Source organism: Pseudomonas sp. GW460-12-10-14-TSB1 (assembly GCF_017349775.1).
GTDB lineage: Bacteria > Pseudomonadota > Gammaproteobacteria > Pseudomonadales > Pseudomonadaceae > Aquipseudomonas > Aquipseudomonas piscium.
The window spans coordinates 1-56,048 of sequence record NZ_JACNAC010000028.1; the positions used below are offsets into that span (position 1 = coordinate 1).

A 56,048-nucleotide genomic window follows, 5' to 3' on the forward strand; every position below is an offset into this window, starting at 1 on the left:
GAAGAGCCGCTAAGTTGTCTTTTATATGCTCGTTACTGCAAGTTGCGAGCGAGCCCCTTTTACCCGCTTTTTCCTCCGCGCATACCGCTCTGGATCAATGTTTTGCCCGATTGGCAGGTGTCCGGGCTGACGTTGTCGCGAGCAGGCTCGTTCCTGCCGGAGCTTGGGGGCTGGGTGACGTGCTGGCAAAAACCGCAGGCAAAAAAAACGCCCCGAACCAGTCGGGGCGTCAGATGTGCGGCACTGCAGTTAGCTTTTACCGGGTCTGCAATGGCCGTTTTTCAGCGCGAAGTCGAATCAGTGGAACTGTTCTTCTTCGGTGGAGCCGGTCAGCGCGGTAACCGAGGACGAGCCGCCCTGGATCACGGTGGTCATGTCGTCGAAGTAGCCGGTGCCCACTTCCTGCTGGTGAGCCACGAAGGTGTAACCCTTGGCAGCGTCAGCGAATTCCTGCTCCTGCAGCTTCACGTAGGCGGTCATGTCGTTGCGGGCGTAGTCGTGCGCCAGGTTGAACATGCTGTGCCACATGTTGTGAATGCCGGCCAGGGTGATGAACTGGTGCTTGTAGCCCATGGCGGACAGTTCGCGCTGGAACTTGGCGATGGTCGCGTCGTCCAGGTTCTTCTTCCAGTTGAAGGAAGGCGAGCAGTTGTACGACAGGATCTGGTCCGGGTATTCCTTCTTGATCGCTTCGGCGAAGCGACGGGCTTCGTCCAGGTCCGGCTTGGCGGTTTCGCACCAGATCAGGTCGGCGTACGGTGCGTAGGCCAGGCCGCGAGCGATGGCCTGGTCGAGGCCGGCGCGCACTTTATAGAAGCCTTCCTGGGTACGGGTGCCAGTCACGAACGGCTGGTCGTACGGGTCGCAGTCGGAAGTCAGCAGGTCGGCGGCGTTGGCGTCGGTACGGGCCAGGATGATGGTCGGTACGCCGGCAACGTCGGCCGCCAGACGGGCAGCGGTCAGCTTCTGTACGGCTTCCTGGGTCGGAACCAGTACCTTGCCGCCCATGTGGCCGCACTTCTTCACCGAAGCCAGTTGGTCTTCGAAGTGAACGCCTGCGGCGCCTGCTTCGATCATGCTCTTCATCAGCTCGTAGGCGTTCAGCACGCCGCCGAAACCGGCTTCGGCATCAGCCACGATCGGCGCGAAGTAGTCGATGTAGCCTTCGTCGCCCGGGTTCTTGCCGGCTTTCCACTGGATCTGGTCGGCACGACGGAACGAGTTGTTGATGCGCTTGACCACGGTTGGAACGGAGTCCACCGGGTACAGTGACTGGTCCGGGTACATCGATTCGGCGGAGTTGTTGTCCGCAGCAACCTGCCAGCCCGACAGGTAGATCGCCTGGATGCCGGCTTTGACTTGCTGTACAGCCTGGCCGCCGGTCAGGGCGCCCATGCAGTTGACGAAATCTTTCTCAGGACGGAAGGACGGTTTGGCACCCTGGGTCACCAGGTTCCAGAGCTTCTCGGCGCCCATGCGTGCCAGGGTGTGCTCAGGTTGAACCGAGCCACGCAGACGGACAACGTCGGCAGCGGAATAAGTGCGAGTCACGCCTTTCCAGCGCGGGTTTTCAGCCCAGTCTTTTTCAAGGGCTGCAATTTGCTGTTCGCGTGTCAGTGCCATGGAGATAAACCTCGTCGCGTCTTGTGTGAAAAGTCGTTCTTGGGCGGAAAATTCCGACTCGCCAGATACGCAGGTCAAAGGGTGCGTAGTTGGCTGCTCGCTGACCAGAAGCTTAGGCGGTCAAGTCGGGTATGACGCGATGGCGACGGTTGAACGATGGGCTCAAGGGGAAAGTGAGCAGGTGAGGGCCAGCTGTCGGGCGCATTCGGGCGTCGTGGGCCTTCATACGAACCATCAGTGTGTTGCCGATCTACCTAATTAGCTTCCGTCCCTCGGGACAACCTCGTTCCAGTCGCAATCTCGTCAAACACACCTTGTGGGCGGTACAGACACGAATCGGCTCAGGTGGGTAGGTTAGAGCAGCGATCCGAAGGCCCTTGCCAGGGCCCCTGATTAGCGGGAGCGAGGCCATCATGCCTTCGGTTTTTTGCCTCGTCAAACGTTTTGTAGTGCTTTTTTTATAACACTACATCTTTGGTCTAATACGACTAATCAGTCAGTTTTCGGTGCTTTAGTCCAAGGCGTCGACTTTCACTCGCAAGGTCATGTCATCCCGGCCCTGAGTCGAGTAGCTGCGGGTTTCAGCCTGTTTGTCGGCCTGGTTCTGGCGATTGACGCCGGCCAGGGTGATCCACTCGCCAAGACGGCCGCTGACAGTTGTGTCGGTACTTTGCACATTCACTACATCGGGACGTTCCTGGCTCATGCGGTCACGGTTGGTACTGATGCTCAGGTGAACGGTTTCGCCGGTGACGCTGGCCGTGACGTAGAAGCCCTGGGTGACGTTGCGATACTGGGTCTGGTTCTGCAGGCGACCGTAAGGATCGGTCTGGGTGGTGGTCAGCGGCACGCTCTGGCCAACCTGGATCAGGGCCGGTATGCCTTCGCTGGCCTGGATCTGCTGTATGCCGCCATCGCGGCTGACGGTGCTGCGGGTGATGATGCGGGTTTGCGGCGCGCCGTTGACCGAATAACCCTGATTGTTCTGGGTGTTGTTTTCGTTGGTGTCGACCGTGATCAGCAGGCGTTTGGCGGCAGTATCCAGTTGCGCGATGAAGGCGCGCAGTTCTTCGATCTTCTCCGGTTCCGCATTGACGATCAGCTGGTTGCCGTAGGCGCTGACCCGGCCTTCCTTGCCGAGGAAGTTCTGCGCGACGGGCAGCAGGTCGGCGCTGGTGCGGTTGTTCAGGGGCACGATCTCGGTCGCGGCCGTGACTGAAAAGCTTGCAGTCAGCAGCAGCGTCGTGAGCAGGGTGCGTAGGGACATGTCCGTTATCTCCGCTAGGGGTGGAAGCCTTGAGTTTGACAGTTTGTCGGCTCGCGGTGGGGCAAGTTGAATCGCCGATAGCAAAACGCCCCGGCCTCCAAGGAGCCAGCTTAGCTTGCTGGATCCGGGGAGGGCGGGGCGTTTTGTGACGTCTGGCAGGATATCGCCAGCAGGCTCGCTGCTGCGCAGGGCTTGCTCAGGCGTTGCCGCGGACCATGTCGACGTGAGGGATGCCTGCTTCCAGGAATTCCTCGCTGACGATGCTGAAGCCCAGGCGCTCATAGAAGGCGGTAGCCTGAACCTGGGCGCTGAGCATCAGCTGCCTGAGGCCACGTTTCTCGGCTTCGCCGATCACTGCCTGCATCAGCGCGTCGCCGACCTTCAGGCCGCGCCAGTCCTTGAGGACCGATACCCGGCCAACCTGCCCGTCGGGCAGCAGGCGGGCGGTACCGATCGGAAAGTCGCCTTCGAGCGCGAGGAAATGCACCGCGCTGTCGTCGTCGGCGTCCCACTCCAGTTCGGGCGGGACGGATTGCTCGATGATGAACACCGCTTCACGAATGCGCCGGATCTCGGCGTTATCCTTTTGCCAGTCTGCGACACGTACGCGAATCTTATTCATCGGCAAATCCCAGGCTTCCTTGCTTGACCAGTTCGCACAGCAGGCCGCGTCCATCGTCGTCCGCCAGCCATGGGCCGAGGTTGTCGAGGTGCAGCGCGTCGGCGGCGCAAATCATCTTCAGCAGTTCACGCAGCTTGCCCGGCAGATAACGGCTCTGGCCGCTGGCGAACAGCAGCAGGTCGTCGTCGACTTCGGACCAGGCCAGGCGCGCGCTCGGGTTGCGGATCAGTATGGCGCCCTGTTCGAGGCTGCCGAGCAGGTCTTCTTCTTCCAGCTCGGGGCCGACCACCAGTTCCGGGTAGCGCGGCTCGGTCATGAACTGGCCGAACCAGGTCAGCAGCATGCGCTCGTCGCTCATGTGCTCGGCCAGCAGGCCCTTGAGGCGGTCGAGGGCGTCGTGCTGGATCTGGTGCGGATCGCTGACAGGTTGCACGTCGGCGTCGGTATAGCGGTCTTCGTCCGGCAGGTACTGGCTGAGGAAGTCGGTGAAGTGGGTCAGTACTTCGGCGGCGCTCGGGGCGCGGAAGCCCACCGAGTAGGTCATGCAGTCGTTCACTGCAACGCCGTAGTGGGCCAGGCGCGGTGGCAGGTAGAGCATGTCGCCGGGTTCCAGGACCCAGCTTTCGGTTTCTTCGAATTCGGCGAGGATGCGCAGGTCAGCGTGCTGCAGCAGTGGGCTCTCGGCGTCGCACATCTGGCCGATCTTCCAGTTGCGCTTGCCGTGGCCTTGCAGCAGGAACACATCGTAGTTGTCGAAGTGCGGACCGACGTTACCGCCGGGAGCGGCGAAGCTGATCATCACGTCGTCGATGCGCCAGCTCGGCAGGAAGCGGAAATGCTCCAGCAGTTCGGCGACTTCCGGCACGAACTGGTCGACGGCCTGGACCAGCAGGGTCCAGTCACGCTCCGGCAGCTTGCTGAACTCGTCTTCGGCGAACGGGCCGCGGCGCAGTTCCCAGGGGCGTTCGCCGTGCTCGATGACCAGGCGCGACTCGACCTCTTCTTCCAGCGCCAGGCCGGCCAGTTCGTCGGCGTCGATCGGGCTTTCGAAGTCGGGCAGGGCCTGACGGATCAGCAGGGGTTTTTTCTGCCAGTAGTCACGCAGGAATTCCCGTGCGCTGATGCCGCCCAAAAGTTGAAGAGGAATGTCAGGATTCATGTGTAACCTATTGAAAAAATGCACTTTTCATACGGGAATAAAAACGCCCGGCGCTGCCGGGCGTCAAAGGTCTTGCCATCGATCAGATGCGTTTGGCTTGGGCCACGGCATTGCCGATGTAGCTGGCCGGGGTGAGCTTTTTCAGCTCGGCCTTGGCGGCTTCAGGCATTTCCAACGCGTCGATGAAGGTCTGCAGCGCTTCAGGGCTGATGCCCTTGCCGCGAGTCAGTTCCTTGAGTTTTTCGTACGGGTTTTCGATGTTGTAGCGACGCATCACGGTCTGGATCGGCTCGGCCAGGACTTCCCAGCAGGCGTCCAGGTCTTCGGCGATCTTCTGGGCGTTGAGCTCCAGCTTGCTGATGCCTTTGAGGCTGGCTTCGTAAGCGATCACGCTGTGGGCGAAACCGACGCCCAGGTTACGCAGGACGGTGGAGTCGGTCAGGTCGCGCTGCCAGCGGGAGATCGGCAGTTTGCTCGCTAGGTGCTGGAACAGCGCGTTGGCGATGCCCAGGTTGCCTTCGGAGTTTTCGAAGTCGATCGGGTTGACCTTGTGCGGCATGGTCGAGGAACCGATTTCGCCGGCGATGGTGCGCTGCTTGAAGTAGCCCAGGGAGATGTAGCCCCAGATATCGCGATCGAAGTCGATCAGGATGGTGTTGAAGCGCGCGATGGCGTCGAACAGCTCGGCGATGTAGTCGTGCGGCTCGATCTGCGTGGTGTACGGGTTGAGGCTCAGGCCCAGCTCGTCTTCGATGAAGGCGCGGGCGTTGGCTTCCCAGTCGATTTCCGGGTAGGCCGACAGGTGCGCGTTGTAGTTGCCCACGGCGCCGTTGATCTTGCCCAGCAGCGGCACGGCGGCGACCTGAGCGATCTGGCGCTCCAGGCGGTACACCACGTTCGCCAGCTCTTTGCCCAGGGTGGTCGGCGAGGCCGGCTGACCGTGGGTGCGCGACAGCATTGGCACGTCGGCGAAGCGCAGAGCCAGTTCGCGGATAGCCCCGGCGGTCTGGCGCATCAGCGGCAGCATCACCTCGTCGCGGCCTTCGCGCAGCATCAGGGCGTGGGACAGGTTGTTGATGTCCTCGCTGGTGCAGGCGAAGTGGATGAACTCGCTGACGTTGGCCAGTTCAGGCAGCTTGGCGGCCTGTTCCTTGAGCAGGTACTCGATGGCCTTGACGTCGTGGTTGGTGGTGCGTTCGATCTCTTTGACACGCTCGGCGTGCTCCAGAGAGAAGTTTTCCGCCAGGGCGTTCAGCACGGCGTTGGCCTCGGCGGAAAACGCTGGCACTTCGCTGATGGCGGAATGGGCGGCCAGGCGCTGGAGCCAGCGCACTTCGACCAGGACGCGAGCACGGATCAGGCCGTATTCGCTGAAAATGGGGCGCAGGGCCTGGGTTTTGCCGGCGTAGCGGCCGTCAACAGGGGAAACCGCAGTGAGCGAAGAGAGCTGCATGGGGTGTTCTCGGACAGTCGGGCAACGAAATGGGGCGCGTATCATACATGAAAATATCCGCCGGTCCGTTGCCAACTGACCAGCGTCTTACGCGTTACTGACTACAAAAGGTCTTGCGGGCGCAGTTCAGCTGCTGCGCATCAGCGGATAAAGCTCTTTGAGCAATTTGCGGCGGCTGATCACCAGCTGCCAGCGATGGCCACCCAGCTGGCGCCACAGGCGCGCCGAACGGATGCCGGCCAACAGCAGGGCGCGGATCTTCGAGGCGTTGCTCGGCTGCTGCAGGTTGCGCATGTCGCCATGCACCTGGATCCGCTGGCGCAGGGTGCTCAGGGTGTCCTGATACAGCGAGCCGCAGGCGGCAATCACGTTTTCGTGGGCCGGGCCGAAGTGTTCGACCTGGGACTGAATCTGCGGCAGGCGCTTGCCGATGATTTCCAGCAGGTCGTCGCGCTTGGCCAGCTGGCGCTCGAGACCGAGCATCGACAGGGCGTAGCGCAGCGGCTCGCGCTGCAGGGTGCTGGGGTCGCGTTCCAGGGCGCCGATCAGGGCGCGATAACCCTCACGCAGGTTGATGTCGTCGCCACCGTAGACTTCCAGGGTGTCTTTCGGGTCGCGGATCAGCAGGCTGCCGAGCATGCAGCTCAAGGCCGCTTCGGTGACCTGGCCGGTCTTGGCGATCTTGTCCACCAGGACGGCGGCGAGAAACACGCCGCCCAGTGCCGTCAGTTGTTCCTGGGTCGGGCTCATGCCTTGCTGCTCCAGGGCTCTGCGACTTCGATCACGCCACCGCCCAGGCAGATTTCGCCGTCATAGAAGACTACGGATTGGCCGGGGGTGACCGCGCGTTGCGGGTCATCGAAGGTGGCGCGGTAGCCGTTGGCGGTCTTTTCCAGGGTGCAAGGCTGGTCGCTCTGGCGGTAGCGCACTTTCGCGGTGAGGCGGCGCGGTTGGCTCAGGTCGATCGGGTTGACCCAATAGATGTCGGAGGCGAGCAGGGCGCGGGAGAACAGCCACGGGTGATCGTTGCCCTGGCCAACGATCAGCTCGTTGTGCTCCAGGTCCTTGATCAGCACGTACCACGGCTCATCGCCGGCGTCCTTGAGGCCGCCGATGCCCAGGCCCTGGCGCTGGCCGATGGTGTGGTACATCAGGCCGTGGTGGCGGCCGATCACTTCACCTTCGGTGGTCTTGATCTCGCCGGGCTGGGCCGGCAGGTATTGCTTGAGGAAGTCGCTGAAGCGTCGCTCACCGATAAAGCAGATACCGGTGGAGTCCTTTTTCTTGGCGGTGGCCAGGCCGTGTTTCTCGGCGATCGCGCGGACTTCGGGCTTTTCCAGCTCGCCGACCGGGAACAGGGTCTTGGCGATCTGTTCGCCGCCGACGGCGTGCAGGAAATAACTCTGGTCCTTGTTCGGATCCAGGCCCTTGAGCAGTTCGGTGCGCCCGTCGATGTCGCGGCGGCGCACATAGTGGCCGGTGGCGATCAGGTCGGCGCCAAGCATCATGGCGTAGTCGAGGAACGCCTTGAACTTGATTTCACGGTTGCACAGGATGTCCGGGTTCGGCGTGCGGCCGGCCTTGTATTCGGCCAGGAAGTGCTCGAACACATTGTCCCAGTACTCGGCGGCGAAGTTGGCGGTGTGCAGCTTGATGCCGATCTTGTCGCACACGGCCTGGGCGTCCGCGAGGTCGTCCATGGCGGTGCAGTACTCGGTTCCGTCGTCTTCCTCCCAGTTCTTCATGAACAGGCCTTCCACCTGGTAACCCTGCTCCATCAGCAGGAGGGCGGAAACGGAAGAGTCCACGCCGCCGGACATGCCGACGATGACGCGCTTCTTTTGGGTGTCAGAAGGGGCTGGATCACGCATAGGAATTCAACGGGTGTCTTGAAAAAGGACGCGATTCTAACAGGCTGAGGCCTGCAAGGCTAAAACTGCGGTTAAAGCGACGGACGGATCAGCTCGAGGCTGTGCAGTCGCCCGCCCAGATAGTCGTCGACGCAACGGATGATCAGCTCGCTGCGCCATTGCGGGCGCAAGGCCAGCAGTTCGTCGCGGCTCAGCCAGCGCGGACCGATGATGCCGTCGTCCAGTGGGTAATCGGGGTGGTGCCTGAGCGGTTTGCCGGCAAAGCAGACGCGCTGGTAGGTCACGCCATTGCTGGGGGCGGTATACAGGTAGATGCCGACCACGCCGGTCAACTCGATGTCCCAGCCGGTTTCTTCCAGGGTTTCGCGAATGGCGGCCTGGAGTAGGCTTTCGTCTGGGTCCAGGTGCCCGGCGGGCTGGTTGAACACCGCCTGGTCGCCTTGGAACTCTTCGACGAACAGAAAACGTCCCTGATCCTCAACGATGGTGGCGACGGTGATGTGGGGTTGCCATTCCATATATAAAGCTCTGTCTTGAGTGGGGGCTCATCATAAAACGAACGCCAGTTCTGTAGGGGTGAAGCTTGCTCGCGACAGGGTCGCTGCGGTGAGTCAGGCGAAACGCGCTGCTTTCATCGCGAGCAAGCTTCGCTCCTACAGGGAAGGTGTTGTCCAAAAAGCACAAACCCCGGCACCTGGCCGGGGTTTGCATTACAGCGGTGTAGCTTAAACCAGCGCAGCGATAGCCGCGTTGAGGGTGGCGCTTGGGCGCATGGCCTTGCTCACCAGCTCAGGGTTGGCGCTGTAGTAGCCGCCGATGTCCACTGGCTTGCCTTGAACGCCGTTGAGCTCGGCGACGATAGTCGCTTCGTTCTCGGTCAGGGTCTTGGCCAGGGTGCTGAACTGCGCTTGCAGGGCGGTATCTTCGGTCTGGGCGGCCAGGGCCTGGGCCCAGTACAGCGCCAGGTAGAAGTGACTGCCGCGGTTGTCGATGTTGCCGACTTTGCGCGATGGCGACTTGTTGTTGTCCAGGAACTGACCGGTTGCCTGGTCGAGAGTCTTGGCCAATACCAGCGCTTTCGGGTTGTTGTAGGTGTTGCCCAGGTGCTCCAGGGAGGCGGCCAGGGCCAGGAACTCACCCAGGGAATCCCAGCGCAGGAAGTTCTCTTCCAGCAACTGCTGCACGTGCTTCGGAGCCGAACCGCCGGCGCCGGTTTCGAACAGACCGCCACCGTTCATCAGCGGCACGATCGACAGCATCTTGGCGCTGGTGCCCAGTTCCATGATCGGGAACAGGTCGGTCAGGTAGTCGCGCAGCACGTTGCCGGTGACGGAGATGGTGTCCTTGCCTTCGCGGGTGCGGGCCAGGGTGAACTTCATGGCATCGACTGGCGACATCACGCGGATGTCCAGGCCAGCAGTGTCGTGATCCTTCAGGTAAGCCTGAACCTTCTCGATCATCACACCGTCGTGGGCGCGCATCGGGTCCAGCCAGAAAATCGCTGGAGTGCTGCTTGCGCGAGCGCGGTTGACGGCCAGTTTGACCCAATCCTGGATCGGCGCGTCCTTGGTCTGGCACATGCGGAAGATGTCGCCGGCTTCGACGGCCTGTTCCAGCAGCAGGTTGCCCTTGCTGTCGGTGACGCGTACGACGCCGTCAGCCTTGATCTGGAAGGTCTTGTCGTGGGAACCGTACTCTTCGGCTTTCTTCGCCATCAGGCCAACGTTTGGCACGCTGCCCATGGTGGTCGGGTCGAAGGCGCCGTTGGACTTGCAATCTTCGATCACCGCTTGGTAGATGGTGGCGTAGCAGCGATCCGGGATCAGGGCCTTGGTGTCGTGCAGCTGGCCGTCGGTGCCCCACATCTTGCCGGAGTCACGGATCATGGCCGGCATCGAGGCGTCGACGATCACGTCGCTCGGCACGTGCAGGTTGGTGATGCCTTTGTCGGAGTTGACCATGGCCAGGGCAGGGCGCACGGCGTAGACGGCCTGGATGTCGGCTTCGATCTGCGCTTGCTGTTCCGCGGGCAGGGCCTTGATGCGGGCGTACAGGTCGCCGATGCCGTTGTTCAGGTTGAAGCCGATCTGGCTCAGCACGTCGGCGTGCTTGCTCAGGGCGTCCTGATAGAACTCGGCAACGATCTGGCCGAACATGATCGGGTCGGAAACCTTCATCATGGTGGCTTTCAGGTGCACCGACAGCAGTACGCCTTGCTTCTTGGCGTCTTCGATCTCGGCGGCAACGAAAGCACGCAGGGCCTTTTTGCTCATGACTGCGCAATCGAGGATCTCGCCGGCTTGTACGGCGGTTTTTTCCTTCAGGACGGTAGCGCTACCGTCTTGAGCGATCAGCTCGATCTTCACGGTGTCCTGGGCGTCGATCAGGGCGGCTTTTTCGCTACCGTAGAAATCGCCCTGGCTCATGTGAGCAACGTGGGACTTGGAGTCTTTGGCCCAGGCGCCCATTTTGTGTGGGTGCTTGCGCGCGTAGTTCTTGACCGACAGCGGGGCGCGGCGGTCGGAGTTGCCTTCACGCAGGACCGGGTTCACGGCGCTGCCCTTGACCTTGTCGTAGCGCGCCTTGGCGTCTTTGTCGGCGTCGCTGGTCACGGTTTCCGGGTAGTCCGGCAGGGCGTAGCCCTTGGCTTGCAGCTCTTTGATCGCGGCCTGAAGCTGCGGTACCGAAGCACTGATGTTCGGCAGCTTGATGATGTTGGCTTCAGGGGTTACAGCCAGGTCGCCCAGCTCGGCCAGGTGGTCCGGTACGGCTTTGTCGCCCAGCAGCTCCGGGAAGCTGGCAAGAATACGCCCTGCGAGAGAGATGTCGCGGGTTTCCACGGCAATATCAGCGGAAGCGGTGAAGGCTTCGACGATAGGTAGCAGCGAGTAGGTGGCGAGGGCGGGGGCTTCGTCGGTGAAGGTATAGATGATCTTCGAGCGGGTGGGCATATTCGGATTAACTCTCTTCTTTGCTAAAGCGTGCGCAGAAACTCGAGGGGCGCCGGGTAAGCGCGTTTGTTCAAAGTCATCCATGAACCGAATATCGAGGTTTCTTCGCGGTGATGTTGGGTGCATCAGTCGAGCGTCAAGCGGGTGGGCTGCGGTAACAACCCGGCTTTGGGCGGAAAGTCTCGGCTCCTTTTTTCCAGTAGCAGAGCGCTCAGCCGTCGTGACTCTGTGGTCAGCGGCGGCATTATACATAGGTAGCTGGCAAAACGCCGACGGTTCATATGCAACCGATCTCGTCCATTGGTCTAAAGGTCGCAGGCGGGGCGGCGGCGTAGAGTCCTCCAAAGTGCTCAAGTTTGGCGCTTTTCCCTTTGCTTTCAGGCTTGTAGGCCACGAACTGCGCAGCCTTCACGGCATATGAGTGGAACATGAGGTTCCCGTCCAGATTCAACTGGGGTACGCTCGAACGCAGCCAGATGTTCAATCCACACAACGGAGTTCAGCATGGGATACAAGAAGATTCAGGTTCCAGCAGTCGGCGACAAAATCACCGTCAACGCAGACCATTCTCTCAATGTTCCTAACAACCCGATCATCCCCTTCATCGAAGGCGATGGTATTGGCGTTGATATCAGCCCGGTCATGATCAAGGTTGTCGATGCTGCTGTTAAGAAGGCCTACGGCGGCGAGCGCAAAATCTCCTGGATGGAAGTCTATGCCGGCGAGAAAGCAACTCAAGTGTACGACCAGGACACCTGGCTCCCTCAGGAGACTCTGGACGCAGTCAAGGATTACGTGGTTTCCATCAAGGGCCCGCTGACCACTCCGGTAGGTGGCGGTATCCGTTCCCTGAACGTGGCCCTGCGTCAGCAGCTTGACCTGTATGTGTGCCTGCGTCCGGTGCGCTGGTTCGAAGGCGTGCCGAGCCCGGTGAAGAAGCCTGGCGATGTCGACATGACCATTTTCCGTGAGAACTCGGAAGACATTTACGCCGGTATCGAATGGAAGGCCGGCTCCGCCGAAGCCACCAAGGTCATCAAGTTCCTCAAAGAAGAAATGGGTGTCACCAAGATCCGTTTCGACGAAAACTGCGGTATCGGCGTCAAGCCGGTTTCCCTGCAGGGCACCAAGCGTCTGGCGCGCAAGGCGCTGCAATATGTGGTCGACAACGATCGCGATTCGCTGACCATTGTGCATAAAGGCAACATCATGAAGTTCACCGAAGGTGCCTTCAAAGAGTGGGCCTATGAAGTGGCGGCGGAAGAATTTGGCGCGACGCTGCTCGATGGCGGCCCGTGGATGCAGTTCAAGAACCCGAAAACCGGCAAGAACGTGATCGTCAAGGACGCCATCGCCGATGCGATGCTCCAGCAGATCCTGCTGCGTCCGGCCGAATATGACGTGATCGCGACCCTCAACCTGAACGGTGACTACCTGTCCGACGCACTGGCGGCTGAAGTAGGCGGGATCGGTATCGCTCCGGGTGCCAACCTGTCCGACACCGTGGCCATGTTCGAGGCGACCCACGGTACGGCGCCGAAGTACGCGGGCAAGGACCAGGTGAACCCGGGTTCGCTGATCCTCTCCGCGGAAATGATGCTGCGTCATATGGGCTGGACCGAAGCGGCCGACCTGATCATCAAGGGCACCAACGGCGCCATCGGTGCCAAGACCGTGACCTACGACTTCGAGCGCCTGATGGAAGGCGCCACGCTGTTGTCATCGTCGGCATTCGGCGATGCGCTGATCTCGCACATGTAAGCAGTACGCATCAAACGAAGCGGCCGGTTCAAATGATTGAACCGGCCGTTTTTTTATGACTGTTTTTTAGGGTTGGATCTGGATACAGGTGTTTCAGCTCAGGACCGTTTCCTGCTGGGGGGAGGCTGCGGCGGAGGCATTCTGGGTCTTGATGGAGTTGATCTTCACCGCGTGCAGGCCCTTGGGCCCTTGGGTGATCTCAAAACTCACGGCCTGTCCGGCTTTCAAGGTTTTGTAGCCTTCCATCTCGATGGCCGAGTAATGGGCGAAAAGGTCGTCGCTCTTGCCCTCCTCATTAATGAAGCCATAACCCTTGGCGTTGTTGAACCACTTGACCTTGCCGCTTGCCATGCTCATATCCCTCTGCAACAGACTCCATCACTGGAGTATCATCCTGTTAATCCGTACCGAAATCCGCAATATAGGATTGACTGTACGGACCTTTATTACCCAATGTGGGCTCTATTGGTTGTAACACCGTTTTGCCGATAGTCAAGGTGACCCGGCGGTCGGAGTTGAAATCCCCCCAGAGCGCCCCCACCACTGTATTTGCACAACTAACGAACCTTTCTTTCCATGCATGCAATCAGCCAGATTCGACTAACATTCAATCAGGATCGCCCGGATTTCCAAGACGACGATTCCGCTGGCTTGGCTGTACAGGAAGCTAAGCCGGCGTTGCAGGCTCCGCCGATGTACAAGGTGGTTTTGTTCAATGATGACTACACACCGATGGATTTCGTCGTCGAAGTGCTCGAGGTGTTTTTTAACCTGAATCGCGAGCTGGCGACCAAGGTAATGCTGGCCGTTCATACAGAAGGACGGGCAGTATGTGGATTGTTTACCCGCGACATCGCCGAGACCAAGGCCATGCAGGTCAACCAGTACGCCAGGGAAAGCCAGCATCCGCTACTCTGTGAAATCGAGAAGGACGGTTAACGCCGACCACTTGGGTATGAGGTGAAGCTATGTTAAACCGCGAGCTCGAAGTCACCCTCAATCTCGCCTTCAAAGAGGCTCGTTCGAAGCGTCATGAGTTCATGACCGTCGAGCACCTCTTGTTGGCTCTTTTGGATAATGAGGCCGCCGCCACCGTTTTGCGTGCCTGCGGAGCAAACCTCGACAAACTCAAGCACGACCTGCAGGAGTTCATCGACTCCACCACGCCGCTGATTCCTGTGCATGACGAGGATCGCGAAACCCAGCCAACCCTGGGCTTCCAGCGTGTACTGCAGCGTGCTGTCTTCCATGTGCAGAGCTCGGGCAAGCGCGAAGTGACTGGCGCCAATGTGCTGGTTGCGATCTTCAGTGAGCAAGAGAGTCAGGCAGTGTTCCTGCTGAAACAGCAGAGCGTTGCCCGTATCGATGTCGTCAACTACATCGCCCATGGCATCTCCAAGGTGCCCGGGCATGGCGATCATTCTGAAGGTGAACAGGATATGCAGGACGATGAAGGCGGTGAGTCTTCCTCTTCAGGTAATCCGCTGGATGCTTATGCCAGCAACCTCAATGAACTGGCGCGTCAGGGGCGTATCGACCCGTTGGTGGGGCGTGAGCAGGAAGTCGAGCGTGTGGCGCAGATTCTCGCGCGCCGGCGCAAGAACAACCCGCTGCTGGTAGGCGAGGCCGGTGTAGGTAAAACCGCGATCGCCGAAGGCCTGGCCAAGCGCATCGTCGACAGCCAGGTGCCTGATCTGCTGGCCAACAGCGTGGTGTATTCCCTGGATCTCGGTGCGTTGCTGGCGGGTACCAAATACCGCGGCGATTTCGAGAAGCGCTTCAAGGCGTTGCTGGGCGAATTGAAGAAACGTCCGCAGGCGATCCTGTTCATCGACGAGATTCACACCATCATTGGCGCCGGTGCGGCGTCCGGTGGGGTAATGGATGCCTCGAACCTGCTCAAGCCGCTGCTTTCCTCGGGCGACATCCGTTGCATCGGTTCGACCACCTTCCAGGAATTCCGTGGAATTTTCGAGAAGGACCGGGCCCTGGCTCGCCGCTTCCAGAAGGTCGATGTATCCGAGCCTTCGGTAGAAGACACCATCGGCATTCTGCGCGGCCTCAAGGGGCGTTTCGAGCTGCACCACAGCATCGAGTACAGCGATGAGGCATTGCGTGCCGCCGCCGAACTGGCGTCGCGTTATATCAATGACCGGCATATGCCCGACAAGGCGATCGACGTGATCGACGAGGCGGGCGCCTATCAGCGTCTTCAGCCGTCCGACAAGCGCGTCAAGCGCATCGAGGTGGCTCAGGTCGAGGATATCGTGGCGAAAATCGCGCGGATTCCGCCGAAACACGTCACCAGTTCCGACAAGGAATTGCTGCGTAACCTCGAACGCGACCTGAAGTTGACAGTGTTCGGCCAGGATGCGGCGATCGACTCGCTGTCGACCGCGATCAAGCTGTCCCGTGCCGGCCTGAAATCGCCAGACAAGCCTGTCGGTTCGTTCCTGTTCGCCGGGCCTACCGGTGTCGGTAAGACCGAGGCGGCGCGGCAGTTGGCCAAGGCGCTGGGCATCGAGCTGGTACGTTTCGACATGTCCGAGTACATGGAGCGTCACACCGTCTCGCGTCTGATCGGTGCGCCTCCGGGTTATGTCGGTTTCGACCAGGGCGGTTTGCTGACCGAAGCTATTACCAAGCAGCCTCACTGCGTACTGCTGCTCGATGAAATCGAGAAGGCACACCCGGAAGTCTTCAACCTGCTGCTGCAGGTGATGGACCACGGTACCTTGACCGACAACAACGGGCGCAAGGCGGATTTCCGCAACGTGATCGTGATCATGACCACCAACGCAGGTGCCGAAACGGCGGCGCGGGCTTCCATCGGGTTCACTCATCAGGATCATTCTTCCGATGCCATGGAAGTGATCAAGAAGAGCTTCACGCCGGAATTCCGTAACCGTCTGGACACCATTATCCAGTTTGGTCGCCTCAGTCATGAGGTCATCAAGAGCGTGGTGGACAAGTTCCTTACCGAACTGCAGGCGCAGTTGGAGGACAAGCGCGTCCAGTTGGAAGTCACCGATGCGGCCCGCAGCTGGCTGGCGGCAGGTGGTTACGACGTGACCATGGGCGCTCGTCCTATGGCGCGCCTGATCCAGGACAAGATCAAGCGTCCGCTGGCGGAGGAGATACTCTTTGGCGAACTGGCCGAACATGGCGGTGTGGTGCACATCGACATCAAGGATGGCGAGCTGACCTTCGAGTTCGAGACCACCGCAGAAATGGCCTGATAGGCCGCAATAAAAAAGGCGCCGCAAGGCGCCTTTTTTATATCTGTTCTGTAGGCAAGCGGAGTAAATCACAGGCAAACAAAAACGCCCGGCGTGGGCCGGGCGTCTTGTATTGACTTGCTTAGCGAGCGCGGTAAGTGATGCGCCCTTTGCTCAAGTCATAGGGCGTCAGTTCGACGCGCACTTTGTCACCGGTAAGAATACGAATGTAGTTCTTGCGCATCTTGCCGGAGATATGCGCGGTTACGACGTGCCCATTTTCCAACTCCACACGAAACATGGTGTTGGGCAGGGTGTCGACGACAGTGCCTTCCATTTCGAAGCTGTCTTCTTTCGACATGCAGTAAAGCCCTCGGTGTCCAATGAATGGCCCGGTGCAACTGCGCCAGGCAAAAGCGGCGTGCATTGTGCCCGAAAAGTGGGGTTCAAGCCAAGGGCTTCTAGTTCAGGATGACCCATCTCTGGTTAATCAGCAGCTCAATGGGCCGATATTGGGTCTTGTAATTCATCTTTTTGCAGTTCTTGATCCAGTATCCGAGGTAGACCGCGTCCAGACCCAGGCGCAAGGCTTCGCCGATTTGCCACAGAATGGCGTAGCGACCGAGGCTGCGGCGCTCTTCATCGGGTTCGTAGAAGGTGTAGACCGCGGAAAGGCCATTGGGCAGCAGGTCGGTGACGGCCACGGCGAGCAGGCGCCCATCGAGGCGGAACTCATAGAACCTGGAGAAGGGCAAGTCGCGAACCAGAAAGGTCGAGAACTGATCGCGGCTGGGCGGGTACATGTCGCCATCGGCGTGGCGTTGCTCGATATAACGCTGGTAAAGGTCGAAATACTCTTCGCTGAACCCTGGTTTGACAGGCTGGACCTTCAGGTCGGCATTGCGTTTGAGAATGCGTTTTTGCTGACGATTGGGTACAAACTGCGCGGCAGGAATGCGTGCCGGAACACAGGCATTGCAGTTCTGGCAATGCGGCCGGTACAGATGGTCGCCACTGCGACGAAAGCCCATTTCCGACAGATCTGCGTAGACATGCACATCCATGGGCTGGCTAGGGTCGAGGAACAGTGTGGTCGCCTGTTCTTCGGGCAGGTAGCTGCAAGAGTGGGGCTGAGTGGCATAAAACTTCAAACGCGCCAACTCGGTCATGAATCAACCCTCGGGATTAGCTTTGAATTAAGTGTAAGCCACACCGGCAAAACCCGCCTAGGAAACCCATATGGCGCGGCTGGGCTGGTCCAGATGGCGCTGCAGATAGCTGGCGAACTCCTGGCGCGGGATGGCGCGGGCGCCCAGGCTGTGCAGGTGGTCGGTGGGCATCTGGCAATCGATCAGGGCAAAACCCCATGCCTGTAAATGTTGGACCAGCGTGACGAAACCGAATTTCGACGCATTGTCGGCCCGACTGAACATCGATTCGCCGAAAAACAGCTGGCCCATTGCTAATCCATACAGCCCGCCTACCAACGACCCCTGATCCCAGACTTCGACCGAATGGGCATGGCCGCGCTTGTGCAGCTCAAGGTAGGCATTCTGCATCGATTCGGTGATCCAGGTGCCGTCGGCATAGGCCCGTGGCGCCGCGCAGGCGCGGATGACAGCGGCGAAATCCTGGTCGAAGGTGACCTGGTAACGTTGCTGGCGCAGTAGTTTGCCCAGGCTGCGGGATACGTGCAGTTCGTCTGGAAATAACACGGTACGCGGGTCGGGGGACCACCAGAGGATGGGCTGGCCTTCGGAAAACCAGGGAAAGCAGCCGTGGCGATAGGCTTGGATCAGTCGGTCGGCCGACAGGTCACCGCCGGCGGCCAGAAGGCCGTTGGGATCGCGCAGGGCCTTTTCTAGCGGGGGGAACTCGAAGGTGTTGCGTTGTAACCAGGTCAGCATGGCATTCAGACTTGCGGAAGGGGAGGGCGGTGGCGGGCCTGCAAGCGTAGGTCGGGAGGTCAGTTGTCGTCGAGGAATTTCTCCGCATCCAGGGCCGCCATGCAGCCCGCGCCCGCGGAGGTGACGGCCTGGCGATACACGTGGTCGGCTACATCGCCCGCGGCGAATACGCCCTCGATGCCGGTGGCGGTGGCATCGCCTTCGCTGCCGCCTTTGACCAGTAGATAGCCGTCGTGCATTTCCAGCTGGCCCTTGAACAGGTCCGTATTGGGCTTGTGGCCAATGGCGATGAAGACGCCGGCCAGCGCCAATTCCTTGGTCTCTCCGGTCTGGCTGTCGCGCAGACGGGCACCGGTGACGCCGCTGGCATCGCCCAACACTTCGTCGAGATTCTGGTTCCAGTGCAGGCGGATATTGCCCTTGGCGGCTTTGTCGAACAGCTTGTCCTGGAGGATTTTCTCCGCGCGCAGCTTGTCGCGCCGGTGCACCAGGTGCACCTCTTTGGCGATGTTGGAGAGGTACAGGGCTTCCTCCACGGCGGTGTTGCCGCCGCCGACCACGGCAACTACTTGATTGCGATAGAAAAAACCGTCGCAGGTAGCGCAGGCGGATACACCCTTGCCAGCGAAGGCTTCTTCGGAGGGCAGGCCCAGGTACTGGGCCGATGCGCCGGTGGCGATGATCAGCGCGTCACAGCTATAGACGCCGCTGTCGCCCTTGAGGATAAAGGGCCGCTGCTGCAACTCCGCGGTATGGATGTGGTCGTAGACGATCTCGGTGTCGAAGCGTTCAGCGTGTTTTTGCATGCGTTCCATCAGCACCGGGCCGGTCAGGCCTTCGACATCGCCAGGCCAATTGTCGACCTCGACGGTGGTGGTCAACTGACCGCCGGCTTGCAGGCCGGTGATGACGGTCGGTTTGAGGTTGGCGCGGGCGGCATAAACGGCAGCGCTGTAACCGGCAGGGCCGGAGCCCAGGATGATCAGGCGTGAATGCTTCGCTTCGGTCATAAAAACACCTCATAAGCCTTTGTCACAAAAGAGAATGCATGCTCAAATTGAATACTGCGTAAAGTGTTCCTGACTTATGCTACACCCAGTATTGAGCAGCGTGGCACGGCGCTTACAAACCCGTACAATGCGGGTTTGCACGCCCATATGGAATACATCGGCATTGCACGCGGCAGCTCTTACAGTTTCGCAATGCGTGGGCAGAATGTTAAAAGTAGCCCCAGTTACGCTCGTCAACTTTTTTACCTGCCTGGATTGGGCAGTATTTTTTAGTCGATCAACAGTTGGACGCGCCCATGGCGCAGGAAAAGACGCGTTTTGAAGAAATCCACCGCAGCACCTAAAACAGTAGTCCCACTCTGGCGCCAGCATTTGCACTACCGGCTCAAGGAAGGTGCGTTGATCGCCATTGGGGCCTTGTGCCTGTTCCTGATGATGGCATTGCTGACATATGGCAAAGACGATCCGGGCTGGAGTCATAACAGCAAGATCGAAGATGTGCAGAACTTCGGTGGTCCTGCCGGTTCTTACAGCGCCGATATCCTGTTTATGGTGTTGGGTTACTTCGCCTATATCTTCCCGTTGTTATTGGCGATCAAGACTTATCAGATCTTCCGTCAACGCCATGAGCCATGGCAGTGGAGTGGCTGGCTGTTTTCCTGGCGCCTGATCGGCCTGGTGTTCCTGGTGCTGTCCGGTGCCGCGTTGGCGCATATCCATTTCCATGCGGCGACCGGCCTGCCGGCCGGCGCGGGCGGGGCGCTGGGCGAAAGCCTGGGCGACCTGGCCAAGAACGCGCTGAACATCCAGGGCAGTACCCTGATGTTTATCGCGCTGTTCCTGTTCGGCCTGACTGTTTTTACCGATCTTTCCTGGTTCAAGGTCATGGACGTGACCGGCAAGATCACCCTCGACCTGTTCGAGCTGTTCCAGGGCGCCGCCAATCGCTGGTGGGCTGCGCGTACCGAGCGCAAGCAACTGGTCGCCCAGTTGCGCGAAGTGGATGCCCGGGTCGACGAAGTGGTCGCCCCGACCGTGACCGACAAACGTGAGCAGGCCAAGGTCAAGGAGCGCCTGATCGAGCGCGAGCAGGCCCTGAGCAAGCACATGTCCGACCGTGAGAAACAGGTCCCGCCGGTGATCGCCCCGGCCCCGGTAAAAGCGCCCGAGCCAAGCAAGCGCGTGCAGAAAGAGAAACAGGTTCCGCTGTTCATCGACAGCGCGGTCGAAGGCACCTTGCCGCCTATTTCGATTCTCGATCCGGCGGAAAAGAAACAGCTCAACTATTCCCCCGAGTCGCTGGCCGCCGTCGGCCATTTGCTGGAGATCAAGCTCAAAGAGTTCGGGGTCGAGGTGGCGGTGGACTCCATCCATCCGGGCCCGGTGATTACCCGCTACGAAATTCAGCCGGCCGCCGGTGTGAAAGTCAGCCGTATCGCCAACCTGGCCAAGGACCTGGCGCGTTCGCTGGCGGTGACCAGCGTGCGGGTAGTGGAAGTGATTCCCGGCAAGACCACCGTGGGTATCGAGATCCCCAACGAAGACCGGCAGATCGTGCGCTTCTCCGAAGTGCTGTCGACTCCGGAATACGACAACTTCAAATCCCCGGTCACCCTGGCCCTGGGCCACGATATCGGCGGCAAGCCGATCATCACCGACCTGGCGAAAATGCCTCACCTGCTGGTGGCCGGTACTACCGGTTCCGGTAAGTCGGTGGGTGTGAACGCGATGATCCTGTCGATCCTGTTCAAGTCCGGCCCGGAAGACGCCAAGCTGATCATGATCGACCCGAAGATGCTCGAGCTGTCAATCTACGAAGGCATCCCGCATCTGCTGTGCCCGGTGGTGACCGACATGAAGGACGCCGCCAACGCCCTGCGCTGGAGCGTGGCCGAGATGGAGCGGCGCTACAAGCTGATGGCGAAGATGGGCGTGCGTAACCTGTCGGGCTTCAACGCCAAGGTTAAAGAAGCGATCGAGGCCGGTACGCCGTTGACCGACCCGCTGTACAACCGCGAAAGCATCCACGACGAAGCGCCGCTGCTGACCAAGCTGCCGACCATCGTCGTGGTGGTCGACGAATTCGCCGACATGATGATGATCGTCGGCAAGAAGGTCGAAGAACTGATCGCGCGGATCGCCCAGAAAGCCCGTGCCGCGGGGATCCACCTGATCCTGGCGACCCAGCGTCCGTCGGTGGACGTGATCACCGGCCTGATCAAGGCCAACATTCCGACCCGCATGGCGTTCCAGGTATCGAGCAAGATCGACTCCCGGACCATCATCGACCAGGGCGGCGCCGAACAGCTGCTGGGCCACGGTGACATGCTCTACATGCCGCCGGGTACCAGCTTGCCGATCCGTGTCCATGGCGCCTTCGTCTCCGACGATGAAGTGCACCGGGTGGTGGAAGCCTGGAAACTGCGTGGCGCGCCGGAGTACAACGACGACATCCTCAACGGTGTCGAAGAGGCCGGTAGCGGCTTCGACGGCGGCGGTGGCGGTGGCGACGGTGACGACGCCGAGACTGACGCGCTGTACGACGAAGCGGTGCAGTTCGTCCTCGAGAGCCGCCGGGCGTCGATTTCCGCGGTTCAGCGCAAGCTCAAGATCGGCTACAACCGTGCGGCCCGCATGATCGAAGCCATGGAAATGGCCGGTGTGGTGACCGCCATGAACACCAACGGCTCTCGCGAAGTGATAGCGCCGGGTCCGATGCGCGACTGAACAATGACCCGACACAGGCGGCGCGACCCTGCGCCGCCGGTTTTTTCCACGAATCTAATGAGGACTCCCATGCGTCTTATCCGCATGTTGCTGGTACCGGTACTGGCTTTAACGACGCTGTCGGCCCATGCCGATCAGAAAGACGTGGCGCGCCTGACCCAGTTGCTCGAAAAGTCCCAGACCCTGACCGCGCGCTTCTCGCAGCTGACCCTCGACGGCAGCGGCACCCAGCTGCAGGAAACCGCTGGCGACATGGCGCTGAAGCGCCCGGGCCTGTTCTACTGGCACACCGATGCGCCGCAGGAGCAACTGATGGTCTCCGACGGCAAGAAGGTTTCCCTGTGGGACCCGGACCTGGAGCAGGTCACCATCAAGACCCTGGACCAGCGCCTGACCCAGACCCCGGCCCTGTTGCTGTCGGGTGACGTGTCGAAAATCAGCGAAAGCTTCGACATCAGCGCCAAGGAAGCCGGTGGCGTGGTCGACTTCATCCTCAAGCCGAAAACCAAGGACACCCTGTTCGACAGCCTGCGCCTGTCGTTCCGCAACGGCCTGGTGAATGACATGCAACTGATCGACAGCGTTGGCCAGCGCACCAATATCCTGTTCACTGGGGTCAAGGCCAACGAGCCGATCGCCGCCTCCAAGTTCAAGTTCGACATCCCCAAGGGTGCCGACGTGATTCAAGAATAAGTCGACGCCAAGAGGTTTCAATCGTCCGCCATGGATCTGTTTCGCAGTGACCCGATCGCCCAACCCCTGGCCGCGCGCTTGCGCCCGGCCAACCTGGACGAGTACGTCGGTCAGGAACATGTGCTCGCCCGCGGCAAGCCTCTGCGCGAAGCGCTGGAGCAGGGGGCCCTGCACTCGATGATCTTCTGGGGGCCGCCGGGCGTGGGCAAGACCACCCTGGCGCGGCTGCTGGCGAAAGTCTCGGATGCGCACTTCGAAACGGTCTCGGCTGTACTGGCCGGGGTCAAGGAGATCCGCCAGGCGGTGGAAATCGCCAAGCAACAGGCGGCCCAGTACGGGCGCCGGACCATCCTGTTCGTCGACGAAGTGCACCGCTTCAACAAGTCCCAGCAGGATGCCTTCCTGCCCTATGTCGAAGACGGCACCCTGATTTTCATCGGCGCGACCACCGAGAACCCGTCCTTCGAGCTGAACAACGCACTCTTGTCCCGGGCCCGGGTGTATGTGCTCAAGAGTCTCGACGAGGCGGCGCTGCACAAGCTGGTGCAGCGTGCGTTGAGCGAAGAGCGCGGGCTGGGCAAGCGCCAACTGAGCCTCAGCGACGAAGGCTTCCAGATGCTCCTGGCGGCGGCGGACGGCGATGGCCGGCGGCTGCTCAACCTGCTGGAGAACGCCTCCGATCTCGCCGAAGACGGCACGCAAATCGGTGTCGAGCTGCTGCAGAGCCTGCTGGGCGATACCCGTCGGCGTTTCGACAAGGGCGGCGAAGCCTTCTACGACCAGATATCGGCGCTGCACAAGTCGGTCCGTGGTTCCAACCCGGACGGCGCCCTGTACTGGTTCGCGCGGATGCTCGACGGCGGTTGCGACCCGTTGTACCTGGCGCGGCGCGTGGTGCGCATGGCCAGCGAAGACATCGGCAACGCCGATCCACGGGCGCTGAGCCTGTGCCTGGCCGCCTGGGACGTGCAGGAGCGGCTGGGCAGCCCCGAAGGCGAGCTGGCAGTGGCCCAGGCCATCACCTACCTGGCCTGCGCGCCGAAAAGCAACGCCGTGTACATGGGCTTCAAGGCTGCCATGCGTAGCGCCGCCGAACATGGTTCGCTGGAAGTGCCGCTGCACCTGCGCAATGCGCCGACCAAATTGATGAAGCAGCTGGGCTACGGCGACGAGTACCGTTATGCCCACGATGAGCCGGATGCCTACGCAGCCGGCGAAGACTATTTTCCCGAGGCGCTGGAGCCGCAGCCGTTCTATCAACCGGTGCCCCGTGGCCTGGAGTTGAAGATCGGCGAGAAGCTCAAGCATCTGGCGGAGCTTGACCGGGCCAGCCCCAAGCAGCGGAGAAAACCGTGATCCCATTGATCCTTGCCGTCTCGGTGGGCGGTATTGCCGGCACCCTGTTGCGCTTTGCCACCGGCAATTGGATCAGCGCCAATTGGCCGCGGCACTTCTATACCGCGACGCTGGCCGTTAATATCGTGGGCTGCCTGCTGATCGGCGTGCTGTACGGCCTGTTTCTGATACGCCCGGAGGTGCCCATCGAGGTGCGCGCCGGGTTGATGGTGGGCTTCCTTGGCGGCCTGACGACTTTTTCATCCTTTTCACTGGATACGGTGCGTCTGCTGGAAAGCGGACAGGTACCGCTGGCCCTGGGCTATGCGGCCATCAGCGTATTCGGCGGGCTGCTCGCGACCTGGGCCGGCCTGTCCCTGACCAAACTTTGATAAACGAGAGACCGACATGCTCGATTCCAAACTGTTACGTAGCAACCTTCAGGACGTAGCGGACCGCCTGGCATCCCGTGGCTTTGCCCTGGATGTAGCACGCATCGAAGCGCTGGAAGAACAGCGCAAGACCGTCCAGACCCGCACCGAACAACTGCAGGCCGAACGTAACGCGCGCTCCAAGTCCATCGGTCAGGCCAAGCAGCGCGGCGAAGACATCGCGCCGCTGATGGCTGACGTCGAGCGCATGGGGAACGAGCTGACTTCTGGCAAGGTCGAGCTGGAAAGCATCCAGACCGAGCTGGACTCGATCCTGCAGGGCATCCCGAACCTGCCTCACGAGTCGGTGCCGGTTGGCGACGACGAAGAGGGCAACGTCGAAGTGCGCCGCTGGGGCACGCCGACGGCGTTCGGCTTCCCGATCCTGGACCACGTCGCCCTGGGCGAAAAACACGGCTGGCTGGACTTCGAGACCGCGGCCAAGCTGTCGGGCGCGCGTTTTGCCCTGCTGCGCGGACCGATCGCCCGCCTGCACCGCGCCCTGGCGCAGTTCATGATCAACCTGCACACCAGCGAGCACGGTTACGAAGAGGCCTACACCCCTTACCTGGTGCAGGCGCCGGCGTTGGTGGGTACCGGCCAGTTGCCGAAGTTCGAAGAAGACCTGTTCAAGATCAGCCGCGAAAACGAAGCCGATCTGTACCTGATCCCGACCGCCGAAGTGTCGCTGACCAATATCGTGGCCGGCGAGATTCTCGATTCGAAGCAGCTGCCGATCAAGTTCGTCGCCCACACCCCGTGCTTCCGCAGCGAAGCCGGTTCGTCGGGCCGCGACACCCGCGGCATGATCCGTCAGCACCAGTTCGACAAGGTCGAGATGGTCCAGATCGTCGAGCCATCGACCTCGATGGAAGCCCTGGAAGGCCTGACCGCTAACGCCGAGAAAGTCCTGCAATTGCTGGAACTGCCTTACCGCACCCTGGCGCTGTGCACCGGCGACATGGGCTTCAGCGCGGTCAAGACCTACGACCTGGAAGTGTGGATCCCGAGCCAGGACAAGTACCGCGAAATTTCGTCGTGCTCCAACTGCGGCGACTTCCAGGCCCGTCGCATGCAGGCGCGCTTCCGCAACCCGGAAACCGGCAAGCCGGAGCTGGTGCATACCCTGAACGGTTCCGGCCTGGCGGTCGGTCGTACCCTGGTGGCGGTGCTGGAGAACTACCAGCAGGCCGACGGTTCGATCCGTGTGCCTGAGGTGCTCAAGCCTTACATGGGCGGCCTCGAGGTCATCGGCTAAATGGAATTTCTGCCGCTGTTTCATAACCTGCGCGGCAGTCGTGTGTTGGTGGTCGGCGGCGGGGAGATTGCCTTGCGCAAATCCCGCCTGCTGGCCGACGCCGGTGCGCTGCTGCGGGTAGTTGCACCTGAAGTGGAGCCACAGTTGCGCGAGCTGGTCACGGCCAGCGGCGGCGAATGCCTATTGCGCGGTTATCTCGAGGCGGACCTGGACGGCTGCGGGCTGATCATCGCCGCCACCGACGACGAACCGCTCAATGCCCAGGTCTCCACCGATGCTCATCGGCGCTGTGTGCCGGTCAACGTGGTGGACGCGCCGGCCCTGTGCAGCGTGATCTTCCCGGCGATCGTCGACCGTTCGCCGTTGGTGATCGCCGTCTCCAGTGGCGGCGATGCGCCGGTGCTGGCGCGCCTGATCCGGGCCAAGTTGGAAACCTGGATTCCCTCGACCTACGGTCAACTGGCCGGCCTGGCCGCGCGTTTTCGCAATCAGGTCAAAGGCCTGTTTCCGGACGTGCAGCAGCGTCGTGCTTTCTGGGAAGACGTGTTCCAGGGCCCCATCGCCGACCGGCAGCTGGCCGGGCAGGGCGATGAGGCCGAGCGTTTGCTACAGGCCAAGATCGCCGGCGAAGCGCCCCATGCGCCGGGCGAGGTGTATCTGGTGGGGGCCGGGCCGGGCGATCCGGACCTGCTGACCTTCCGTGCCCTGCGCCTGATGCAGCAAGCTGATGTGGTGCTCTACGACCGTCTGGTGGCACCGGCGATTCTCGAGCTGTGCCGGCGCGATGCCGAGCGGGTGTATGTCGGCAAGCGCCGCGCCGATCATGCCTTGCCCCAGGAGCAGATCAACCAGCAACTGGTGGACCTGGCCAAGCAGGGCAAGCGCGTGCTGCGTCTGAAGGGCGGCGATCCGTTCATCTTCGGCCGTGGCGGCGAAGAGATCGAAGAGCTGGCGGCCCATGGCATTCCGTTCCAGGTGGTGCCGGGGATTACCGCGGCCAGCGGCTGCGCGGCCTATGCCGGGATTCCGCTGACCCACCGTGACTACGCGCAGTCCGTGCGTTTCGTCACCGGGCACCTGAAGGATGGCACCACCGATCTGCCCTGGGCCGACCTGGTCGCGCCTGCACAGACCCTGGTGTTCTACATGGGCCTGGTGGGCCTGCCGGTGATCTGCGAACAACTGATCCAGCATGGCCGTTCGGCGGATACGCCGGCCGCCTTGATCCAGCAGGGCACGACCTCCAACCAGCGGGTGTTCACCGGCACCCTGGCGGACCTGCCGAAGCTGGTGGCGGAGCATGAAGTGCATGCGCCGACCCTGGTGATCGTCGGCGAAGTGGTGCAGCTTCGCGAGAAGCTCGCCTGGTTCGAAGGCGCGCAGTCGCAGGTCTGAACAGCATCGCGGGCAATCTCACTCCTGCACAGAAAATCTCTTCTGTAGGAGCGAGGCTTGCCCGCGATGGCGATCTCAAGAGTGATCGCTCTCCTGAGTTATTGCTTGTTGCCTTGCCAAACCCCACGCCCGCTCAAACGCTCGCGATCATGCGCCGCATCGAAGTCCTGCGCCGGTCCTTTCGGCACGACGCCGGTCGGGTTGATGGTGCGGTGGCTGGCGTAGTAGTGCCCCTTGATATGGGCAAAATCCACGGTTTCGGCAATCCCCGGCCACTGATACAGCTCCCGCAGCCAGTTCGACAGGTTCGGATAATCGGCGATCCGCCGCAGGTTGCACTTGAAGTGACCGTAATACACCGCGTCGAAGCGGATCAGCGTGGTGAACAGGCGAATGTCCGCTTCCGTCAGGTATTCGCCGGCCAGGTAGCGTTGGCTGCCCAGGCGCTGTTCCAGCCAGTCGAGTTCGGCGAACACATCGTCGAAGGCCGCTTCGTAGGCTTGTTGCGAAGTGGCGAAGCCGGCGCGATACACGCCATTGTTCACCGCCGGATAGATGCGCGCGTTCAGTTCGTCGATTTCGCGGCGTAGCGGCTCCGGATAGAAGTCCAGGCCGTTGCCGCTCAGGTCATCGAAGGCGCTGTTGAACATGCGGATGATTTCCGCCGATTCGTTGCTGACGATGCGTTTCTGCTGTTTGTCCCAGAGCACGGGCACGGTGACGCGGCCGGTGTAGTCGCGGGTATCGGCGGTGTAGCGCTGATGCAGGAAATCCAGGTGATCCAGTTTGTCGCCGCTGGAGCCCAGGGCCCGGTCGAAAGTCCAGCCTTGTTCCAGCATCAGCCAGCTGACCACAGACACGTCGACCAGACTTTCCAGGCCCTTGAGCTTGCGCAGGATCAGCGTGCGGTGCGCCCAGGGGCAGGCCAGGGAAACGTACAGATGATAACGCCCGGCTTCCGCACGAAAGCCGCCTTCGCCGCTTGGGCCCGGCTTGCCATCGGCGGTCACCCAGTTGCGGCGTTGCGCCTGTTCGCGCTGGAAGGCACCGTCTTTGCTGCTTTCGTACCACTGGTCGTGCCAGCGTCCTTCAATCAGCAGGCCCATGAAAAAACTCCTCGGTCAGTGTGCATTGGTGTGCAGTCTAATCCGAGGAGTTCGAACGAATTACGCAAAAGTCGGGCGGTTATGATCGGCTAAATCGATCTGTCGCGAGCGTCCCAGTATTGCCGAGCCTGCTCGAACGCCTGTTCCCGAGGCATGCCGAGCCCGCGCAGGGCCAGGGCCATGGTGGCGATCAGCGCCAGTTGCGGGTAGCTGTCCTGCACATCGCCGCGCCAGACGGCTTTCAGGTGCTCGGGGTCGAGGCTGGCCGGTTTTACATGGCGCTGCTCGGACAGCGCCGGCCATTCCTCATCCCAGCTGACGCCGCCGGTGGTGCCGTACAGGTGGCTGGCGCTGTCCGGGTTGATCTCGATTTCGCCGCCGTCGCCCTTGATCACGATGACGTTGTCCCCCAGCAGGCCGCTGGCATCGCGGTGCACGCCCTGATAGCCGGGGTGGAAGATGCTTTGCAGGCCGCAGCGCGCGCCCAGCGGGTTGAGGATGCGCGCCAGGGAGTGGATCGGCGAGCGCAGGCCCAGGGTGTTGCGCAGGTCGATCATGCGTTGCAGCTGGGGCGCCCAGTCGCCCAGGGGGATAAAGGCCAGGTTGCCCTGGTCCAGTGCGGTAGCGACTGCCTGCCAGTCACGGCACAGCGGGATCTGCAACTGCTCCAGCAATTGCTCGGTGTACAGCCGGCCGGCGGTATGGGCGCCACCGCCGTGCAGCAGGATGCGCACGCCGTTTTGCGCCAGGCACTTGGCGGCCAGCAGGAACCAGGGCAGGTGGCGCTTTTTGCCGGCATAGCTGGGCCAGTCCAGGTCGACCTTGATCGGCGGCGCCTGCAGGCGCTGGCGCAGGGCTTCGGTAAAGCCCGCCAGCTCCTCGGGGCTTTCTTCCTTGTGCCGCAACAGCATCAGGAAGGCGCCGAGCTGGGTGTCCTCGACCTTGTCGTCGAGCAGCATGCCCATGGCTTCGTGGGCTTCTTCACGGGTGAGGCTGCGGGCACCGCGTTTGCCTTTGCCGAGAATGCGCACGAACTGCGCGAAAGGATGCTCGGCGGGCGTTTCGGTGGTCAGCGTGGCGAAATCGGTCATAGGCAATTGGTCGGCTTGGGCAGGCCCGCCAGCTTGGCGGCAAGTTTGGCGGGAGTGCCTTTGAACAGTCGGTTCAGGTGCAGGCTGTTGCCCTTGTCCGGGCCCAGCTTCAAGGCGGTGTATTTGATCAGGGGGCGGGTCGCGGGCGACAGCTGGAACTCTTGATAGAAGCCGCGCAGCAGCTCGAGGATTTCCCAGTGCTCGGGGGTCAGTTCGATCTGTTCCGCCGCGGCCAGGGCGTCGGCCACCTCGCTGGACCAGTCGCCCAGTTCCACCAGGTAGCCGTCCTTGTCCAGGGCGATGGCGCGTTCGCCGACAGTCAGTGCGTTCATAACCAGCTGTTGACCTTGTCGTAGTGGATCGACAGTGCGACGAACGCCGGGTAGTCGACACTGGTGGCCCAGGCCGGAACTTCCAGGCCGCGGGCCTGGTGGTCTTCCGCCAGGACGTAGAGCGCCAGCGCCTCGCCGCGTGCCTGCAGGGCTGCCAGCGGCGCGCTGCCAGGCTGTAGGGCATACACCGCGTCGCCACACAGGAGGATGGCATCCTGCGGGCCGAGCAGGCGCAGGCAACTGGTCAGCCGGGAGTCGGTGAAGGGCGAGTGGGACAGCACGTGCAAGGTCGACATCAGAGGGTGATCACCTGGTCAAAACGGTCAATAAGCGCGCCGAGTTCGGCCGGGGCCAGGACCTGCACCTCGTCCAGGTTCAGCGTAGCCGGTTCCAGGCCGCGTTCCGTCACGCTGGCGCCGCAGGCGAACACCTGCTCCACACCAAACAGCGACAGCGCCTGCAGATTGGCGCTGAGGTCCTTTTGCTGCACGGCAGCGGCTTGCTGCCCGGGGGCCAGCTGAAACACGCCGTCGTCGAGAAACAGCAGGCCGATCGGCAGGTCGAAGGCGCCGCCCGCCAGCACGATATCCAGGGCTTCGCGGGCGCCAGGACCGGACCAGGGCGCCTGGCGGCTGATAATCAGCAGGGATTGCGCCATTTCATGGCCCTCCAAAACAGATCAGGCGGTCGGCCGCCTGTACGGCGTCGTGCAACTGGCCGAGCCCGGAAAGCTCCCAGGGTGCGCTCAGGTTGACGGCCGGGCGCTGGTAGCGCGCGGCTTCCTCCTGGTCCAACACCCCGCGGCGCAGGGCCGCGGCAATGCACACCACGCCGTCGAGCTGGTGCTCGCTGACGAAGGTCCGCCATTGCGCGGGCAGGTCCAGTTCGTCCTGCGGGGTGACGATGTTGTCCGATGCGCTGTGCACGCCATCCTGATAGAAAAACAGCCGCACGATCTCGTGGCCTCCGGCCAGCGCCGCCTGGGCGAATGCCAGGGCGCGGCGCGAGGAGGGCGCGTGAGCGGCGGAAAAAAGGGCAATGGCGAACTTCATGAATAACTCTGTCTGCAAACCTGGGGCCATGATAAAGCTTTATGCCGGGCCCGGCGAAGTGGCTTTAGCGCGGCATATAGCCCAGTTGCCAGCGATGGGGGATCTTCAGCGACAACAGCCCTAGCAGCGCCGACAGCAGGCCGCTGACGAACAGGGCCGCGAGGCCGAGATGCTGCTCCAGAACGGCGCCCAGAACGGCGCCGGCGAACATGCCGCTCCAGGGCACCAGCTGCACGCGCCAGCCATTGCGCCGTTCGCCGAGCATCCAGCGGCCCAGGCCGCGGCCAAAGCGTGACAGGGCACCGGTGACATAGGTCAAGCCCACGGGCAGCCCGTTCACTTCCTCGACGGCGGCATTGAGCATGCCCATGGCGATGATCGCGGCCAGCAAGGCCGGCAGCTGTTGTTCAAATGGCCAGGCGGCCGCCGCGCACAACAGCGTGGCAATGCACAGCAGCAACGGCAGGGCCCGGCGGCCACCGAAGCGGCTGACGACTATGCCCAGGGCGTTGCCGGCGATGAAGGTGGCCACCAGCAACAGCAGATGCAGGGTCAGGGCCAGGTTGGCATCGCTGATGGCGACGGCCAGGCGCGTGGTGTTGCCGCTCATGAAGGAGACGAAGTCTCCGGTGGCCATGAAGCCGATGGCGTCGGTCATGCCGGCCAGCACTGACAGGCTGGCGACCAGGCACAGGCCTATGCGGCCGCGCCATTTCTCACGACGCAGCAGGCCCGGGTTAGTACGGAGGCTGGTGGAAGAGGGCAACATCAGCGTTGACTCATGGTGACAGTGATCCTTTATCGAAGGCCCGAGCTGTGCTCAATCGCGCGGCAGGCCGTGTAGCTCGCAATACTCGGCCCAGGGCATGCCGGCCATTTCCGCCACTTCCCGGTGCACTTCGAGCCGCCGCGCGGCGAATTCTTCCGCGCTCTGCGCGGTCAGTTGCAGGCTCAGTTCCCAGGCAAACAGGCCCTGACGTTCCGCCTCGGCCTCGAAGGCTTCGTGCAGCCGCTCGGCGCGGTATTGTTCCTGGGTTTCGCCCCTGGCCTGGGCGGCCAGGGGGTTGAGGTGATCGAGTGCTTCACGAAGCTCCGGGCGCGCCGCGAGAAACTTCTGCAGGGCCACTTCATGCGGGTGTTCGGGTGCGGCCATCGTCGATCCTGGATGGAATTGGGGGAAGCGTTTCGGCTTGGCAAGGTGCACAAGCCCCGCGACCATAGCGCCTGGCCGGTCCAGCGTCAAAATGCGCTCGGCCGGCACTGCCGCGACTGAAGGTCAGGGTGGTGCTCGCGCCGTGCCACTGAGCGGATTGGCCTGGCAAAAATGCGTGCTGGATAACACTTTGCAGTGAATGCCTTGGTATGAGCTGCGTTCTTGTGACCTATTCTCAAGGGGCACTCTCTCCAAGTGGTCCCGCCAAGGAGGAATTTCCCATGCTCTCGATGGACGAGCTTTGCCAGATCCTGGAGTCCGGTTTCCTGCCGCTTTCCTGCACCTGCAGCGTCAACCTCGACGGCTCCCTGGCGATCAAGGTTTTCGAACCGCAAAGCGGGCGGATCGATCTGTTCATTACCAGGGTCTCGACCGAGCATCTCACCAGTGTTCGGGCGGTGGCCAATTTTATCGGTGAGTTGCGGACTGAAATCAGGGCGGGGCGTCGGGCATTTGCCGGCGGTTTCTAGCTGTTGTGCAAGTGGATCATTGGACAGGTTGAGCGCTTCCTTGCGCGAGTGTCGGACGTCTGAGCTGTGCGGGGGAGGCAGGGCTAGGTCTTTTCAGACAGCTCTCTCCAGTTCGCCAGCGTGACGCCGCTGCGCTCGGCGAATCTCTGCATGGTGCGGTAGGTCCCGCCGCAGGGGGTGTCGTGGGTAATCAGGCACCCGGAATGCAGGAAGGCCAGATACCAGGTGTCGCTGTCGCTCAATCGCACGCCCTGGTAAGTGAAGGTCCTTTGCGAACCTGCGAAACAGTAGCGAATCTCGAAAGTCTTGATGATGTTCATCGCCGCGTCCTTTGGGCTTTGGGGGTGCTGGCGATTCAAGATATTCCCAAAAGAACCTGTTGGCTTGCACCGCTCATCCGAACTGTAGGAACAGTCGCCGTGTGCTCCTCAAATGCCTCGCCGCATTGTCCTGCATCCCATGGCGCCCGGCTGAAACCGCGCTCAATAGGTGCCATGAACCAGGGCGCAGGAAGTTGTGCAGACGGCAGGCAGCGGGAATTTTCCGCCAACCGCCGCCGTGGACAAACTGTTATTTGCCTGTTCGGGGACGTGACGGGGTTAAGGTTTTTTGACAGATATCAGGTGATGATCGCCGGTCGGGGATACCGTTCGGCGAAAGAGGCAGGTGTTGCTAACGATCGGCGCGGGCAAATGGTACATTTCTCGATTTTTTAAGGATGAGGAAGACATATGCGAGTTTGGCTAGGGGCGTCGCTGATGGGACTGTTGGCCGGGTGTTCGTTACCCACGGCTTTGGCACCGGGCAAGCCGAATGTCAGTGAGCTGACTGGCAAAACGCCGAAAGACTATGCGCAGTGTGTCTTTCCGGCCTGGCAGCGGGAGACGCCCAGGACCATCCAGTCCGATATCTCCAATGGCTATCGGATCACCGCTCCTGGCAGCCTGGCGTCGGATGAGGTCGTGGAAGTGGTGAAGTCGAAGAACGGCAGCCTGGTCTCGCTCTACCAGGGAACACCCTGGGCCAAGTCCGCCGTGCTGAAAAAGGCGGTACATGATTGTCTGTAGGCCGCTTCATGCCTTGGGTGAAGGGTTTGTCAAAGTGACAGCCCGTTGCCGTTGAATCGCGCGACTCCATCCACAGGAAAGCCCTGGCCGTTCAAGGGCTTTTTTTGTGCCTGGTATTCGCCGGATCTTGTCCTGGGCGCTCACTTTGCTTTTATTCAGGCAAATTCTTGAATCATCAAGGTACTTTTCTGCATAAAAACAGGACAAATCCGACAGTTTTTTTGACGGCCTTATCCGTCCAGTAGACAATGGCGCGTTAGCCACCACCCATGATGGCCATTATGTCCGTTTTCAGCAGGAGGGCTGCCAGGGTTGGGGGCGATCCCTGTGTGCGATACCCATGGCCTTGCCGCTGTCAGGCGGTGATCGAGGGTGTTGGCAGCAGGCCGATCGTGATACCGGGTGTTGTTGATTCACTCCTTTGGTTACACCCGACTAGTCTCTCTGTGGGAATGTGGTTTTAGCGGGCGTTTCGGACCGTCGATCGATGCTGTCCGAAGGCGTCCCAACAAAATAGTGTCACTCAAGTAGCTGAAGCCAATAGCGAATAAGAAGTCAGCGCAGGAGCGACATATAAACTGAGGTCGATAGTGTCATGTCGGCCTTGTGTGCCCACCCTTCAGTTCTTCTGAGTACGGGAACCCATGGCGGTGCCGGGGCGACTGATGATCGAGAATGGGGGGGCGGATGGCGTTCTATCGTAGGAACTACTGTATGTTGAAAAAAGTGAACACGGCCCTGCTGGGCTTGGCGATGACGATGGGGCTCAGCTCCGCGTACGCCGCCGAGACCAAGAAAGTGGATGTGCTGCTCATCGGTGGCGGCATCATGAGTTCGACCCTGGGTGTCTGGCTCAATGAGCTGGAGCCGGGCTGGTCGATGGAAATGGTCGAGCGCCTCGACGGCGTTGCCGAAGAAAGCTCGAACGGCTGGAACAACGCCGGTACCGGTCACTCTGCCCTGGCGGAACTGAACTACACCCCGGAAAACAAGGACGGCAAGGTCGAGATCGCCAAGGCGATCGAGATCAACGAAGCCTTCCAGATTTCCCGCCAGTTCTGGTCGTGGCAAGTCAAGAACAATGTCCTGAAGGACCCGCGTTCGTTCATCAACTCCACTCCGCACATGAGCTTCGTGTGGGGCGATGACAACATCAAGTTCCTGAAGAAGCGCTACGAAGCGCTGCAGGCGAGCCCGCTGTTCGCCGGCATGCAGTACTCCGAAGACCCGGAGCAGATCAAGAAGTGGGTCCCGCTGATGATGGAAGGGCGCGATCCGAAGCAGAAGATCGCCGCCACCTGGTCGCCGCTCGGCACCGACGTGAACTTCGGCGAGATCACTCGCCAGTTCGTTGGCCACCTGAAAGCCCAGCCGAACTTCTCGCTCAAGCTGTCGAGCGAAGTGGAAGACATCAAGCGTAACGAAGATGGCTCCTGGCGCGTGGTGTACAAGAACCTGAAAGACGGTACTGAAACCCAGACCGACGCCAAGTTCGTGTTCATCGGCGCGGGCGGCGGTGCCCTGCACCTGCTGCAGAAGTCGGGCATCCCTGAAGCCCAGGAATATGCCGGTTTCCCTGTGGGCGGCTCGTTCCTGGTGACCGAGAACCCGACGATCGCCGAGCAGCACCTGGCGAAGGCCTACGGCAAGGCGTCGGTCGGCGCTCCACCGATGTCGGTTCCGCACCTGGACACCCGCGTGCTGGACGGCAAGCGCGTGATCCTGTTTGGCCCGTTCGCGACCTTCTCCACCAAGTTCCTCAAGGAAGGTTCGTACCTCGACCTGCTGACCACTACCACTACTCACAACATCTGGCCTATGACCAAGGTCGGCATCAAGGAGTACCCGCTGGTCGAGTACCTCGCCGGCCAGCTGATGCTGTCGGATGAAGACCGCCTGAATGCCCTGAAAGAGTACTTCCCTAACGCCAAGGCTGAAGACTGGCGTCTGTGGCAGGCCGGCCAGCGCGTGCAGATCATCAAGCGCGACGAGCAACTGGGTGGCGTGCTGAAACTGGGCACCGAGATCGTCAGCGCCAAGGACGGCAGCATTGCCGGCCTGCTGGGTGCTTCGCCAGGTGCTTCGACCGCCGCGCCGATCATGCTCAGCGTGTTGGAGAAGGTCTTCAAGGACAAGGTCGCGACTCCTGCCTGGCAGGCGAAGCTGCACCAGATCGTGCCGAGCTACGGTACCCAGCTCAACGGCAGTCCTGAGCGTGTCGCTCAAGAGTGGGCCTACACCAGCGAAGTGCTGCAATTGACTCCGCCTCCGGCCATCGGTCAGACCGTTGCTCCTCAGCAGCCGGCTGGCGACAAGCCGAAAGCGCAAGAGAGCAACCCGTCGGCTGACATGGCTCTGTAATACCCGGCTGCGCCCGACCCGGTCGAGTGCAGCCAATACCCGGAACCCGCTGTCCGTTCCAGGTTAAAAAAAACGCCGCTCCCAGGAGCGGCGTTTTTGTTTGTGTGGCGGGCTCAAGAGCCTTTGCCCTCGCGTCCTGCGATCCTGCCTTGCGCCCATGGCGTATTTCTAACCGAAACATTCAGGTCACGCCTGCCCGGGAACTATTGCCGGGAAATCCCTTTCCATAAGCTCGACGCAATGATGCCTGGAGAAGGCGATGTTCAGAGCTGGCTCGTTAATCTCGATCGTCTCGATTCTGCTGTCGATCCCGCTGGATGCCAACGCCGCGCCTGGCACGCAGGCCAACGCCCGGTACTCCAACGACCATGCGAATTGGGATCGTCTTCCCGTGGTCAACTACTACCAGGTGAAGACGCTGTTGCAGGCTTCGAAGCGGGACTGGAGCACGGCTGCGGCCTTGCCTGCCGATGCCAGGCAGAGCCTGCGCCGGGGCAGGACGTTGCCCAGGCAGCAGTCGCGACGCTTGAGCCCCAGACTGGTCCAGCAGTTGCCGCGTTATGACGGCTACCAATGGTGGCGTGCGGGCTCCGATCTGCTGCTGGTCAGGACCTCGAATCAGATGATCTTCGACGTCCTGGTCGATGCCTTCCAGTAGGGCAGGCCCCGATCAGAAATTGATCGAGGCACTCAAGCGCGCGGTCAGGGGCGCGCCCTGGAACAGGTAGCCATCGCCCATGTACTCACCGGCATCGCGCCAGTAGCGCTTGTCGAACAGGTTGTCCACAGTCAGCCGGAACACGGTGTCGTAACCGTCGATGCGGGTGCTGTAACGACTGCCGATGTTGAACACGGCATAGCTGCCGGTCTGCACTTCGCCCTCGCGGTTGGCGTACTTGCGACCGCTGTACTGCACCCCGCCGAGCAACGCCAGGCCGTCGAACCAGGGCAGGGCGTAGTCGCCATAGAGGCTGGCGCGCAGGGTCGGCACGTTGAGCGCCTGGTGACCTTCATACTCCGGGGTGTCGCTGCCGGTGACCCGCGCGCGGATCGCCGCGACGCTGGCCGAGACCTGCAGGCGTTGCGTGGCCCAGCCATTGGCCGAGAGTTCCAGACCGGTGTTCTTCTGTTCGCCCTGCTGGGTGAAGGTAAAGGTGCCGTCGCCATTCGGCCGGGAATACTGGTAGGCCTGGCGGATCTGGAACAGCGCCGCGGCCAGGCTGATGCGCTGCCAGTCGTATTTGATGCCGGCCTCGATCTGCCGCGACACGGTAGGCGCGAGGATTTCAAAGGCATTGCTGGCGAACCACGGCGCTTCGCCGCCCAGGGACAGGCCCTTGCTGTAGCGGGTGTACAGCGCCAGGTTCTGCACCGGCTTGTAGATCAGCGCGGCCTGGGGCAGGAACACATAACGCTGGGTGTGGCGCGTGGTGTCGCCCTGGCTGTCGAAGGTTTCCTCGTCCAGGCGTACTTCACGCCCGCCGAGAACGGTCTGCCAGTGTTCGTTGAAGCTGATCCGGTCGTTGAAGAACAACCCGTACTGGCGGCTGTCCAGGCGGCGGTAGGAGTCGTTGAGCGGGCCGCCGTAACGGGCGAAATCCGCTGGCTCACCCTTGATATTGGCACTGCCGATCATCTGGTTGATCGGGTCGCGCTTGTCCACCACGCGGCGGAACGCGCTGGTCCCGACGCTGAGTTCGTGACCCAGGCCGCCGGTGTCGAAGCTGCCACTGAGGACTGCCTGCACTTCATCGTTGCGCCGGGTATCGTCGGGGCTGCGGAAGTCGTAGATGTCGTAGTCGCCCTCGGGGCTGAAGTAGTTGCCGACGCCGCAATCCGAGCTGCATCCGCCCCAGGCGAATGAGCTGTAGTCGTCGATCACCACCCGGCTGCGCGAGGCGCTGAGGTTGCCTTTCCACTGATCGTTGAAGCGGTATTCGAAGTTGCCGTTGAGGTTCAGCGCGTCGGTGCTGACCGGCTTCGAACCGCTCTGGTGCGCCAGGAGCTTTTTCGGCGAGGCGTGGTGCGGCAGGCTGGAGCCGCCGAGCAATTGATAACCCGGGGCCGAGCGCTGTTCCTTGGTCTGGTACTCGACATCCAGCTGCAGCAGGGCGTCGGGGCTGATGTTCCAGTCGAAAGCCAGGGAAGCGAAGTCGCGCTGGCCATTGGTGTGTTCGACGTAGGAGTGGATGTCTTCGTGGGCCAGGTTGGCGCGCAGCCCGAACTGCTGTTCGCTGCCGAACCAGCCGCCGACGTCGGTGGCCACATAGCCGCTGCCGCGATCGTCGGTGGAGACCGTGACCGAGCGTACGTCGGTGGGGCGCTTGGTCACGTAGTTGATCAGCCCGCCGGGTTCGCTGACGCCGCTCTGCAGGCCGTTCAACCCCTTGAGCAACTCCACCTGCTGCTTGTTTTCCAGGCCGACGTTCTGCTCGCCGGTGATGCTGCGGCCGTTGACCCGGTAGCTGCTGGCGGCGTTCAGGGAGAAACCGCGCACCGTGAAGTTCTCGTAGTAGCCGACCGGCGCATAGCTTTCGCCTACCGAGGCGTCGTTTTTCAGCACCTCGCTGAGCAGGCGGGCCTGCTGGTCCTTGATCAAGGCTTCGTTGATCACCGCAATCGAGGCTGGCGTATCGAGCAGAGGAGCCGATTCGAAACCGCCGACCGCGGCGCTGCCGGCCTGATAGCCGGAACGGTCTTCGCCGGTCACGGTCAGCGCCGGCAGTTCGGTTTCGGCGGCCTGGGTCATGGGCGCGGCACCGGCCAGCAGCAGGCCCAGCAGATTGCGCGCGAACCGCGGGGCGGGCAGCCCCTGGCGGGAAACCCGGTAAAGCATATCCATGAAAAGCTCCTCGACGATGGCGATCCCGGACCGGGCGAATACCAGGCACAGAGGCCCAGGCGCGCTCGGGAAAGCGTCGTGCTGTTTAAGACGGGGGAAGCGCTGTGTGCCCTGAAGGCGTCAGACCGGATTTGCTCCGGTGGTCATTGGCAAGACGAAATCCGCGACCCATTCTTGAAGCGCGCCATCATACAAGAGATCGGGCCAGCGGCATGCACAGTCCCTGTAGGCGCGAGGCTTGCCCGCGATGGGGGCTTGCCTGACCCATCGCGCTGCCAGGATCGCCCGCAAGCTTGGCTCCTACAGAGGCAGTGGTGTCATCGAGAATGCGGCATGTTCCGGGAGAGTGATGTAGGAGCGAGGCTTGCCCGCGGTGGGGGCCTGCCTGACCCAGCGCGTCGCCTGGATCGCCGGCAAGCCTGGCTCCTACGGAAGCAGTGGTGGGCCGGGTGTTCAGCCGGCCTTTCGGCTCTGATGCACCGGAAGCTCGACGCGGAAGGTGGTGCCGACACCGACCTCGCTGCGCACCGAGATGTCGCCGCGGTGTTTCTTGACGATGCCGTAGGACAGCGACAGCCCCAACCCCGTGCCCTGGCCCACGGGTTTGGTGGTGAAAAACGGGTCGAAGATTTTCTGCAGGCTGTCCGGCGGGATGCCCGAGCCGTTGTCGGCCACTTCGATCCACACGTTTTCGCCCTCGACGCCGTTGCGCAGGGTGATGGTGCCCCGTTGGTTACCCATGGCCTGGGCGGCGTTGACGATCAGGTTCATCACCACCTGGTTGATCTGCGAAGGCAGGCACTCGATCTCTGGCAACTCGGTGTATTCCTTGACCACGTCGGCCTTGTACTTGATCTCGGCGGCGACGATGTTCAGGGTCGAGTCGATGCCCTGTTGCAGGTCCGTCCATTGCCATTCCTGGGTCGAGTCGACCCGGGAAAAGTCCTTGAGGTCCCTGACGATCTGGCTGACCCGGTCGATGCCGTCCTTGGACTCCTTGATCAGCAGGGGGATGTCCTCGAGGAGGAAATCCAGCTCGATGTCCATGCGCAGTTGTTTCAGCTGATCGCGCAGCTCGCTGGCAGCGACCCCGTCTTCGGCGCTGACGTAGGCCTGGAGCATCTCCTGCAGGTGCTTGAAGTAGTTGTCCAGGGCGCCGAGGTTGGAGGAAATGAAGCCGATCGGGTTGTTGATTTCATGGGCGACCCCGGCGGCCAACTGGCCCAGGGAGGCGAGCTTTTCCGATTGCACCAGCTGGCTTTCCAGCAGCTTGCGTTCGTCGATCTCCCGTTGCAGCGCGGCACTGGCCTGCGTGAGCGCCAGGGTACGTTGCTCCACCCGCTCTTCCAGCTCGCTCATCTGCAACTGCGCCCGCAAGGTCATTTCCCATTTGGTGGTGAGGGTGTTGGCCATCTGCTGGACTTCGATATTGTCGAAGGGCTTTTTCAGGATCAGCAGGCGGTCATGACCGTTCAGTCGATCGAGCAACTCGTCCCAGGAGTAGTCGGAGTAGGCGGTGCACACCACCACCTGCAGCAACGGATCGTGCTTCCACAACTCTTCGATGGTTTGCGCGCCATCCCAGCCATCGGGCATGCGCATGTCGACGAAGGCCAGGGCGTAGGGCTGGCCCTTGCTCGCCGCCTCCAGCAGCTTGTCCAGGCCTTCCTGGCCACCGTAGGCCGAGTCCAGTTCGAACACCGTGGCGGTGGTTTTCGGCGCGTTGCCGAACAGCGCGCTTTCCATCGCATCGAGGTCGGCGCTGTCGCCGGTCTTGGGGGTGAGGATCTTGCGGAAGTCGTCGTGGATCGCAGGGGTGTCGTCGATCAGCAGGACGCGCCGGTTTATCGGGTTGTTCATGGCTCACCTTCGGCGGCTATCAGGGGGATCTGCAGGACGAACAGCGCACCTTTGCCCGGACCGTCGCTGTGGGCGGTCAGGTGGCCATTCATCTCGATGGCCGCCAGCGCGCAACTGTGCAGGCCGAACCCATGGCCTTCCTTGCGGGTGGTGAAACCGTGGGCAAAGATGCGGGTCATGTTTTCCGGGGCTATGCCTTCGCCTTCGTCGCGTACGCTGATCTGCAGGGTCTCGCCGTCGACCACCGCTGCCGCCAGGGTCATGTTGCGCGTCTGATTGGACAGGTCGGACATGGCGTACTTGGCGTTGCTGATCAGGTTGATCAGGATCAGCAGCAGGCGGTGCTTGTCGCCCATGATCCGCGGCACATCGCTGTACTCCTTGAGCACCGTCACATGGTGGCGGGTGAGGGCGCCGGAGTTCATGCGCAATGCGTCTTCGAGCAGTTCGCTGACCGACAGTGGTTCCAGCAGGCTGCTGGCGCCTGCATAGGATTGCTGGGTGGCAACGATGTCCTTGATGTGATCGACGCTTTTGCTCAGTTGGGTCAGCTCCTCGGTCATGCCTTGCTGTTCCAGGTCGATGGCCTCGACCAGCTGGTTCAGGTAGCCGGGCAGCAACTTGCCCTTTTCGTCCTCGGTGAGAAAGCGGCCCAGGTCCTGCTTGTGCTCGTTGATCAACTGCATCGCCTTGCCCAGCCCCTGGGCCTTGCTGTTGCGCAGCTTGCGGCTGACCAGGTCGGCGGAGATGTTTACGCTGTTGAGCACGTTGCCGACGTTGTGCAGGACGTTGGTGGCGATTTCCGCCATGCCCGCCTGGCGGGCGGTGTCGAGCAGCTCGCTCTGGGTATCCTTGAGCTGGCGTGTGCGTTCTTCGACCCTTTGCTCGAGTTCGTCGTTGGCGGCCACCAGGGCCCGGTTCATCTGGTTGATCTCGGCAAAACTGCGGATCAGGCGAATACCCAGCCAGATCAGCAGCAGCACCAGCAGCGAGGAAAACAGCAGCAGGTAGAAATGGTACTTCTGGTCAACGGCCTCGGCCTGCTGCTGGTCGCGGTTGAGCAGGATGGTGATGTCGTCCAGGCGTTCGGCGACCGGTACCACTTCGATTTCCTCGAGCAGATGGTTGACCTTGGGTTGCTCGCGCAGGATCAGCTCGACGTGGTTGCTGAGGGTATCGATCAGGCCATGGAACTCAGTGGGCAAGCGCTCCTTGTTGACCGCCAGCTTGTTCAGGCCCACCAGGATATCCGCGGCCCTGTCGGCGGAGGTGACCTGGGCGAACTCCAGGCTGCTGAGCAACAGATCGTAGGTATCGGTGGCGATGTTCTGCAGTTGCAATTTGTCCGCGTCGCGCATTTTCGCCAGTTCCTGCTGGATGTCGTCCTCGGCGGTCGGCAGGAAGGCCAGGGAGTTGCGCAGCACGGAGTTGTGCGACTTGAACTGTTCCACCAGCCGGGTTTTTTCCTTCATCGCGTTCAGATAGCCGTCATGGGCGTTGCGCCACAGCGGCGAATCGTTGCGCTGGTTCTGCGCCTCCATCGAGTCGAAATCCAGCCACAGGCGCGTCATCTCGCTCAGCGGTGAAACCAGCGGGTCGTAGTTGTGGGTGATGGCCACCCTGGCCTTGAGTATTTCGTTCTCCCACAGCGAGTTCTGCTGCTTGATCTGGCGGATCAGGTCGCGGGACTCGGTGTAGGTCACGGTCTGGTCGGATCTGGATTTGAGGTAGAGGAACAGCAGGATTGAAGCCAGCAGGACCGCGAGGGCGGACAACAGCAGGATGCTCACGCGACGGGATACTTTCATAAGGGTTTGCCTTGCCACTCGCCGGTCAGGGTGTTGAGGAATTTGACGATCAGGCGTTTGTCTTCCTCGGACGGCGTACGTCCCAACTGGTACTTGAACATCACCGCCACGGCGCCTTCGAGGGTGGCTTGCGAGCCGTCGTGGAAGTACGGCGCGGTGACTGCGACGTTACGCAGGCTCGGCACCTTGAACACATAACGGTCTTCTTCTTCGCCCGTGACGTTGAACCGCCCCAGGTCCGCCTCGGTGGGATTGCCCCGGGCCGCGAAGTAGTCGCCGAGCACGCCGAACTTCTGGAACATGTTGCCGCCGATATTCACCCCCTGGTGACAGGCAATGCAGCCGTATTCCTGGAAGCGCTGGTAGCCGTACTTTTCCTCTATGTCGAGGATCTCGGTGTTGCCCGCCAGGTATTGGTCGAAGCGCGAGTTGGCGCTGAGCAGGGTGCGTTCGTAGTCGGCCAGGGCGCCCTGGATATTGCTCTGGGTCACGGCGTCGGGGTAGGCGTCGGCGAAGGCGCTGCGATAGACCGGGTCGTCGGCGATGCGCTGCACCGCGACTTTCCAGTCGCTGCCCATTTCACTGGGGCTCTGCACCACGATATGCACCTGGTCTTCCAGGGTTTCGACCCGACCGTCCCAGAACTGGTGGAAGTTCAGGCTGGCATTGAACACGCTCGGGGTGTTGACCGCCACGGGCTTGCCATCGAAACCCAGGGAGTGCGGGACGGTATCGGCGCCGCCCTGATCGAGGCGATGGCAACTGGCGCACGACAGGCTGTTATTCACCGACAGGCGCGGATCGTTGAACAAGCGTCGTCCCAGTTCGACCCGTTTGCTGTCCAGCGCCGGCGCCGCGGGGAGGGGTTTGAGCGGCCCTTCCAATGGCGCGGCCCCGGCGCCTGGAGCGAGCAGCAGGCTGGCCGAAAGGAGCAGTGCGAGTGACGACATGGTCGGTATCCTTACCAGGCACAGCTTTATGGATGAGGCAGGTGAGGTCGCTGGGAGTCGGCCAGGAAGCGGGCGAATACCTCGGGTTCCACGGCTTTGCTGAAGTAGAAGCCCTGGCCTTCCTCGCAGTGGTGGCGCTTGAGAAAGTCCAGTTGCTCGGCGGTCTCTATACCTTCGGCGATGATGCTCAGGTTCAGGCTTTTACCCAGGTCGATGATGCTGCTGACCAGTTTTGCGTCGTTGCTGTCGGTACCCAGGTCACGCACGAACGACTGGTCGATCTTCAACACGTCGACCGGGAATTTCTGCAGGTAACTCAAGCTCGAGTAGCCGGTGCCAAAGTCGTCGATGGCCAGACGCACGCCCAGCTGCTTGATGGCGCGGAGCGTAGCGATGGTGGCGTCGACGTTCTGCATCAGCACGCTTTCGGTGATTTCCAGCTCCAGCAAGGTCGGGTCGAGCCCGGTCTCGGCCAGTGTGCGGGTAAGGCGCTCGACGTAGTCGTGCTGACGGAAATCGATGGCTGACACATTCACCGACATGCAGATGGGCGGCAGGCCCTGCGCCTGCCAGGCCTGCGATTGCAGGCAGGCACGGCGCAATACCCATTGGCTGAGAGCGACGATCAGCCCGCTGTCTTCGGCCACCGGGATGAAGTCCGAGGGGAACACCCAGCCATGGCCGGGCCGGTTCCAGCGCACCAACGCTTCGGCACCGACCACCGTGCCCCGGGCCAGGTCCAGCTTGGGCTGGTAGTGCAGGACGAACTCCTCACGCTGCAACGCCAGGCGCAGGCCGGTTTCCAGGGTCTGTTGCTGGCGCGCGCGCAGGTTCATGTCTTCGATGAAAAAGCTGAAGTTGTTGGGGCCGCTGTCCTTGACGTTGCGCATGGCGGTCTCGGCGTTCTTGATCAGCGTTACCGCATCGGCGCCGTCGTAGGGGTAGATGCTGATGCCCAGGCTGGCGGTGACTGTCAGGTCGTGGCCCGCCACGGAATGAGGGGTGTTGATGGCGGCCAGGAGTTTTTCGGCCACCCCTCGGGTCTGCTGCGGGTGCAGGATGTCGCCGATAATCACCACGAACTCGTCCGAACCGTAGCGAAATACCGAGTCGGTTTCGCGCAACGTGATCGCTAGGCTGCGGGCGACGAGCTTGAGCATCTCGTCTCCCGCCGGGTGTCCGAGTGCGTTGTTGATGCGTTTGAATCGGTCCAGGCCGATGAACATCACCGCCAACTGGCGATCATGGCGGCGGGACTGGGACAGATGCTGGGTCAGGCGATCACCCAGCAAGGTACTGTTGGGCAGCCCCGTGAGCACATCGTAATGCAGCAGGTGCGACACGCTCAGCAGTTCCTGGACCCGTTCCTCGATGGTCTGTTCCAGGTTGCGCATCTTGCTCGCCGCGTCCTGCGCCAGCTGCCATTTCCAGGTCAGGGCACTGGCCATCTGGCGGATCTCGAGGCTGTCGAACGGCTTTTTCAGGATCAGCAACTGGTCGCCGAATTCGATGCGTTCGGCCATGGCCTCCCATGAGTAATCGGAGAACGCGGTGCATAAGGCGATCTGCAACTGCGGGTCGGTTTTCCACAGGTGCTCGATGGTCTGCAGGCCATCCCAGCCCGGTGGCATGCGCATGTCGATAAAGGCCAGGGCATAGGGCCGGCCTTCGGCCTGGGCGCGTTTGACCAGTTCCACGGCTTCCTCGCCCTGATAGGCCGAGTCCAGCTCGAAGTGCTGGTGGGGTTTGCGGCTGGCGCCGAGCAGCAAGGCTTCGGTGTTGCCCAGAAGCCCTTCGTCTTCGGGGCTGAGAATCTTGCGAAAGTCCTGATGGATCGCCGGTGTATCGTCGATGATCAGGATCCGCCGATTGGGCACCACGGATAAAGGGTTCACCTGAAATTCTCCGACGTCGGATCCGCCGACCAGGCGCTGCCGTCCACCGCGGCAGACCTGGCCTTGAGCAGTTCGCCAGCCTGGTCGCTGTCGACTGCCATGCCGGGCGAGTGCCCCAGTGGCGTGCCGTTGGATATCAGGGTGGTGCGCTGCTCCTGGGTTTCCACCCCTTCAGCGGTGACCCCGATGCCCACCTCGCGGGCGAAGTTGAGGATGGCCCGCAGCGTCATGGCGTTGTCCGGGTCGCTGCTGGCGCTGTCGAGAAAGCGCTGGGCCAGCTTGAGGTGATTGACCCTGTAGGTCTTGAGGTAGTCGAACGAGGAATACTCGGTGCCGAAATCGTCGATGGCGATCTTCACGCCCAGCTCGCACAGCCTGGGCAGGATGTCGTTGTGGGTCCATTTGGTCTGGGCCAGGGTGCCCTCGGTCACGTCGAATCTCAGGTCCCACGGGCACAGGTCCCAGCGCGCGGTGGTGCGCAACACGTCGTAGATCAGTTCCGGGCCGGTCTTGAGCTGGACCAGGGACAAATGGATCGCGATCAACGGCGGCGCCACGTTCTGGTCACGCCAGGCGCGCATCTGCCGGCAGGCCTGGTCCAGCAGCCAATGACCGAGGGCGATGACAATGCCGGTCTTCTCGGCCGCGGGCATGAAATCCTCGGCCTCGAGCCAGCCGCGTTGGGGGTGGAGCCAACGGACCTGGGCCGCCATGCCGAGGATCCTGCCGGTACCGAGATCGACCTCCGGCAGGTAATGCAGGTGCAGTTCGTCGCGTTCCAGGGCCAGCTTCAGGTCGTTGGCCAGGGTCACCCGCTCCGTGACTTCCCGGTTGATTTCCTCACTGTGGAAATGGAACTGGTTGCGGCCCTGGTCCTTGGAGCGATACAGCGCCATGTCCGACTGCGCCATCAGGCTATCGGCACTCAGGGTTTGCGGGCTGTAGAGGCTGATGCCGATGCTCACCGAAATGCGCACCTCGTTGCCTTCCAGGGAGTAGGGGAGCACCAGGGTGTCGCGGATTTTCGTCGCCAGCGCGGCGCAGTGCGTGGCCTCGTCGACGTCCAGTTGCAGGATCGCGAACTCGTCGCCGCCCAGGCGCGCCACCACGTCGTTTTCCCGGGTGCAGGCTTTGATGCGCCGGGCCACTTCCTGCAACAGCAAGTCACCGATGGGGTGGCCGAGGGTGTCGTTGATGCGCTTGAAGTGGTCCAGGTCCAGGTAAAACATCGCGAAGGGCGCGGCTCCCCGCCTGGCTGCGGCGAATGCCTGGTGCAGGCGCTCGATCAGGGTCGCGCGGTTGGCCAGCCCGGTCAGGCTGTCGGTGCGGGCCATCAGGGCCATTTTTTCTTCGGCCAGCTTGCGCTCGGTGATGTCGAGGATGATCCCTTCCACTTCGACCAGTTGGCCCTGGTCGTTGCGCACCGGGATATAGCGGTTTTCCACCCAGCGAAAGGCGCCGTCGCCGGTGCGCATGCGGAACTCGATGGACGCCCCCGCCACATCCCGGTCGAGGATCCGCAGCATGGCGCTCCTGACCTTGGCCTGGTCCTCGGGGTGGATCAGGGTCTGGGCCCAGTCGGCCGAGGCCACCAGTTGCGCCGCCACATGGCCGAACTTGGTGATGTTGTGGGAAATGTACATCAGCGTGAACGAAGGCTCGCCGCGCAGGCGATAGAGGATGGTGGGGCTGTTCTGCACGATGATGTTGGCGTCGGCCAGCTCGCGGGTGCGTTCCTCGACCGCCTGTTCCAACTGATCCATTTTCAACGCGGCGTCTTCGGTCATCTGCCACTTGACGGTCAGGGCGCTGGCCATCTGGCGGATCTCGATGGCGTCGAAGGGTTTTTTCAGGATCAGCAGGCGATCGCCCAGTTGCAGGCGTTCGGCGATGTCTTCCCAAGAGTAGTCGGAGTAGGCGGTGCACAGGGCGATTTGCAGCTTGGGGTCGACCTGCCACAGCCGCTCTATGGTTTCCAGGCCGTCCCAGCCGGGTGGCATGCGCATGTCGATAAATGCCATGGCATAAGGCGCATCGTGGTCCAGCGCCGCTTGCACCTTGTCCAGCGCTTCGCGGCCCTGGAACGCCGAGTCGAGGAAGAAATGCTCCAGGGAGGTACTGACGGGCGTGCCGAACAGGGCGGCCTCGGCGTCGCTGAGGCTGTCCCCGGGGGCATCCGTGTAGGCGAGGATCTTGCGAAAATCCTCGTGGATCGACGCCGTGTCGTCGACGATCAGAATTCGCCGGTTGGTCCGGTCTGCCGGCGCCATCATCGCCGTGCTCCAGCCCGGCGCGGGCACCTTGTATATAAGCTCATCGGGCTTCCCTTCCTGCGTCCTGAACATGCAATCCATTTTCGCCTTGAGCATAGTCAGGCTCCCCCGTATGCGCTAATCGGCCGGCGTCAAATTCATAGCGAAAGGCTACAAGTCATCTAGCCTGTCCCAGGAGGCAGGTCTGATCGATGTAAAAAGGGAGCGGGGAGACATGGAAGAACCTACACCGGGCGGAGCCCAGAGCAGACCGACGGTATTGCTGGTGGACGATGAAGAATCGATTCTCAATAGCCTTCGCCGGCTGTTGCGCAGCCAGCCTTACGACATCCTGCTGGCCGACAGCGGCGCCAAGGCTCTGGAAATCCTCGAACAGCGGCCGGTCGACGTGGTCATGAGCGATGCGCGCATGCCGAACATGGACGGCGCCACCTTGCTGGCCCATATCCATCAGCGTTATCCATCGACGCTACGCATTCTGCTCACCGGCTATGCCGACATGACCTTGATCGCCAAGGCCATCAACCAAGGGCAGATCCATCGTTACATCAGCAAGCCCTGGAACGACGAGGACATGCTGGTGACGCTGCGCCAGGCCCTGGCCTATCGGCATTCGGAGAGCGAGCGCCAGCGCCTGGAGAAACTGACCCGGCAGCAGAACAAACAACTGAAGACGCTCAACGCAACCCTGGAAAAACATGTGGCGGCGCGTACCGCCGAGCTGCAACAGACCGCTGACATGCTCGATCTGGCGTATGAAGAGCTCAAGCGCAGCTACGTGACTGGCACCGAGGTGTTTTCGCTGTTGGCGAACCTGCGCTTGCCCAAGGCCAAGCAGAGCAACCGGCAGATCATTGAACTGATTCGTGTCTACTGCATCACCCATGGCCTGGGGGAAGCCGACAGCCGTGACATGACCATGGCCGCCGCGCTGTACAACATCGGCAAGCTGGGCTGGAGCGACAGTATGGTGATCACCCCAGCGGACCTGCTGGCCTCCACCGAGCTCGATCTGTACCGGGCCTACCCGAAACAGAGCGAGTCGTTGCTGATGACCCTGGACCCGACGAAGGACGCCGCGCGCATCATCCTGCATCACCAGGAGTGCTGGGACGGTAGCGGCTTTCCCGATCACCTCAAGGGCGAGGCCATTCCGCTGGGTTCGCGCTGGCTCAAGCTGGCGGTGGATTTCATCGAACTGCAGCGCGGCCTGATACTCGAACGGCAGATGAGCAGCGCTGAAGCGCTGCTGTTCATTCGCAAGTACGCCGGCAAAGTCTACGATCCCGGGCTGGTGGAGGACTTCGTCGGGGTCTGCGCGGTATTCCTCAGCGATGACACCCTGAACGACCCGAGGGTCAAGGTCCTGAGCACTCGAGACTTGGCTGCCGGCATGACCCTGGCGCGCAACCTGAATGCCGACAATGGCATGCTGCTGCTCAATGCCGGCAAGGTGCTGAGTGGTCCGCTGGTGGAAAAGCTCATCGCCTTCGAAGCGATGGAAGGGGCGGAATACAGCATCTTCGTCAAAGTACCCGAAGAGCCGAAAGCGGCGGCCTCAGCCGCCGGTTGAGGGTGTGTGGCCTAACCGCCGCTGGCGGCGACAATGCTGGCCACCTGGCGTGGCTGGCAGTTGAGGTAGGGCGAGGATTTCAGCCACCGCTGGTCGGGGTACCAGGAAAACATGAATTGGCCGTCCTTGAGGCGGTCGATCACCTGACGCGCCACCTGCGGGCGTACGGCTGGGCAACCCAGGCTGCGGCCGATGCGCCCTTGGCGCTGGCTCCACAGGGGGCTCACATAGTCGGCCGCGTGAATCACGATGTCCCGATCGCGGGCGAGGTCGTTGAAACCCGGCTCCAGGCCGTCCATGCGCAGCGAATAACCGTGGCTGCCTTCATAACTTTCCTGGGTGCGGAACAGGCCAAGGCTGGACTGGAAACTGCCCATGCGATTGGAAAACTGGGTGGCGAAGTTTTCCCCGGATTTCTGCCCATGGGCGACCAGGTCGCGCAGCACCAGGGTTCTTTTATTCAGGTCGAAGATCCACAGGCGGCGGGCGGTGGAAGGCTGCGAATAGTCGATGACCGCCAGGTGCCGGGCCTTTCTGGCGCCACTGTTGACTGCGCATTGCATGGCGCTCAGGGCACTTTTCAGCACTTGGGGATTGAGTTCTGGAGCGGCGTGGGCGAGGCTGTTGTAAAGCAGCGGAGTCGGGTTGTTGGCGGCGAGCGCGGGGCTGCAGATCGCGCCTAGGGTGGTTATTGCCAGACAGAGTCGGCGCAAGAAGGTCGGCATTCTAGAGTGTCCCCACAGTCACTTTGGCTCCTGACGTCCTGTCGCTCTCCTGGCAGTTCTGGTTACAGGTGGTTGGACGATTTTTCGCAGCCACTGCCGAGGTTGACCATCACAATGATGGCCATGATTGGAGTAAAGCAGTTGTTCAAAAAACACGCATGTTACTTGAGCCTTTTCCTGCTCGCTGCGCCGTTGGTCGCGACTGCTCAGGATGTACCGGTCGATCATGAAAACCCTGTGCAACTGGTATTCACTCGATTGTCCGCTGCCTGTCCGGGGTTGGCGGCGCACCTGGACGTTTCCACCCAGAGCCTGTTGCAGGCCTTTTACCAACAGCAGGGTGACCAGCCGCTCTGGTTATCCAGCACGCGTTTGGAGACGTTGCAGGCACAGTTGCAGCAACTGGCCGACGATGGCCTGGACCCGGCCGACTACCGTTCACCGGCCAGTGCGCTTGCGGGCGACGCGCTGTGCGCTGACCTGAGCCTCAGCCAGCATTACCTGCAAGCCCTGCATGACCTGCATTACGGCCGCCTGTCGCAGGCCCGTTTCGAACCGATGTGGCATGCCCATCCCCTGCAGCTGGATCGCCAGGCGCAGGTGCTCGCCATCGCCGGGCCCGGTCTGCAGGACATCCCGGCGGCCTTCGCGCTGGCACGGCCGAGCCTCGAGCAATATCAGAACCTGCGCCAGCTGTATGCCCAGCAGCGCCAACTGGCGCTACCCCATTGGCAGCCGCTTCCCAGCGGGCCGCTGCTGCGTCCGCAGATGCAGGACGCGCGGGTGCCGGAGTTGGCGCAACGGCTGCTCAAGGAGGGGTACCTGAGCACCCTCGCCAACGAGGGCGACACCCTTTACAGCAGCGACCTGGTGAGCGCGGTGAAAAGCTTCCAGCTCAGCCATTCGCTGCAAGCCGACGGGGTGATCGGCGCGGGGACCTTGAATGAACTGAACATCAGCCCACAGATGCGCCGCGAACAGCTGCGCATCAACCTCGAACGCTTTCGCTGGCTGGCGCAGGACATGGAACCCAACAGCCTGCTGGTCAACCTGGCCGCGGCGCAGTTGATCGTCTATCAGGGTGGGGTGCCGGTGTGGCAGACCCGGACCCAGGTGGGGCGTGCCGAGCGCCAGACGCCCTTGCTGAAATCCCAGGTCACGCGCCTGACCCTGAACCCGACCTGGACGGTGCCGCCGACCATTTTCCGCGAAGACAAGTTGCCGGAAATTCGCCGTGACCAGTCCTTCCTCAATCGGCAGAACCTGCAGGTGCTCGATAGCGAGGGGCATCCCCTGGCGGTGGAAGATATCGACTGGGACAACCCCGGCAATATCCTCCTGCGCCAGGACGCCGGGCCGAGAAACCCGCTGGGGCAGATGGCGATCCGGTTCCCCAACCCGTTCTCGGTGTACCTGCACGACACACCCAGCCAGGCGCTGTTCAACAAGGGTCCAAGGGCCTTCAGTTCGGGCTGCGTGCGGGTCGAGCATGCGTTGCAGCTGCGCGATCTGCTGGTGAGCCCGGCGGAGCGGGTGCGTACCGACGAGCTGCTGAGTACCGGGCTCACTCATGAGTTCAGGCTGTCGACGCCGGTACCTATCCTGCTCACGTATTGGACGGCGCAAGCCGACAGCCATGGCCAGCTGTCCTATGCCCCGGACATCTACGGACGGGACGCGGCCTTGGTGGTGGCGCTGGACAGCAAGCTTTGAGGGCCTGGCCATTGGCATGGGGCGCTGTGCCTTTGGTCAGGAATCGCTGAACATCCGTCGGCGCGCGACGATCTGAATAAGTAAGAGGGTCATAAAGGAGAACCGAAATGGTTCAGCGTCGCCGCCACCACATCTCGCAGCTGTCCCTTCGTATCGAAGGCCTGCGGGCCAATGTCCTGCAATTCAAGCAGGATGAGTTCCAGATCCAGGAAGCCCTGTGCGGCGCTTTGGCGACAGCGAGGGTGCGCGATCTGGAGGATGCCTTCGATGAGATCCGGGAATCGATCAATCACACCGAAGCCTTGTTGGAAGCCCTGGTCCAGGTTGCAGGTGGAGCGGGGGAGGAGGGCGCAGGAGCCTGCCAGGCCGCGGCCCGATAAAGGGGCTCGGCGCAGGATCGGACTCGCGGGGCCACCCGCAGGCACCGCTACGCGATTGATGAAAACCCGGCCATTGCGCCGGGTTTTTTATGGCGACGCGAATGGCTATCATCGCTCGGTGATTTTTCAGCGTAGGTTGCCATGGCCTTTTTCGAGTTATTCGATCAATTCATGAGAAGCATGCTGGCGGCCTGGCTCTTTGTCGGTATCTGCCAGCTGGCCCGGTTCGTCCTTTCGCAGGCCCCGTCCAGATTGTCCGGATGGATAACCCTCGCCGGGCTGGCCTTCCTGATGGTCTACCCCTGCGGTTGGGATTGGGCTTCCGACTTCATGGAAAACGCCTGGGTGGCGATGTGCAGGGGCTACCAGCATTCGGCTTCGCAACTGGCGCTGTTTCTGGCGGATGCGGCGGGCGCGGGGCTGCGCGGGCAGGTGGCCTACCTGATGTCCCGCTATGTCATGGCGGCCCCGGCGCCACTGAAACCTGCCGGCTGAAGCGCTGACAGATAGAAGATCGGCCTCGCCACTGTGCGGGGCTTTTTTGCCTTCGGAAAATCTGGCATATCGTCTCTAACCCTTGGTGGGGCCCCTTCGACTGGCGTGAATCAATGGGCTGTGCCTTACTCGAATTTCATTTACTGAGGGATGCGGCCATGACTGAGCGTCATTTGAACTACAGTGAAACGCTTTCAAATGGGTGCCAGATCAAAGTGCGATCAGAGATCCTCAGAGATGGCTCGCTCAAGATGTTCATCGGCATCTACAAGCCGGATGGCAGCGTTATTCTCGAAGACAATGACCTGGCCCCGGATGGCCTGGACATGGAAGACGCGTTCGAGTGGGGGATCGATAGGGCCAAGAAGATTGGCAACGGGCAGAAGGTTCAGTGACGGGTAATGCCGCGTGCTAAATAAGTCGGTAATGACAGAGAACCAGGGTAAATTGGCCGGCCGAGGAACTGAATGGATGCAAGAGCATGTTCAAGTTGAACGCCCTGGTGCCGGAACTGATCGTTTCGGACTTGCAGCAGAGTCTGTATTTCTACTGTGATGTGTTGGGTTTCAGGGTCGAGTACGACCGCCCCGAAGACCAGTTTGCCTTTCTCTCCTTTGGCAACAGCCAGGTCATGCTGGAGCAGGACTGGCATGACGATTCGCCCTGGCGTGTGGGCCCCCTGGAGCCTCCCTACGGCCGAGGCATGAACCTTTCCATCGAGTGTCTGGATGCACAGGCTCTGGTTTGCGCGCTTGAAAAGGCGGGCTGGCCGGTCAGGAGGCCTGTCGAAGAGCATTGGTACCGCAGCAACGATCGGCAGTTTGGCCAGAGGAATTTCCTGGTCCTGGACCCTGACGGATACCTGCTGCGTTTCGCAGAAGAGATCGGAATGAAGTAGCTACGAATCAGCGCCGTATGTTTGAGCGCCCCGGCCGGATACCCAAGCATTTGCCGACTATCCGTTATGGGGGGGGCCGATAGCGTTAAGGCGTAAAATGGCGGTGCTACCTCGTCAAAAGGAGCCGCATATGATCGCCGACCAAGTAAGCAAACAGGCGTCGGAACAAAGAGTCTGGGATCAATACTTCTGCGCTGCGTTGATTGCGGAAAGCAACCTGACGGCACCGATCGTAGGAGAGGCCACTCACGAAGACAGGCAGAACCTGTTGATCGCAAGAGCCAAAACTCTCGCCGACAAGATGATGGAATCCAGAAAATAACCAGAGCCCGGCCGTAGTGCCGGGCTCTTTGCATTTGGAGCCTGTTCCCACTCTCGCAGAAAGATGCTGTCAATCTTCATCGCTGAGAACTGGCAGGGAGGCTGGCAACGAAACGCGCGGTTTGAGCGTCGAGCGGCTCGGTGTTGGTGAGTACCGCATAACTGGCAGCCTCAGCCTTGCGCTTGAAGGGTGGCACACGCAGGCCCCGTGCTCTCCCGATGGCGGCGGTATGGCTTGGGAGCGAGCATGGCGACGACGGCACGGTGATCATCCGCAACCCTGTGCACTATGGAAAGCCCGTACCGACGACGGTGACCAAGGACCGCTCGCGCTGGTTGCGTGTCAAGCGTATGCAATGGACGTTTCTGCAAGCTGGTTTTCTGATGCGTATTGAGCACTTGGAGTTTCAGCGTTCAGAGTGGGCAACTTGGTACTGCAAGTATGGTGTATGTAAAAGATCGGTTTTTGTAAGGGATGAACAGTATCAGGACCCTCGCCCGATTAATGTTGGGCGAGGGTCTTGATACTTAATGGTCGTCCAGGTTAATCGATGTTGATTGTCGGATCCCACTCGCAGCACCCAATGACTTTGTTATGCCTGTCGACGATAACAAAAGACCATGTGTACATTACGGTGCCTCTGGCCTCCGCAGTAGCCTCCCATGCATTGGTAGTGATCATCTGCGGGATCGGTGGTCCGTCTGGATTGCTGGGGTTGAGCGATGACACGTTGTCATGGACTGGGTGTAGATTAGGCTGGCTAATGATGCCCTTAGGGTTAGAGGTAAGAATTTTGAAGCGATCGAGTATTACCGCATTGCCGAGGTTTTTTGAGATGTCTGTTGCGCGCCAGCGAATGACGTCACCAGCGTCTACCGGGAGATATAAGTTACCCGTTCCTTGATGTTGGAGTCCGCTGCTGAACTTGGCAATCATATGGATTGTGTTTTGGGCCAGTTCATAACCGAGCTTCGTCGGCTGATTGCGGTTAGTGCTGATGTCTGGGTGTCCTTTCTCGTTGTAATATTGAATGATGGTGTCTACGTCTACTACGGTTAGTACATCAACGATAATTCCCATTATGACTCTCCTTCGTCTGGGCTAGAGGGGGATGATCTCAATGAACAGTGAATTGATTCTTGTTAAGCGGTTTGCAAATTGACTATAGGTCCGGGAATTGGGGAGTCAAATAATTATCTTGAGTATTTGCGGGCAGTGGATGAGCGGTTGTTCAGTATGAAGTGAACAAGTGTTTTTTTGCTGCATTTAATGTTTTTTATAAATTCAAGGTTCAGTTCTAGTAAAAAAACATGGTTCAGACCAATGGTTGTTTTCAATGGTCTGCGTTGCTACGTCACCATTTTTTTAGGCGTCGACAAAGCTGATGTTCTGGATCCGATCAATGATCGCAGTGGGGCCTTTCTGTCTACCTGCGTGCTGACAAGTTCGGAGTGAGGATGCCGTGCGAGATGACGATCATCTGGCTTGACTGGTTGTGGAAGGTGGCCGTATTCAGTTACTTGGCGATTGCACGCATACGCTGGCTGGTTCAAGCCGTGGATCTGCCGGATTGGGAGGATTGGCGATGCTGACGCCATTACAGAAACTGGCCGGCCTCACTGGCGATATGGCAAGCAGTTGGTAGACCTGGCCCGGCACAGCACCAAGGCGATTTGACCGCAATCAGCAACGCAGCGAGTGCCCACCAGCAGGCCGAACAGAGCAAACGCATGGCCCAGGAGCAACAGTTGCAAGCCAACGACCAACCCCACTATCGAGCCTTGACCGATGCCCAACGTGATTAAAGTCGTCTGCGTGACTGTCTCGCTACCGCCGACCTGCGGCTGTCAGTCCTTATCGACGCCGCGGATTCAGCCAGTGGCTGTAAAGTGCCTGCCACCGCCGCCACCGGCGGCCAGGTTCATGCTGCCCCGCGAGCCCGACTTGACTCAGCGCATGCTCAACGAATTGTCGGCATCACCGACGACGGCGACCAAGGACTGATAGCCTTGGCCGCATGTCAAGCGCATATCAGAGAGGTTATGCACTGACCTAGATTTTATTACATGACCTGAATTGGAATTGTCACTCTTCCGGCAAATGGCGTGTCAGGCTGCAATTGTTGCTAGGGACAGATTTTTAGAGTGGGTATGCAGTTGTGATGGCTTTACCGTCGAAGAAAGTTTGTAGCGGAATCGGTTTGCCAGCAATCTGACAGTATGTTTTGTTTGCGGAAGTGGGTGAGGAGGGGCCGCACCTATTAGATGCATTGGTGTTGCATGTATACGGGGCTGGTATAGGGTTTGCTGTTGAATACATATTTTTGTAGGCGTATTCAATGCTCTTGAGCACTTGACTGGCTGAGCAGCTGTTTGGAAACATCGTCGACATTTGTTTGGTCGAGAAGTTTGATCCTGATTGAATTGTGAAATTACTCAAGGTGTATTTTTGAGTGCTGTAGGTATTGAATGTTAAGGGAGGGAGTAAGATTGGGGTTGGAGCCTGGAGTGGAGTTGCGGTTGTTGATAAGTTGGCTTTAATCGTACTGACAGAGACAGCAGATGCTGTCGAGTGAAAGCCTTTTGCGTCATAGGTGGCAGTATTTTTATTGTAGACTAATTCCCCGCAGAAAATATGTCCTTCATTTATTGGCGGATTTGTGGTGGGTAATGAGGCCGAGATACATGTGGCTGTTGCTAGCTCAGAGGTAGGTGAGGATGTGATATTGCTGCATGAGACCAATGTCAGTGCCGATGCAGAAAGAAGAAGTGCTTTGGGGATTGTGCTCATTTTTATCATCCTTGATAAAAAGTTTTAAATTGTTCTGTCTTCGGACATGCTGCTGTGTATTAAAAACCACTATGGCGATTTCACTGTAGAGTCTAGTGCATTACTTTCAAGTGCGAGGGCTTGGTATTTCATGTGGAGCTGACGAGCGGAG

The 56,048-nt window shown here is 61.0% G+C and carries 52 protein-coding genes and 1 pseudogene; 21 read left to right on the forward strand and 32 right to left on the reverse strand.

Annotation, left to right across the window (positions count from 1 at the left end):
• Nucleotides 1-297: 297 nt before the first annotated feature.
• From aceA to J4D52_RS17155, 9 genes are all read right to left on the reverse strand, one after another.
• Nucleotides 298-1,623, reverse strand: a complete 1,326-nt coding sequence (gene aceA, locus J4D52_RS17115; RefSeq protein WP_025804703.1) for an isocitrate lyase — start codon at nt 1,621-1,623, stop codon at nt 298-300.
• Nucleotides 1,624-2,134: 511 nt separating this feature from the next.
• A complete protein-coding gene (locus J4D52_RS17120) occupies nt 2,135-2,890 on the reverse strand; it encodes a secretin N-terminal domain-containing protein (protein WP_025804702.1) in 756 nt (251 codons plus the stop codon).
• Nucleotides 2,891-3,086: 196 nt separating this feature from the next.
• The gene (locus J4D52_RS17125; protein ID WP_063432009.1) at nt 3,087-3,512 is read right to left on the reverse strand and encodes a GNAT family N-acetyltransferase; all 426 of its coding nucleotides are present in this window, start codon (nt 3,510-3,512) and stop codon (nt 3,087-3,089) included.
• Nucleotides 3,505-4,671 carry a cupin domain-containing protein gene (locus tag J4D52_RS17130; protein WP_016701891.1) on the reverse strand — a complete coding sequence of 389 codons (1,167 nt, stop codon included), beginning with the start codon at nt 4,669-4,671 and terminating at the stop codon, nt 3,505-3,507. The genes J4D52_RS17125 and J4D52_RS17130 overlap by 8 nt, the downstream gene beginning before the upstream one ends.
• 82 nt (nt 4,672-4,753) lie before the next feature.
• Nucleotides 4,754-6,124 carry an adenylosuccinate lyase gene (purB, locus tag J4D52_RS17135; RefSeq protein WP_063432007.1) on the reverse strand — a complete coding sequence of 457 codons (1,371 nt, stop codon included), beginning with the start codon at nt 6,122-6,124 and terminating at the stop codon, nt 4,754-4,756.
• Between the two features lie 126 nt (nt 6,125-6,250).
• Entirely contained in the window at nt 6,251-6,874 is a 624-nt protein-coding gene (gene hflD, locus J4D52_RS17140; protein ID WP_009049779.1) for a high frequency lysogenization protein HflD, read from the reverse strand.
• Nucleotides 6,871-7,995, reverse strand: a complete 1,125-nt coding sequence (gene mnmA, locus J4D52_RS17145) for a tRNA 2-thiouridine(34) synthase MnmA (protein ID WP_063432005.1) — start codon at nt 7,993-7,995, stop codon at nt 6,871-6,873. The genes hflD and mnmA overlap by 4 nt, the downstream gene beginning before the upstream one ends.
• A gap of 71 nt (nt 7,996-8,066) precedes the next feature.
• Entirely contained in the window at nt 8,067-8,513 is a 447-nt protein-coding gene (locus J4D52_RS17150) for an NUDIX hydrolase (RefSeq protein ID WP_063432003.1), read from the reverse strand.
• Nucleotides 8,514-8,720: 207 nt separating this feature from the next.
• Nucleotides 8,721-10,946 carry an NADP-dependent isocitrate dehydrogenase gene (locus J4D52_RS17155; protein ID WP_102677756.1) on the reverse strand — a complete coding sequence of 742 codons (2,226 nt, stop codon included), beginning with the start codon at nt 10,944-10,946 and terminating at the stop codon, nt 8,721-8,723.
• Between the two features lie 504 nt (nt 10,947-11,450).
• Here J4D52_RS17155 and icd point away from each other — a divergent pair.
• A complete protein-coding gene (gene icd / locus J4D52_RS17160; protein ID WP_007929208.1) occupies nt 11,451-12,707 on the forward strand; it encodes an NADP-dependent isocitrate dehydrogenase in 1,257 nt (418 codons plus the stop codon).
• 93 nt (nt 12,708-12,800) lie between these two features.
• Here the strand turns inward: icd and cspD are convergent, their stop codons facing one another.
• Nucleotides 12,801-13,058: a cold shock domain-containing protein CspD gene (cspD, locus tag J4D52_RS17165; protein ID WP_009049775.1), complete on the reverse strand. Its 258-nt coding sequence runs from the start codon at nt 13,056-13,058 to the stop codon at nt 12,801-12,803.
• 225 nt (nt 13,059-13,283) lie between these two features.
• On the opposite strand from cspD, the gene clpS reads away from it, so the two are divergent.
• Together clpS and clpA are read left to right on the forward strand one after the other, a co-directional pair.
• The gene (gene clpS / locus J4D52_RS17170; RefSeq protein ID WP_063431997.1) at nt 13,284-13,646 is read left to right on the forward strand and encodes an ATP-dependent Clp protease adapter ClpS; all 363 of its coding nucleotides are present in this window, start codon (nt 13,284-13,286) and stop codon (nt 13,644-13,646) included.
• A 29-nt stretch (nt 13,647-13,675) separates the two neighbouring features.
• Nucleotides 13,676-15,946 carry an ATP-dependent Clp protease ATP-binding subunit ClpA gene (clpA, locus tag J4D52_RS17175; RefSeq protein ID WP_023964421.1) on the forward strand — a complete coding sequence of 757 codons (2,271 nt, stop codon included), beginning with the start codon at nt 13,676-13,678 and terminating at the stop codon, nt 15,944-15,946.
• 121 nt (nt 15,947-16,067) lie between these two features.
• Here the strand turns inward: clpA and infA are convergent, their stop codons facing one another.
• From infA to trxB, 4 genes are all read right to left on the reverse strand, one after another.
• Nucleotides 16,068-16,286, reverse strand: coding sequence for a translation initiation factor IF-1 (infA, locus tag J4D52_RS17180; protein ID WP_002553999.1), 219 nt, complete (start codon nt 16,284-16,286; stop codon nt 16,068-16,070).
• 100 nt (nt 16,287-16,386) lie between these two features.
• A complete protein-coding gene (locus tag J4D52_RS17185; RefSeq protein ID WP_007929216.1) occupies nt 16,387-17,094 on the reverse strand; it encodes an arginyltransferase in 708 nt (235 codons plus the stop codon).
• A gap of 57 nt (nt 17,095-17,151) precedes the next feature.
• The gene (gene aat, locus J4D52_RS17190; protein ID WP_063431995.1) at nt 17,152-17,832 is read right to left on the reverse strand and encodes a leucyl/phenylalanyl-tRNA--protein transferase; all 681 of its coding nucleotides are present in this window, start codon (nt 17,830-17,832) and stop codon (nt 17,152-17,154) included.
• Nucleotides 17,833-17,891: 59 nt separating this feature from the next.
• Nucleotides 17,892-18,842 carry a thioredoxin-disulfide reductase gene (gene trxB, locus J4D52_RS17195; RefSeq protein WP_025804693.1) on the reverse strand — a complete coding sequence of 317 codons (951 nt, stop codon included), beginning with the start codon at nt 18,840-18,842 and terminating at the stop codon, nt 17,892-17,894.
• 318 nt (nt 18,843-19,160) lie between these two features.
• Here trxB and J4D52_RS17200 point away from each other — a divergent pair, with 318 nt between their 5' ends.
• From J4D52_RS17200 to cysG, 6 genes are all read left to right on the forward strand, one after another.
• Nucleotides 19,161-21,569, forward strand: coding sequence for a DNA translocase FtsK (locus J4D52_RS17200; RefSeq protein ID WP_081251671.1), 2,409 nt, complete (start codon nt 19,161-19,163; stop codon nt 21,567-21,569).
• Between the two features lie 69 nt (nt 21,570-21,638).
• Nucleotides 21,639-22,262, forward strand: coding sequence for an outer membrane lipoprotein chaperone LolA (lolA, locus tag J4D52_RS17205; protein ID WP_007929220.1), 624 nt, complete (start codon nt 21,639-21,641; stop codon nt 22,260-22,262).
• A gap of 30 nt (nt 22,263-22,292) precedes the next feature.
• Nucleotides 22,293-23,618 carry a replication-associated recombination protein A gene (locus J4D52_RS17210; protein WP_063431989.1) on the forward strand — a complete coding sequence of 442 codons (1,326 nt, stop codon included), beginning with the start codon at nt 22,293-22,295 and terminating at the stop codon, nt 23,616-23,618.
• Nucleotides 23,615-23,989 (forward strand): fluoride efflux transporter CrcB, encoded by a 375-nt coding sequence (gene crcB / locus J4D52_RS17215; RefSeq protein WP_025804688.1) that lies wholly within the window; start codon nt 23,615-23,617, stop codon nt 23,987-23,989. Before J4D52_RS17210 ends, crcB begins: the two co-directional genes overlap by 4 nt.
• 16 nt (nt 23,990-24,005) lie before the next feature.
• Nucleotides 24,006-25,286: a serine--tRNA ligase gene (serS, locus tag J4D52_RS17220; RefSeq protein ID WP_063431987.1), complete on the forward strand. Its 1,281-nt coding sequence runs from the start codon at nt 24,006-24,008 to the stop codon at nt 25,284-25,286.
• Entirely contained in the window at nt 25,287-26,681 is a 1,395-nt protein-coding gene (gene cysG / locus J4D52_RS17225) for a siroheme synthase CysG (protein ID WP_025804686.1), read from the forward strand.
• 98 nt (nt 26,682-26,779) lie between these two features.
• On the opposite strand, the gene J4D52_RS17230 is transcribed toward cysG, so the two are convergent.
• The 8 genes from J4D52_RS17230 to J4D52_RS17265 form a co-directional block, all read right to left on the reverse strand.
• On the reverse strand, nt 26,780-27,787 hold the full coding sequence (locus J4D52_RS17230; RefSeq protein ID WP_063431985.1) for a glutathione S-transferase family protein: 1,008 nt from the start codon (nt 27,785-27,787) through the stop codon (nt 26,780-26,782).
• Nucleotides 27,788-27,876: 89 nt separating this feature from the next.
• Entirely contained in the window at nt 27,877-28,878 is a 1,002-nt protein-coding gene (locus tag J4D52_RS17235) for a glycosyl transferase family protein (protein WP_063431983.1), read from the reverse strand.
• Nucleotides 28,875-29,210, reverse strand: a complete 336-nt coding sequence (locus J4D52_RS17240; protein WP_025804683.1) for a TusE/DsrC/DsvC family sulfur relay protein — start codon at nt 29,208-29,210, stop codon at nt 28,875-28,877. Before J4D52_RS17240 ends, J4D52_RS17235 begins: the two co-directional genes overlap by 4 nt.
• The gene (gene tusB / locus J4D52_RS17245) at nt 29,207-29,506 is read right to left on the reverse strand and encodes a sulfurtransferase complex subunit TusB (protein WP_053279892.1); all 300 of its coding nucleotides are present in this window, start codon (nt 29,504-29,506) and stop codon (nt 29,207-29,209) included. Before tusB ends, J4D52_RS17240 begins: the two co-directional genes overlap by 4 nt.
• Nucleotides 29,506-29,868 carry a sulfurtransferase complex subunit TusC gene (gene tusC / locus J4D52_RS17250; RefSeq protein ID WP_063431981.1) on the reverse strand — a complete coding sequence of 121 codons (363 nt, stop codon included), beginning with the start codon at nt 29,866-29,868 and terminating at the stop codon, nt 29,506-29,508. Before tusC ends, tusB begins: the two co-directional genes overlap by 1 nt.
• Nucleotide 29,869: 1 nt before the next feature.
• Nucleotides 29,870-30,262, reverse strand: a complete 393-nt coding sequence (gene tusD / locus J4D52_RS17255; protein ID WP_063431979.1) for a sulfurtransferase complex subunit TusD — start codon at nt 30,260-30,262, stop codon at nt 29,870-29,872.
• A 64-nt stretch (nt 30,263-30,326) separates the two neighbouring features.
• On the reverse strand, nt 30,327-31,031 hold the full coding sequence (locus tag J4D52_RS17260; RefSeq protein ID WP_063431977.1) for a YoaK family protein: 705 nt from the start codon (nt 31,029-31,031) through the stop codon (nt 30,327-30,329).
• 51 nt (nt 31,032-31,082) lie between these two features.
• Nucleotides 31,083-31,415, reverse strand: coding sequence for a DUF6388 family protein (locus J4D52_RS17265; protein WP_025804678.1), 333 nt, complete (start codon nt 31,413-31,415; stop codon nt 31,083-31,085).
• A gap of 281 nt (nt 31,416-31,696) precedes the next feature.
• Here J4D52_RS17265 and J4D52_RS17270 point away from each other — a divergent pair, with 281 nt between their 5' ends.
• Complete coding sequence (locus J4D52_RS17270) at nt 31,697-31,945, forward strand: DUF1652 domain-containing protein (RefSeq protein ID WP_025804677.1); 249 nt, start codon at nt 31,697-31,699, stop codon at nt 31,943-31,945.
• Nucleotides 31,946-32,028: 83 nt separating this feature from the next.
• Here the strand turns inward: J4D52_RS17270 and J4D52_RS17275 are convergent, their stop codons facing one another.
• Nucleotides 32,029-32,265, reverse strand: coding sequence for a DUF6555 family protein (locus tag J4D52_RS17275; RefSeq protein WP_025804676.1), 237 nt, complete (start codon nt 32,263-32,265; stop codon nt 32,029-32,031).
• A gap of 411 nt (nt 32,266-32,676) precedes the next feature.
• Here J4D52_RS17275 and J4D52_RS17280 point away from each other — a divergent pair, with 411 nt between their 5' ends.
• The 3 genes from J4D52_RS17280 (at nt 32,677) to J4D52_RS17290 (ending at nt 36,031) form a co-directional block, all read left to right on the forward strand.
• Complete coding sequence (locus tag J4D52_RS17280) at nt 32,677-33,012, forward strand: hypothetical protein (RefSeq protein WP_025804675.1); 336 nt, start codon at nt 32,677-32,679, stop codon at nt 33,010-33,012.
• Nucleotides 33,013-33,726: 714 nt separating this feature from the next.
• A complete protein-coding gene (mqo, locus tag J4D52_RS17285; protein ID WP_025804674.1) occupies nt 33,727-35,373 on the forward strand; it encodes a malate dehydrogenase (quinone) in 1,647 nt (548 codons plus the stop codon).
• Nucleotides 35,374-35,632: 259 nt separating this feature from the next.
• Entirely contained in the window at nt 35,633-36,031 is a 399-nt protein-coding gene (locus J4D52_RS17290; RefSeq protein WP_063431973.1) for a hypothetical protein, read from the forward strand.
• Between the two features lie 12 nt (nt 36,032-36,043).
• Here the strand turns inward: J4D52_RS17290 and J4D52_RS17295 are convergent, their stop codons facing one another.
• The 6 genes from J4D52_RS17295 to J4D52_RS17320 form a co-directional block, all read right to left on the reverse strand.
• Nucleotides 36,044-38,215 carry a TonB-dependent siderophore receptor gene (locus J4D52_RS17295; RefSeq protein ID WP_063431971.1) on the reverse strand — a complete coding sequence of 724 codons (2,172 nt, stop codon included), beginning with the start codon at nt 38,213-38,215 and terminating at the stop codon, nt 36,044-36,046.
• A gap of 453 nt (nt 38,216-38,668) precedes the next feature.
• Complete coding sequence (locus tag J4D52_RS17300; RefSeq protein ID WP_102677757.1) at nt 38,669-40,075, reverse strand: ATP-binding protein; 1,407 nt, start codon at nt 40,073-40,075, stop codon at nt 38,669-38,671.
• Nucleotides 40,072-41,883, reverse strand: coding sequence for a DAHL domain-containing protein (locus J4D52_RS17305; RefSeq protein WP_025804669.1), 1,812 nt, complete (start codon nt 41,881-41,883; stop codon nt 40,072-40,074). Before J4D52_RS17305 ends, J4D52_RS17300 begins: the two co-directional genes overlap by 4 nt.
• A complete protein-coding gene (locus J4D52_RS17310) occupies nt 41,880-42,833 on the reverse strand; it encodes a cytochrome-c peroxidase (RefSeq protein WP_063431965.1) in 954 nt (317 codons plus the stop codon). The genes J4D52_RS17305 and J4D52_RS17310 overlap by 4 nt, the downstream gene beginning before the upstream one ends.
• A 26-nt stretch (nt 42,834-42,859) precedes the next feature.
• Complete coding sequence (locus J4D52_RS17315) at nt 42,860-44,728, reverse strand: bifunctional diguanylate cyclase/phosphodiesterase (protein ID WP_025804667.1); 1,869 nt, start codon at nt 44,726-44,728, stop codon at nt 42,860-42,862.
• Complete coding sequence (locus tag J4D52_RS17320; protein WP_025804666.1) at nt 44,725-47,001, reverse strand: EAL domain-containing protein; 2,277 nt, start codon at nt 46,999-47,001, stop codon at nt 44,725-44,727. The genes J4D52_RS17315 and J4D52_RS17320 overlap by 4 nt, the downstream gene beginning before the upstream one ends.
• Before the next feature lie 214 nt (nt 47,002-47,215).
• Between J4D52_RS17320 and J4D52_RS17325 the strand changes: the two genes are divergently transcribed.
• Nucleotides 47,216-48,574, forward strand: coding sequence for an HD domain-containing phosphohydrolase (locus J4D52_RS17325; protein ID WP_063431963.1), 1,359 nt, complete (start codon nt 47,216-47,218; stop codon nt 48,572-48,574).
• Between the two features lie 11 nt (nt 48,575-48,585).
• On the opposite strand, the gene J4D52_RS17330 is transcribed toward J4D52_RS17325, so the two are convergent.
• Nucleotides 48,586-49,299 (reverse strand): murein L,D-transpeptidase catalytic domain family protein, encoded by a 714-nt coding sequence (locus J4D52_RS17330; RefSeq protein WP_025804663.1) that lies wholly within the window; start codon nt 49,297-49,299, stop codon nt 48,586-48,588.
• 141 nt (nt 49,300-49,440) lie between these two features.
• Between J4D52_RS17330 and J4D52_RS17335 the strand changes: the two genes are divergently transcribed.
• The 6 genes from J4D52_RS17335 to J4D52_RS17360 all read left to right on the forward strand — a co-directional run bounded on the left by J4D52_RS17335 (nt 49,441) and on the right by J4D52_RS17360 (nt 53,107).
• Nucleotides 49,441-51,012, forward strand: a complete 1,572-nt coding sequence (locus tag J4D52_RS17335) for a murein L,D-transpeptidase (protein WP_063431961.1) — start codon at nt 49,441-49,443, stop codon at nt 51,010-51,012.
• Nucleotides 51,013-51,119: 107 nt separating this feature from the next.
• Nucleotides 51,120-51,392, forward strand: a complete 273-nt coding sequence (locus J4D52_RS17340; protein ID WP_102677758.1) for a hypothetical protein — start codon at nt 51,120-51,122, stop codon at nt 51,390-51,392.
• A 141-nt stretch (nt 51,393-51,533) separates the two neighbouring features.
• Complete coding sequence (locus J4D52_RS17345; RefSeq protein ID WP_207272143.1) at nt 51,534-51,887, forward strand: hypothetical protein; 354 nt, start codon at nt 51,534-51,536, stop codon at nt 51,885-51,887.
• Between the two features lie 158 nt (nt 51,888-52,045).
• Nucleotides 52,046-52,282, forward strand: coding sequence for a hypothetical protein (locus tag J4D52_RS17350; protein WP_025804658.1), 237 nt, complete (start codon nt 52,046-52,048; stop codon nt 52,280-52,282).
• Nucleotides 52,283-52,368: 86 nt separating this feature from the next.
• Nucleotides 52,369-52,785, forward strand: coding sequence for a VOC family protein (locus J4D52_RS17355; protein WP_063431955.1), 417 nt, complete (start codon nt 52,369-52,371; stop codon nt 52,783-52,785).
• A 130-nt stretch (nt 52,786-52,915) separates the two neighbouring features.
• Complete coding sequence (locus J4D52_RS17360) at nt 52,916-53,107, forward strand: hypothetical protein (RefSeq protein ID WP_025804655.1); 192 nt, start codon at nt 52,916-52,918, stop codon at nt 53,105-53,107.
• A gap of 543 nt (nt 53,108-53,650) precedes the next feature.
• Here the strand turns inward: J4D52_RS17360 and J4D52_RS17365 are convergent.
• Nucleotides 53,651-54,187, reverse strand: a complete 537-nt coding sequence (locus J4D52_RS17365; RefSeq protein WP_025804654.1) for an AidA/PixA family protein — start codon at nt 54,185-54,187, stop codon at nt 53,651-53,653.
• A 489-nt stretch (nt 54,188-54,676) separates the two neighbouring features.
• Between J4D52_RS17365 and J4D52_RS30550 the strand changes: the two are divergent.
• Nucleotides 54,677-55,158: pseudogene (locus J4D52_RS30550) on the forward strand (lysis protein).
• 88 nt (nt 55,159-55,246) lie between these two features.
• Here the strand turns inward: J4D52_RS30550 and J4D52_RS17370 are convergent.
• Nucleotides 55,247-55,897, reverse strand: a complete 651-nt coding sequence (locus tag J4D52_RS17370) for an EndoU domain-containing protein (protein WP_158246978.1) — start codon at nt 55,895-55,897, stop codon at nt 55,247-55,249.
• Nucleotides 55,898-56,048: the final 151 nt, after the last annotated feature.

Excerpts from the sequence above, each read along its gene's own strand:
- aceA (WP_025804703.1), bottom strand. The coding sequence starts at position 1,623 with ATGGCACTGACACGCGAACAGCAAATTGCAGCCCTTGAAAAAGACTGG.
- J4D52_RS17120 (WP_025804702.1), bottom strand. The coding sequence starts at position 2,890 with ATGTCCCTACGCACCCTGCTCACGACGCTGCTGCTGACTGCAAGCTTT.
- J4D52_RS17125 (WP_063432009.1), bottom strand. The coding sequence starts at position 3,512 with ATGAATAAGATTCGCGTACGTGTCGCAGACTGGCAAAAGGATAACGCC.
- J4D52_RS17130 (WP_016701891.1), bottom strand. The coding sequence starts at position 4,671 with ATGAATCCTGACATTCCTCTTCAACTTTTGGGCGGCATCAGCGCACGG.
- purB (WP_063432007.1), bottom strand. The coding sequence starts at position 6,124 with ATGCAGCTCTCTTCGCTCACTGCGGTTTCCCCTGTTGACGGCCGCTAC.
- hflD (WP_009049779.1), bottom strand. The coding sequence starts at position 6,874 with ATGAGCCCGACCCAGGAACAACTGACGGCACTGGGCGGCGTGTTTCTC.
- mnmA (WP_063432005.1), bottom strand. The coding sequence starts at position 7,995 with ATGCGTGATCCAGCCCCTTCTGACACCCAAAAGAAGCGCGTCATCGTC.
- J4D52_RS17150 (WP_063432003.1), bottom strand. The coding sequence starts at position 8,513 with ATGGAATGGCAACCCCACATCACCGTCGCCACCATCGTTGAGGATCAG.
- J4D52_RS17155 (WP_102677756.1), bottom strand. The coding sequence starts at position 10,946 with ATGCCCACCCGCTCGAAGATCATCTATACCTTCACCGACGAAGCCCCC.
- icd (WP_007929208.1), top strand. The coding sequence starts at position 11,451 with ATGGGATACAAGAAGATTCAGGTTCCAGCAGTCGGCGACAAAATCACC.
- cspD (WP_009049775.1), bottom strand. The coding sequence starts at position 13,058 with ATGGCAAGCGGCAAGGTCAAGTGGTTCAACAACGCCAAGGGTTATGGC.
- clpS (WP_063431997.1), top strand. The coding sequence starts at position 13,284 with ATGCATGCAATCAGCCAGATTCGACTAACATTCAATCAGGATCGCCCG.
- clpA (WP_023964421.1), top strand. The coding sequence starts at position 13,676 with ATGTTAAACCGCGAGCTCGAAGTCACCCTCAATCTCGCCTTCAAAGAG.
- infA (WP_002553999.1), bottom strand. The coding sequence starts at position 16,286 with ATGTCGAAAGAAGACAGCTTCGAAATGGAAGGCACTGTCGTCGACACC.
- J4D52_RS17185 (WP_007929216.1), bottom strand. The coding sequence starts at position 17,094 with ATGACCGAGTTGGCGCGTTTGAAGTTTTATGCCACTCAGCCCCACTCT.
- aat (WP_063431995.1), bottom strand. The coding sequence starts at position 17,832 with ATGCTGACCTGGTTACAACGCAACACCTTCGAGTTCCCCCCGCTAGAA.
- trxB (WP_025804693.1), bottom strand. The coding sequence starts at position 18,842 with ATGACCGAAGCGAAGCATTCACGCCTGATCATCCTGGGCTCCGGCCCT.
- lolA (WP_007929220.1), top strand. The coding sequence starts at position 21,639 with ATGCGTCTTATCCGCATGTTGCTGGTACCGGTACTGGCTTTAACGACG.
- J4D52_RS17210 (WP_063431989.1), top strand. The coding sequence starts at position 22,293 with ATGGATCTGTTTCGCAGTGACCCGATCGCCCAACCCCTGGCCGCGCGC.
- serS (WP_063431987.1), top strand. The coding sequence starts at position 24,006 with ATGCTCGATTCCAAACTGTTACGTAGCAACCTTCAGGACGTAGCGGAC.
- cysG (WP_025804686.1), top strand. The coding sequence starts at position 25,287 with ATGGAATTTCTGCCGCTGTTTCATAACCTGCGCGGCAGTCGTGTGTTG.
- J4D52_RS17230 (WP_063431985.1), bottom strand. The coding sequence starts at position 27,787 with ATGGGCCTGCTGATTGAAGGACGCTGGCACGACCAGTGGTACGAAAGC.
- J4D52_RS17235 (WP_063431983.1), bottom strand. The coding sequence starts at position 28,878 with ATGACCGATTTCGCCACGCTGACCACCGAAACGCCCGCCGAGCATCCT.
- J4D52_RS17240 (WP_025804683.1), bottom strand. The coding sequence starts at position 29,210 with ATGAACGCACTGACTGTCGGCGAACGCGCCATCGCCCTGGACAAGGAC.
- tusB (WP_053279892.1), bottom strand. The coding sequence starts at position 29,506 with ATGTCGACCTTGCACGTGCTGTCCCACTCGCCCTTCACCGACTCCCGG.
- tusC (WP_063431981.1), bottom strand. The coding sequence starts at position 29,868 with ATGGCGCAATCCCTGCTGATTATCAGCCGCCAGGCGCCCTGGTCCGGT.
- tusD (WP_063431979.1), bottom strand. The coding sequence starts at position 30,262 with ATGAAGTTCGCCATTGCCCTTTTTTCCGCCGCTCACGCGCCCTCCTCG.
- J4D52_RS17260 (WP_063431977.1), bottom strand. The coding sequence starts at position 31,031 with ATGTTGCCCTCTTCCACCAGCCTCCGTACTAACCCGGGCCTGCTGCGT.
- J4D52_RS17265 (WP_025804678.1), bottom strand. The coding sequence starts at position 31,415 with ATGGCCGCACCCGAACACCCGCATGAAGTGGCCCTGCAGAAGTTTCTC.
- J4D52_RS17270 (WP_025804677.1), top strand. The coding sequence starts at position 31,697 with ATGCTCTCGATGGACGAGCTTTGCCAGATCCTGGAGTCCGGTTTCCTG.
- J4D52_RS17275 (WP_025804676.1), bottom strand. The coding sequence starts at position 32,265 with ATGAACATCATCAAGACTTTCGAGATTCGCTACTGTTTCGCAGGTTCG.
- J4D52_RS17280 (WP_025804675.1), top strand. The coding sequence starts at position 32,677 with ATGCGAGTTTGGCTAGGGGCGTCGCTGATGGGACTGTTGGCCGGGTGT.
- mqo (WP_025804674.1), top strand. The coding sequence starts at position 33,727 with ATGTTGAAAAAAGTGAACACGGCCCTGCTGGGCTTGGCGATGACGATG.
- J4D52_RS17290 (WP_063431973.1), top strand. The coding sequence starts at position 35,633 with ATGTTCAGAGCTGGCTCGTTAATCTCGATCGTCTCGATTCTGCTGTCG.
- J4D52_RS17295 (WP_063431971.1), bottom strand. The coding sequence starts at position 38,215 with ATGGATATGCTTTACCGGGTTTCCCGCCAGGGGCTGCCCGCCCCGCGG.
- J4D52_RS17300 (WP_102677757.1), bottom strand. The coding sequence starts at position 40,075 with ATGAACAACCCGATAAACCGGCGCGTCCTGCTGATCGACGACACCCCT.
- J4D52_RS17305 (WP_025804669.1), bottom strand. The coding sequence starts at position 41,883 with ATGAAAGTATCCCGTCGCGTGAGCATCCTGCTGTTGTCCGCCCTCGCG.
- J4D52_RS17310 (WP_063431965.1), bottom strand. The coding sequence starts at position 42,833 with ATGTCGTCACTCGCACTGCTCCTTTCGGCCAGCCTGCTGCTCGCTCCA.
- J4D52_RS17320 (WP_025804666.1), bottom strand. The coding sequence starts at position 47,001 with ATGATGGCGCCGGCAGACCGGACCAACCGGCGAATTCTGATCGTCGAC.
- J4D52_RS17325 (WP_063431963.1), top strand. The coding sequence starts at position 47,216 with ATGGAAGAACCTACACCGGGCGGAGCCCAGAGCAGACCGACGGTATTG.
- J4D52_RS17330 (WP_025804663.1), bottom strand. The coding sequence starts at position 49,299 with ATGCCGACCTTCTTGCGCCGACTCTGTCTGGCAATAACCACCCTAGGC.
- J4D52_RS17340 (WP_102677758.1), top strand. The coding sequence starts at position 51,120 with ATGGTTCAGCGTCGCCGCCACCACATCTCGCAGCTGTCCCTTCGTATC.
- J4D52_RS17345 (WP_207272143.1), top strand. The coding sequence starts at position 51,534 with ATGGCCTTTTTCGAGTTATTCGATCAATTCATGAGAAGCATGCTGGCG.
- J4D52_RS17350 (WP_025804658.1), top strand. The coding sequence starts at position 52,046 with ATGACTGAGCGTCATTTGAACTACAGTGAAACGCTTTCAAATGGGTGC.
- J4D52_RS17355 (WP_063431955.1), top strand. The coding sequence starts at position 52,369 with ATGTTCAAGTTGAACGCCCTGGTGCCGGAACTGATCGTTTCGGACTTG.
- J4D52_RS17360 (WP_025804655.1), top strand. The coding sequence starts at position 52,916 with ATGATCGCCGACCAAGTAAGCAAACAGGCGTCGGAACAAAGAGTCTGG.
- J4D52_RS17365 (WP_025804654.1), bottom strand. The coding sequence starts at position 54,187 with ATGGGAATTATCGTTGATGTACTAACCGTAGTAGACGTAGACACCATC.
- J4D52_RS17370 (WP_158246978.1), bottom strand. The coding sequence starts at position 55,897 with ATGAGCACAATCCCCAAAGCACTTCTTCTTTCTGCATCGGCACTGACA.